The 57,065-nt window shown below is 66.7% G+C and carries 50 protein-coding genes (2 of these 50 running past the window's edge); 35 read left to right on the top strand and 15 right to left on the bottom strand.

All coding sequences use genetic code 11. The features are described 5' to 3' along the window. From AC1M0F_RS13765 to AC1M0F_RS13745, 5 genes are all read left to right on the top strand, one after another. A protein-coding gene (locus tag AC1M0F_RS13765) for an ABC transporter permease (protein ID WP_480238820.1) crosses the window boundary here: on the top strand, positions 1–844 show its 3' portion. It extends 194 nt beyond the left edge of the window; 844 of the gene's 1,038 nt are visible here — the last part of the coding sequence; its start codon lies beyond the left edge, outside the window; the stop codon is at positions 842–844. Further along, positions 841–1,704 (top strand): ABC transporter permease, encoded by an 864-nt coding sequence (locus AC1M0F_RS13760; RefSeq protein ID WP_480238819.1) that lies wholly within the window; start codon positions 841–843, stop codon positions 1,702–1,704. Before AC1M0F_RS13765 ends, AC1M0F_RS13760 begins: the two co-directional genes overlap by 4 nt. Further along, positions 1,701–3,392 carry a dipeptide ABC transporter ATP-binding protein gene (locus AC1M0F_RS13755; RefSeq protein WP_480238818.1) on the top strand — a complete coding sequence of 564 codons (1,692 nt, stop codon included), beginning with the start codon at positions 1,701–1,703 and terminating at the stop codon, positions 3,390–3,392. The genes AC1M0F_RS13760 and AC1M0F_RS13755 overlap by 4 nt, the downstream gene beginning before the upstream one ends. 26 nt (positions 3,393–3,418) lie before the next feature. Continuing rightward, complete coding sequence (locus tag AC1M0F_RS13750; RefSeq protein WP_480238817.1) at positions 3,419–4,795, top strand: LLM class flavin-dependent oxidoreductase; 1,377 nt, start codon at positions 3,419–3,421, stop codon at positions 4,793–4,795. Between the two features lie 279 nt (positions 4,796–5,074). Next, positions 5,075–6,259 (top strand): TM2 domain-containing protein, encoded by a 1,185-nt coding sequence (locus AC1M0F_RS13745; protein ID WP_480238816.1) that lies wholly within the window; start codon positions 5,075–5,077, stop codon positions 6,257–6,259. A gap of 73 nt (positions 6,260–6,332) precedes the next feature. Here AC1M0F_RS13745 and AC1M0F_RS13740 read toward each other — a convergent pair whose 3' ends face one another. The 4 genes from AC1M0F_RS13740 to AC1M0F_RS13725 all read right to left on the bottom strand — a co-directional run bounded on the left by AC1M0F_RS13740 (position 6,333) and on the right by AC1M0F_RS13725 (position 8,470). Further along, positions 6,333–6,776: a bleomycin resistance protein gene (locus AC1M0F_RS13740; protein ID WP_480238815.1), complete on the bottom strand. Its 444-nt coding sequence runs from the start codon at positions 6,774–6,776 to the stop codon at positions 6,333–6,335. A 97-nt stretch (positions 6,777–6,873) separates the two neighbouring features. Beyond that, entirely contained in the window at positions 6,874–7,146 is a 273-nt protein-coding gene (locus AC1M0F_RS13735; RefSeq protein WP_480238814.1) for a DUF6510 family protein, read from the bottom strand. After that, positions 7,146–7,880 (bottom strand): FAD-binding oxidoreductase, encoded by a 735-nt coding sequence (locus tag AC1M0F_RS13730; RefSeq protein ID WP_480238813.1) that lies wholly within the window; start codon positions 7,878–7,880, stop codon positions 7,146–7,148. Before AC1M0F_RS13730 ends, AC1M0F_RS13735 begins: the two co-directional genes overlap by 1 nt. Beyond that, positions 7,877–8,470 (bottom strand): molybdopterin-dependent oxidoreductase, encoded by a 594-nt coding sequence (locus AC1M0F_RS13725; RefSeq protein WP_480238812.1) that lies wholly within the window; start codon positions 8,468–8,470, stop codon positions 7,877–7,879. Before AC1M0F_RS13725 ends, AC1M0F_RS13730 begins: the two co-directional genes overlap by 4 nt. 236 nt (positions 8,471–8,706) lie before the next feature. Here AC1M0F_RS13725 and AC1M0F_RS13720 point away from each other — a divergent pair, with 236 nt between their 5' ends. Beyond that, positions 8,707–9,780, top strand: coding sequence for an alkene reductase (locus AC1M0F_RS13720; RefSeq protein ID WP_480238811.1), 1,074 nt, complete (start codon positions 8,707–8,709; stop codon positions 9,778–9,780). Between the two features lie 135 nt (positions 9,781–9,915). Next, entirely contained in the window at positions 9,916–11,460 is a 1,545-nt protein-coding gene (locus AC1M0F_RS13715) for a deoxyguanosinetriphosphate triphosphohydrolase family protein (RefSeq protein ID WP_480238810.1), read from the top strand. A 343-nt stretch (positions 11,461–11,803) separates the two neighbouring features. On the opposite strand, the gene AC1M0F_RS13710 is transcribed toward AC1M0F_RS13715, so the two are convergent. Next, positions 11,804–12,406: a TetR/AcrR family transcriptional regulator gene (locus AC1M0F_RS13710; protein ID WP_480238809.1), complete on the bottom strand. Its 603-nt coding sequence runs from the start codon at positions 12,404–12,406 to the stop codon at positions 11,804–11,806. A 113-nt stretch (positions 12,407–12,519) separates the two neighbouring features. On the opposite strand from AC1M0F_RS13710, the gene AC1M0F_RS13705 reads away from it, so the two are divergent. The 8 genes from AC1M0F_RS13705 (at position 12,520) to AC1M0F_RS13670 (ending at position 25,677) form a co-directional block, all read left to right on the top strand. Beyond that, entirely contained in the window at positions 12,520–14,040 is a 1,521-nt protein-coding gene (locus AC1M0F_RS13705; protein WP_480238808.1) for an ABC transporter substrate-binding protein, read from the top strand. Positions 14,041–14,110: 70 nt separating this feature from the next. Beyond that, complete coding sequence (locus AC1M0F_RS13700) at positions 14,111–15,052, top strand: ABC transporter permease (RefSeq protein ID WP_480238807.1); 942 nt, start codon at positions 14,111–14,113, stop codon at positions 15,050–15,052. Further along, positions 15,049–16,866: a dipeptide/oligopeptide/nickel ABC transporter permease/ATP-binding protein gene (locus AC1M0F_RS13695; RefSeq protein ID WP_480238806.1), complete on the top strand. Its 1,818-nt coding sequence runs from the start codon at positions 15,049–15,051 to the stop codon at positions 16,864–16,866. The genes AC1M0F_RS13700 and AC1M0F_RS13695 overlap by 4 nt, the downstream gene beginning before the upstream one ends. Beyond that, entirely contained in the window at positions 16,863–17,726 is an 864-nt protein-coding gene (locus AC1M0F_RS13690; protein ID WP_480238805.1) for an ATP-binding cassette domain-containing protein, read from the top strand. The genes AC1M0F_RS13695 and AC1M0F_RS13690 overlap by 4 nt, the downstream gene beginning before the upstream one ends. Then, positions 17,723–19,891 carry a beta-galactosidase gene (locus AC1M0F_RS13685; protein ID WP_480238804.1) on the top strand — a complete coding sequence of 723 codons (2,169 nt, stop codon included), beginning with the start codon at positions 17,723–17,725 and terminating at the stop codon, positions 19,889–19,891. The genes AC1M0F_RS13690 and AC1M0F_RS13685 overlap by 4 nt, the downstream gene beginning before the upstream one ends. Positions 19,892–19,950: 59 nt before the next feature. Continuing rightward, positions 19,951–22,428 carry a beta-glucosidase family protein gene (locus AC1M0F_RS13680; RefSeq protein WP_480238803.1) on the top strand — a complete coding sequence of 826 codons (2,478 nt, stop codon included), beginning with the start codon at positions 19,951–19,953 and terminating at the stop codon, positions 22,426–22,428. After that, positions 22,425–23,924: a glycoside hydrolase family 43 protein gene (locus tag AC1M0F_RS13675; protein WP_480238802.1), complete on the top strand. Its 1,500-nt coding sequence runs from the start codon at positions 22,425–22,427 to the stop codon at positions 23,922–23,924. The genes AC1M0F_RS13680 and AC1M0F_RS13675 overlap by 4 nt, the downstream gene beginning before the upstream one ends. 4 nt (positions 23,925–23,928) lie before the next feature. Next, on the top strand, positions 23,929–25,677 hold the full coding sequence (locus AC1M0F_RS13670) for a DUF5605 domain-containing protein (RefSeq protein ID WP_480238801.1): 1,749 nt from the start codon (positions 23,929–23,931) through the stop codon (positions 25,675–25,677). Positions 25,678–25,789: 112 nt separating this feature from the next. On the opposite strand, the gene AC1M0F_RS13665 is transcribed toward AC1M0F_RS13670, so the two are convergent. After that, positions 25,790–28,639 (bottom strand): family 78 glycoside hydrolase catalytic domain, encoded by a 2,850-nt coding sequence (locus AC1M0F_RS13665; protein ID WP_480238800.1) that lies wholly within the window; start codon positions 28,637–28,639, stop codon positions 25,790–25,792. A gap of 215 nt (positions 28,640–28,854) precedes the next feature. On the opposite strand from AC1M0F_RS13665, the gene AC1M0F_RS13660 reads away from it, so the two are divergent. Then, the gene (locus AC1M0F_RS13660) at positions 28,855–29,661 is read left to right on the top strand and encodes a DarT ssDNA thymidine ADP-ribosyltransferase family protein (protein WP_480238799.1); all 807 of its coding nucleotides are present in this window, start codon (positions 28,855–28,857) and stop codon (positions 29,659–29,661) included. 72 nt (positions 29,662–29,733) lie between these two features. On the opposite strand, the gene AC1M0F_RS13655 is transcribed toward AC1M0F_RS13660, so the two are convergent. Continuing rightward, positions 29,734–30,888 (bottom strand): DUF4185 domain-containing protein, encoded by a 1,155-nt coding sequence (locus AC1M0F_RS13655; protein ID WP_480238798.1) that lies wholly within the window; start codon positions 30,886–30,888, stop codon positions 29,734–29,736. Between the two features lie 187 nt (positions 30,889–31,075). Between AC1M0F_RS13655 and AC1M0F_RS13650 the strand changes: the two genes are divergently transcribed. The 8 genes from AC1M0F_RS13650 to AC1M0F_RS13615 all read left to right on the top strand — a co-directional run bounded on the left by AC1M0F_RS13650 (position 31,076) and on the right by AC1M0F_RS13615 (position 41,301). Continuing rightward, complete coding sequence (locus AC1M0F_RS13650) at positions 31,076–32,107, top strand: LacI family DNA-binding transcriptional regulator (RefSeq protein WP_480238797.1); 1,032 nt, start codon at positions 31,076–31,078, stop codon at positions 32,105–32,107. A gap of 105 nt (positions 32,108–32,212) precedes the next feature. Next, positions 32,213–33,151: an ROK family protein gene (locus AC1M0F_RS13645; protein ID WP_480238796.1), complete on the top strand. Its 939-nt coding sequence runs from the start codon at positions 32,213–32,215 to the stop codon at positions 33,149–33,151. Next, positions 33,148–34,977 carry a class I mannose-6-phosphate isomerase gene (locus tag AC1M0F_RS13640; RefSeq protein WP_480238795.1) on the top strand — a complete coding sequence of 610 codons (1,830 nt, stop codon included), beginning with the start codon at positions 33,148–33,150 and terminating at the stop codon, positions 34,975–34,977. Before AC1M0F_RS13645 ends, AC1M0F_RS13640 begins: the two co-directional genes overlap by 4 nt. Before the next feature lie 30 nt (positions 34,978–35,007). After that, positions 35,008–36,276 carry an ABC transporter substrate-binding protein gene (locus tag AC1M0F_RS13635; protein WP_480238794.1) on the top strand — a complete coding sequence of 423 codons (1,269 nt, stop codon included), beginning with the start codon at positions 35,008–35,010 and terminating at the stop codon, positions 36,274–36,276. Between the two features lie 6 nt (positions 36,277–36,282). After that, a complete protein-coding gene (locus AC1M0F_RS13630; protein ID WP_480238793.1) occupies positions 36,283–37,158 on the top strand; it encodes a carbohydrate ABC transporter permease in 876 nt (291 codons plus the stop codon). 10 nt (positions 37,159–37,168) lie between these two features. Beyond that, on the top strand, positions 37,169–37,981 hold the full coding sequence (locus tag AC1M0F_RS13625) for a carbohydrate ABC transporter permease (RefSeq protein ID WP_480238792.1): 813 nt from the start codon (positions 37,169–37,171) through the stop codon (positions 37,979–37,981). 12 nt (positions 37,982–37,993) lie between these two features. Beyond that, positions 37,994–40,144: a hypothetical protein gene (locus tag AC1M0F_RS13620; RefSeq protein ID WP_480238791.1), complete on the top strand. Its 2,151-nt coding sequence runs from the start codon at positions 37,994–37,996 to the stop codon at positions 40,142–40,144. Beyond that, entirely contained in the window at positions 40,141–41,301 is a 1,161-nt protein-coding gene (locus tag AC1M0F_RS13615) for an SGNH/GDSL hydrolase family protein (RefSeq protein WP_480238790.1), read from the top strand. Before AC1M0F_RS13620 ends, AC1M0F_RS13615 begins: the two co-directional genes overlap by 4 nt. A gap of 205 nt (positions 41,302–41,506) precedes the next feature. On the opposite strand, the gene AC1M0F_RS13610 is transcribed toward AC1M0F_RS13615, so the two are convergent. Further along, on the bottom strand, positions 41,507–42,694 hold the full coding sequence (locus tag AC1M0F_RS13610) for a MarP family serine protease (RefSeq protein ID WP_480238789.1): 1,188 nt from the start codon (positions 42,692–42,694) through the stop codon (positions 41,507–41,509). A 122-nt stretch (positions 42,695–42,816) separates the two neighbouring features. On the opposite strand from AC1M0F_RS13610, the gene AC1M0F_RS13605 reads away from it, so the two are divergent. Then, positions 42,817–43,050, top strand: coding sequence for a glycine zipper domain-containing protein (locus AC1M0F_RS13605; protein WP_480238788.1), 234 nt, complete (start codon positions 42,817–42,819; stop codon positions 43,048–43,050). A 178-nt stretch (positions 43,051–43,228) separates the two neighbouring features. Here AC1M0F_RS13605 and AC1M0F_RS13600 read toward each other — a convergent pair whose 3' ends face one another. The 6 genes from AC1M0F_RS13600 to AC1M0F_RS13575 all read right to left on the bottom strand — a co-directional run bounded on the left by AC1M0F_RS13600 (position 43,229) and on the right by AC1M0F_RS13575 (position 47,038). Then, positions 43,229–43,597, bottom strand: coding sequence for a hypothetical protein (locus tag AC1M0F_RS13600; protein ID WP_480238787.1), 369 nt, complete (start codon positions 43,595–43,597; stop codon positions 43,229–43,231). A gap of 68 nt (positions 43,598–43,665) precedes the next feature. Continuing rightward, on the bottom strand, positions 43,666–44,181 hold the full coding sequence (locus AC1M0F_RS13595) for a metallophosphoesterase family protein (protein ID WP_480238786.1): 516 nt from the start codon (positions 44,179–44,181) through the stop codon (positions 43,666–43,668). 111 nt (positions 44,182–44,292) lie between these two features. After that, on the bottom strand, positions 44,293–44,538 hold the full coding sequence (locus AC1M0F_RS13590) for a hypothetical protein (RefSeq protein ID WP_480238785.1): 246 nt from the start codon (positions 44,536–44,538) through the stop codon (positions 44,293–44,295). A 61-nt stretch (positions 44,539–44,599) separates the two neighbouring features. Beyond that, positions 44,600–45,256 (bottom strand): PRC-barrel domain-containing protein, encoded by a 657-nt coding sequence (locus AC1M0F_RS13585; protein ID WP_480238784.1) that lies wholly within the window; start codon positions 45,254–45,256, stop codon positions 44,600–44,602. 34 nt (positions 45,257–45,290) lie between these two features. Continuing rightward, positions 45,291–45,935, bottom strand: coding sequence for a hypothetical protein (locus tag AC1M0F_RS13580; RefSeq protein WP_480238783.1), 645 nt, complete (start codon positions 45,933–45,935; stop codon positions 45,291–45,293). A gap of 98 nt (positions 45,936–46,033) precedes the next feature. Then, complete coding sequence (locus AC1M0F_RS13575; RefSeq protein ID WP_480238956.1) at positions 46,034–47,038, bottom strand: LacI family DNA-binding transcriptional regulator; 1,005 nt, start codon at positions 47,036–47,038, stop codon at positions 46,034–46,036. Between the two features lie 236 nt (positions 47,039–47,274). On the opposite strand from AC1M0F_RS13575, the gene AC1M0F_RS13570 reads away from it, so the two are divergent. The 7 genes from AC1M0F_RS13570 to AC1M0F_RS13540 all read left to right on the top strand — a co-directional run bounded on the left by AC1M0F_RS13570 (position 47,275) and on the right by AC1M0F_RS13540 (position 54,679). After that, a complete protein-coding gene (locus tag AC1M0F_RS13570) occupies positions 47,275–48,495 on the top strand; it encodes a sugar ABC transporter substrate-binding protein (protein WP_480238782.1) in 1,221 nt (406 codons plus the stop codon). 52 nt (positions 48,496–48,547) lie between these two features. Further along, positions 48,548–49,519, top strand: a complete 972-nt coding sequence (locus AC1M0F_RS13565; RefSeq protein WP_480238781.1) for a carbohydrate ABC transporter permease — start codon at positions 48,548–48,550, stop codon at positions 49,517–49,519. Between the two features lie 121 nt (positions 49,520–49,640). Beyond that, the gene (locus AC1M0F_RS13560; protein WP_480238955.1) at positions 49,641–50,393 is read left to right on the top strand and encodes a carbohydrate ABC transporter permease; all 753 of its coding nucleotides are present in this window, start codon (positions 49,641–49,643) and stop codon (positions 50,391–50,393) included. A 61-nt stretch (positions 50,394–50,454) separates the two neighbouring features. Further along, on the top strand, positions 50,455–51,252 hold the full coding sequence (locus AC1M0F_RS13555; RefSeq protein WP_480238780.1) for a ThuA domain-containing protein: 798 nt from the start codon (positions 50,455–50,457) through the stop codon (positions 51,250–51,252). Next, on the top strand, positions 51,249–52,397 hold the full coding sequence (locus AC1M0F_RS13550) for a Gfo/Idh/MocA family protein (RefSeq protein ID WP_480238779.1): 1,149 nt from the start codon (positions 51,249–51,251) through the stop codon (positions 52,395–52,397). Before AC1M0F_RS13555 ends, AC1M0F_RS13550 begins: the two co-directional genes overlap by 4 nt. A gap of 152 nt (positions 52,398–52,549) precedes the next feature. Continuing rightward, entirely contained in the window at positions 52,550–53,275 is a 726-nt protein-coding gene (locus AC1M0F_RS13545; protein WP_480238778.1) for a hypothetical protein, read from the top strand. A gap of 126 nt (positions 53,276–53,401) precedes the next feature. After that, positions 53,402–54,679, top strand: a complete 1,278-nt coding sequence (locus AC1M0F_RS13540) for a M18 family aminopeptidase (RefSeq protein ID WP_480238777.1) — start codon at positions 53,402–53,404, stop codon at positions 54,677–54,679. Positions 54,680–54,780: 101 nt separating this feature from the next. Here AC1M0F_RS13540 and AC1M0F_RS13535 read toward each other — a convergent pair whose 3' ends face one another. After that, positions 54,781–55,149: a DUF4180 domain-containing protein gene (locus AC1M0F_RS13535; RefSeq protein WP_480238776.1), complete on the bottom strand. Its 369-nt coding sequence runs from the start codon at positions 55,147–55,149 to the stop codon at positions 54,781–54,783. A gap of 75 nt (positions 55,150–55,224) precedes the next feature. Between AC1M0F_RS13535 and AC1M0F_RS13530 the strand changes: the two genes are divergently transcribed. From AC1M0F_RS13530 to AC1M0F_RS13520, 3 genes are all read left to right on the top strand, one after another. Further along, positions 55,225–56,250, top strand: a complete 1,026-nt coding sequence (locus AC1M0F_RS13530; protein WP_480238775.1) for a glutathione S-transferase family protein — start codon at positions 55,225–55,227, stop codon at positions 56,248–56,250. Positions 56,251–56,388: 138 nt separating this feature from the next. Then, positions 56,389–57,057 carry an SRPBCC family protein gene (locus AC1M0F_RS13525; RefSeq protein ID WP_480238774.1) on the top strand — a complete coding sequence of 223 codons (669 nt, stop codon included), beginning with the start codon at positions 56,389–56,391 and terminating at the stop codon, positions 57,055–57,057. Beyond that, positions 57,057–57,065, top strand: partial view of an ArsR/SmtB family transcription factor gene (locus tag AC1M0F_RS13520; protein ID WP_480238773.1) — the beginning only. 315 nt of this gene lie beyond the right edge of the window; 9 of the gene's 324 nt are visible here — the first part of the coding sequence; the start codon lies at positions 57,057–57,059; the stop codon falls past the right edge of the window. The genes AC1M0F_RS13525 and AC1M0F_RS13520 overlap by 1 nt, the downstream gene beginning before the upstream one ends.

The raw sequence follows: 57,065 nt of genomic DNA, 5'->3' as shown, positions 1-57,065 counted from the left end.
GGGCGACCGGGCCACCGTCATCCTCAACACCCGCGCCGGCCAGGCGATCCAGCGCACGCCAGAAGAGCTCGCGCAGATCAACGAGCAGTACGGTCTGCTGAACCCCATCGTCGTGCAGTACTTCGACTACATGAAGGCGCTCGTCACCGGCAACCTCGGCATGTCGTACCAGCAGTACCGGCCGGTGTCGACGATCATCCTGGAGCAGATCGGCCCGACCCTCGTCCTGACCCTCACCGCCATCGCGCTGTCGTGGCTCATCATGGTCGTCTGGATCGTCCTCACCGCCGGACGCGGCCCGAAGACCAGCTCCTTCGGCGCGATCGTCGACACGACGACGGCAGGACTGCCGCACTATTGGCTCGCCATTCTCCTGCTGCTCGTCTTCTCGCTCAGCCTCGGCTGGTTCCCCGTGATCAGCGGGTCGAACCCGGCCGGACTCCTGCTCCCCGCACTCACCCTCGCCATCCCGCTCGCCGGGTTCATGAGCCAGGCCACACGCACCGAGTTCGAGAAGTCGCTGGAACAGCCGTTCGTCATCTCTGCACGGATGCGCGGAATGGGCGACCTCGGCGTGCGACTGCACCACGTGCTCCGGCACTCCGTCCTCCCCGCCGTGACCCTGTCGGGCTGGGCGCTCGGCGCCACCATCTCCGGCGCGGTCGTCGTCGAGACCGTGTTCTCCCGGGCAGGCATCGGGCGGGTGCTCGTCACCGCCGTCGCCACCCAGGACCTGCCCATCGTCACCGGAGTCGTCGTACTCATCGCCGCGCTCTACGTCGTCGCCAACCTCCTGGTCGACCTCGTCTACGTGCTGATCGATCCGAGGTTGAAGAACTCATGACCCTGCAGCAGAAAGTCCCCGTCACCCCGCCGGCCGCTCGCGGTCGCAAACGGGCTGTCGTCCCGCTCGGCCTCGGTGTCGCGCTCGCAGCGCTGCTCTTCTTCGTCGTCGCGATGCTCGCACCCCAGGTGCTCGCCACCCACGACCCCTACGCGCTCGACCTGGCGAATTCACTCCAGCCGCCGTCGCTCTCGCACTGGTTCGGCACGGACGAATCCGGCCGCGACCTCTACAGCCGCGTGATCTGGGGCACCCGCGAATCCCTCCTCATCGGAATCGGCGCGACGGCGGTCAGCCTCACCATCGCCCTGATCCTCGGCTCGATCGCCGCCCTCTCCGGCAAATACCTCGCCGGCACGGTGAACCGGGTCATCGAAGTGCTGTTCGCCTTCCCGACTCTCCTGCTCGCGCTGCTGCTCGTCGCAGTGATCGGACCGTCCGCGTTCTCGCAGGTCTTCGCGGTCGGCGTCGGAACGTCACCCGGCTACGCCCGGATGATCCGCGGCCAGATCCTCACCGCGAAGACGTCCGGCTACGTCGAGGCGGCGACAGCACTCGGTCACAGCCGTGGACGCATCCTCCGTCACCACATCATCCCGAACGCCATCCGCCCCCTCGTGGCGATCATCGCCCTCTCGGTCGGCCAGTCCATCGTCTGGGCGTCGAGCCTCGCGTTCCTCGGCCTCGGCGTCGCGCCGCCATCGCCGGAGTGGGGCGCTCTGCTCGACGCCGGCCGTCAGTACATCACCTCGGCCCCGTGGCTCACGGTCATCCCCGGCCTCGTCATCGTCGCCCTTGCGATCGCGGCGACCACACTCGGCAAGCACATTCAGGCCTCCCTCGAGAAGGGTGAGAAATGACCGACCTGCTCCCATCACAGCGAACGGATGCGGCCGGCATCCCCGCGACGGAACAGCCGCGCCTGTCTGTCCAAAACCTCAACGTCGGATTCACCCGCGGCGGTCAGTTCCACAAGGTCGTGAAGGATGTCTCCTTCGACCTGTATAGCGGGCAGTGCATCGCGATCGTCGGCGAATCCGGGTCGGGCAAGAGCGTCACCGCCCGCACGATCGTGGGCCTCACCGGCCGCAACTCCACGGTCGACTCCACCGCGCTCACTCTCGACGACGAAGACCTCACCACCGTCTCGTCGAAGCGCTGGCGTCAGATCCGCGGGCGCCGCATCGGCTTCATCCTGCAGGACGCCCTCGTCTCGCTCGACCCGCTCCGCCCGGTCGGCAAGGAGATCGAGGAGGCGCTCAAGCTGCACGGCTGGGGCGACCGGTCCAGCCGTAAACGCAAGGTGGTCGAACTGCTCGACTCCGTCGGCGTTCCCCTGCCCGCGCAGCGCGCACGGCAGCGTCCGGACGAACTCTCCGGTGGACTTCGCCAGCGTGCGCTGATCGCATCCGCTCTCGCCCTCGACCCTGAGATCATCATCGCCGACGAGCCCACGACGGCTCTCGACGTGACCGTGCAGGCTCAGGTTCTGTCGCTTCTCGCCGACACGAAACAGCGGGGCGTCTCGATCATCCTCATCAGTCACGACCTGTCGGTGGTCTCGCACCTCGCCGATCACATCCTCGTGATGAAGGGCGGCGTTGTCGTCGAAAGCGGGGCGGCTCAGCAAGTGCTCACCGACCCGCAGCACGAGTACACGAAGAGCCTCATCGGCGCCGTGCCAGGCGAGCACACCCGTGGCCGCCGGCTCGGCCCGGAGCTCGACATCGTCGCGACAGCACACCCTGCCGTTTTCGCCGAGGAGTTCGCCGACTACGCCGGCCCGGTGCTCGAGGCGAGGAATCTCGTCAAGCGGTTCCGGTCGCCGGACGGCAGCCTGTCGACGGCCGTTCACGATGTGTCGTTCGAGCTGGAGCGGGGAACGACCCTCGGGATCGTGGGCGAATCAGGCTCAGGCAAGAGCACGACCGCAAGAATCGCCCTGGCGCTGACCGAGGCGGACGAGGGATCCGTCACCCTCCTCGGCCGGGAGTGGACGTCGATCAAGGAGACCCAGCGGCGCAAGCTGCGCAAACGGATTTCGGTGGTCTATCAGGACCCGCTGAGCTCGTTCGACCCGCGCTGGAACACCGAGCGCATCCTCCTCGACGCCGTCACAGACGAAGAACCCCGCACCACGGCCGAGAAGAAGGCGCGCGTCCACGAACTGATCCGGCAGGTGGGGCTGACGGATGACATCCTTCCGCGCTTCCCGCTGCAGCTCTCCGGCGGGCAGCGCCAGAGGGTCGCGATCGCGCGTGCCCTGGCCCCTTCACCGTCGGTGATCGTTCTCGACGAGGCCGTCTCTGCGCTGGATGTCTCCATCCAGGCGCAGATCCTCGACCTGCTCGTCGAACTGCAGAAGCAGATCGGCCTCAGCTACCTGTTCATCTCACACGACCTGGGCGTGATCAGCCACATCAGCGACAAGGTCATCGTCATGAAGGACGGGGCCGTTGTGGAACGCGGAACCGCAGACGACGTCTTCAACCGCCCACAGCATCCGTACACGCAGCAGCTCGTCGCTTCGCTGCCGACCCTCGACTAGCCCCGCCTCAGATTCAGGAGAGTCCCGTGACCAAACCCCTTCATTTCAACGCGTTCGTGATGAACACCGGATCGCATATCCACCACGGCCAGTGGCGCCGGCCGGATGCGCGCCAGACCGAGTTCAACGACGTTCACACCTGGATCCACCTGGCCAAGCTGCTCGAGGCCGCGAAGTTCGACGCGATGTTCTTCGCCGACGTCACCGGACTGTACGGGGATTCGGATGCCGACTTCGACGTCTACGTGCATGAAGGACTGCAGATCCCCAGCAACGACCCGACCGTGCTGCTCAGCGCGCTCGCCGTCAACACCGAGCACATCGGGCTCGCGCTGACGTCGAACGTGGTGCAGAGCCACCCGTTCCAGTTCGCGCGGCAGGTGTCGACGCTCGACCACATCTCGAACGGGCGGATCGCCTGGAACGTGGTGACCGGGATGCAGAACAACGGGGCACGCAACTTCGGGCAGACCCAGCTCACCGACCACAACGAACGCTACGAGTGGGCGGAAGAGTACGTCGACGTGACCTACAAGCTCTGGGAAGGCTCGTGGGATGAAGGCGCTCTGCTGAAGGACAAGGAAGGGTCGTCGTTCTCGGACCCGTCGAAGATCCACAAGATCTACCACCAGGGCAAGCGGTACAGCGTCGAGGGGCCTCACCTTCCGTCCCCGTCGCCGCAGCGGACGCCGGTGCTCTACCAGGCCGGCTCGTCGGCATCCGGTCGCGGGTTCGCGGCCCGCAATGCGGAGGCCGTGTTCATCATCGCGCCGAGCCCTGCCGTTGCCGCCGAGCAGATCGCCGAGACGCGGGCGCTCGCCGTCTCGCACGGACGCAACGCCGACGACATCAAGTTCTTCCAGGGTCTCAGCTTCGTGATCGGAGACACCGAGGAAGAAGCGCGGGCGAAGGCGGTCGAGTACGAGAAGTACGTGAGCGTCGACGGCTACCTCGCGCACATGGCGGTCGTCGACAAGAACGGTCGCGTGTACGACCCGTCGACCCCGCTCAAGGATGTCGATACGAACGGAGCCCGCGGCTTCCTCGAGTGGACGTCGCGCTACATCACGGACCGGGAGCCGGTGGTCGGTGACCTCGGGATCCTGCAGGCGCGAAACACGCGACTGGTCGGGACGCCTGAGCAGATTGCTGACCAGATCGAGGTCTGGCAGGCGGCAGGCGTTGACGGTATCAACGTTATCAACTGGGTGATCCCGGGGTCGTTCGAGGAGTTCGCCGACAAGGTGCTGCCGGTGCTGCGCGAGCGGGGGCTCGCCCAGTCGGAGTACTCCGAGGGTCCGCTGCGACAGAAGCTGTTCGGGGAGCCGCGTCTCAACGAGCGTCACCCGGCCGCACGCTACCGCGGGGCGTTCGCGGCGCCAGCGCCGGCGTTGGTCGAGTAGCGGAGCCCGCACACGTACTCACTCGTTCCGGTCGAACTCACGTGTTGCACCAGGTGAGTACGACCGGAACGGGTGAGTAGACGACCCCTTTCTCGTCGGCGTGCGGCGCGGTATCGGATTTGCACCCAATCATGGTGACAAACCGCGGAATTCCGGGGGTGAGGCCGCCGCCGCGTGAGGCGCTGGCCCTAGAGTGCGAAGGACGCGCCGCACCGGCTCGTGGGGGTGGTGCGACTGACGTCGGCCGACTCCTTTCACAGCACCACATTCTGGAGTTTCATGACCGACCCCAACGGCGTTTCGCCGGCGCCCACCAGCACCCCTGAGCCTCACATCGAGGCTCCGGCTCCTTCGGCAGCTCAGCCGAGTTTTGAGCAGGCCCCCCAGCCGTACCAGCAGGCCGCTGGGTACCCTCAGCAGGCCCAGTCGGGGTACGCACCGGCACCCCCGACAGCCGGGCAGATGCCTCCTGCGTACGCGTCGGCGCCATTCCCCTCCGAGGCGCCAGCCGGGACCGGCAAGTCGTTCCTCGTGACCTGGCTTCTGTCCTGGTTGCTCGGCGTCTGGGGTGTCGACCGCTTCTACCTCGGAAAGATCGGCACCGGCCTTCTCAAGTTGTTCACCCTCGGTGGTTTGGGCATCTGGGTGCTCATCGACCTGATCATGGTCCTCGTCGGCGCAACTCGCGACAAGCTCGGCCGACCGCTGGTCGGCTACGACCAGTTCAAGAAGATCGCCTGGATCGTCACCGCGGTCGCCATCGTTCTCAGTGGAATCCTGGGTGGAGTCAGCGGCGCCATTGCCGGTGCCGCTGTCAGTGGCGCGGTGTCCGCCGGCATGTCGGAGGCCAGCTCTCTCGACGACGAGCCCGTTGCTGAAGAAGTTGCCGAAGCGGCGCCCGAGGGCGACATCACTGCCTGGGCAGACGAGACATTCGGAACCTTCGAAACGCTGACCCAGTCAGGGAGCGGCGACAGCGTCATCACGTTGCCCGCCGAAGCCTGGTTCGGAATCGTGTCGTCGACCCACGACGGGAGCGCCAACTTCGCCATTGTCGTCCTCGACGCAGACAACCAGTCGACGGGCGAACTGCTGGTCAACACGGTCGGTGCATACTCGGGGGCCGCGGCCTACGGAGCGATGTCCCTTGCGGAGCCTGTCTCCCTGCAGATCACGGCTGACGGCGCGTGGACCGTCTCTGTCTCCCCGCTGTCGACCGCGACGGCGTTGCCCGAGTCGGGCACCGGCGATGGCGTCTTCCTCTACGAGGGCGAAGCCGGGGCGATGACCCTGACTCACGACGGCACAGCCAACTTCGTCGTGATCGAAGACACCGGAGACGAATTCACGATGGGCCTTCTTGTCAACGAGATCGGCGAGTACAGCGGGATCGTGCCGATCACCGCAGGACCATCGGTGATCTCCGTCGCAGCCGACGGAAACTGGACGACGGCCGTCGACTAGATCTGTGTGCTTTCGAACGGCCCGTCGACGTTTCCGTCGGCGGGCCGTTCCATTTGCCGGCGCTGGTTGGCGCCTACTTCGCGCGCTCGCCGAGCGACGTGCTGAAGCGGAGCAGGTAGCCGTCCGGATCCTGCACGAGGAACTGCCTCACGCCGATCTCCGAGTCACCCCTGTCGTACCACTTGGTCTCCGGATCCATGAAGAGCGGAATGTCGGATGCTGCGAGGCGCCCCAGGAGCGGGTCGATTGCCGGGACCGTGATCTCGAAGTTCACTCCCCGGCCGAGCGGATGCTCCAGGGTGTCGGTGACCCAGTCCCGACCGACCGCAATCTGGTCGAGCATGACGTGCGCCGATCCCAGGTGCAGGTAGGCGAAACCCTCGTCGGCCCGGCCGTAGAGCACCTCGAATCCACAGAGGTCCACCCAGAACTCGAGACTCGTCGCGAGATCAGTGATGAGCAGTTCGGGCACGAGGCTCGGCGACGGCGGCGCGGGGTTGCCAAGGGGCTGTTTCATGTCTCTCAGTATGGATGTGTCGTGGTTTCCGGAGGAAAAACCGGGAGTCTGTCCACGTATGGACGATCGACCCCCTGGATGTCCTCCCGAAACGCGCTCACGACGCGGGCCGGGGCATCCTGAGCAGTCGGAGGCCACTGAAAATGAGCGTCTGCTCGGTCTCGGTGGCGACGATGACGAACAGGACGTCGTCGCAGTGGGAGCACCTCACCGTGGTGTCGGGCTTGTTGATGACGACCGTGCTCTGTGCGAGCACCGCCTCATCGCCACACGAATTACAGACGGCGATCGTCGTGGTCGGTTCGACAGCGAGGACGTCGCCGAGCAGCCCGGCGATGACGTTGCCGTCAAGATGATCGGAAGCCACCATCAGATTCCTCCAAAACGCTCGGCGTGGATGTCTTTGGCCGGGTGACCGAGTTCGATCAGCCAGGTGAGCACCGTCTCGACGAAACCGGTCGACCCGCAGACGAAGAGCCGGGGCCGTTCCGCAGGCGGGAGCGTCCGCTCGGCGAGCAGCTTGAGCGAGATGCGGCCCGGTGGGTCCGGCCAGTCGTCGGGGGTCCGACGTGAGAAGGCCAGCTGAACGACCGCCGACGGATTCTCCGACGGGATGCGTTGCAGCTCGTCCCTGAAGAAGAGATCGTCAGGTGACCTCAGGCCATAAAGCAGGTGCATGGGAGTGGCGCTCGCGGCGGCGGCGTGAGCGCGGAGCATCCCGATGAACGGAACGACACCCGAGCCCCCTGCGATCAACTGGACCGGTCGCGGATCGGGGCCGGGTTTCCACACGAACCATCCGCCGAGCGGACCCTGGATCTCGAGCTGGTCGCCGGCGCGGAGGTCATCGACAAGATAGGGAGAGACTTCGCCGTCGACCACTCGATCGACGGCGAGCTCGAGCCGGGTGCCTGCTCCGGCCGAGGCCAGGGAGTACGACCGGCTGGCCTGGTAGCCGTCCTCGGCAGTGAGCCTGATGTCTACGTGTTGCCCACCGTCGTTCCCCGGCCAGGTCGGAACGTCGAGTGTGATGAGCCGCGCGTTCGGCGTGAGCTGGTCCGCCGTGACCACCGTTCCGATGTGCCACGTCGCCGCGAACGTCATGAATAGCGTTCCTCGAGCCACGGGTCGCCGCGCAGATGGTACCCGCGCTCCTCCCAGAACCCTGCGTCGTCTGTCGGCATCATCGAGAGGCCGCGGATCCACTTGGCGGACTTCCAGAAGTAGAGATGCGGCACGAGCAACCGGGCCGGGCCGCCGTGCTCAGGGGTGAGCGGAGCGCCGTCGGCTTCGAAGGCGATCCATGCCTTTCCGTCGAGCATGTCGCGCAGGGGCACGTTCGTCGTGTATCCGCCATAGGAGTGGGCCATCGTGAAGTTCTGGCGGGTGTCCACCTCGGCGAAGATGGCATCCAGCGGCACCCCACGCCAGCTCATCCCCAGCTTCGACCAGTGGGTGACGCAGTGGATGTCGATGGTGAATTCCTCGACGCCCAGCGCGTGCAACTCGTCCCAGTCCCAGGTGTAGTCGGTGCCGTCTTCGGCGCGCACCGTGAAGCGGAACTCCTCGGTCGAGATGTGCGGCGTCGCCCCGGCGCTGAGCACCGGCCAGTCCTGCACCTGTGTCTGGCCGGGCGGGATGCGATCATCCTCGGAACGAGGGCGGCCACGGAAGCCTCTGGTGATCAATGCCATCGGAACTCCTCACTCGAGCACGTCCACACAGCCAAGCACTCGGCGCACGGTGATGTCCAGAGGTTCGGGGCGGATTCCGCGAGATGGCAGTTGAGCACCCAAAACCCGATCACGGGCCCGTTTTGGGTGCTCAATTGCGATCTCGCGAGCAGCGGGTGCGGAATAGCGCGACGCGAACGCGCGTTCCCCCGGGGGTCGCCGTCCGGCGGCATCCGCCACAGAAAGGCATCCGCCACATGGATTTGTTCTCGCCCGTCACCCTCGGAGATCTCCACCTGCCGAACCGCGTCGTCATGGCCCCGCTCACCCGCATGCGCTCAAGCGCTGAGGGCGTTCCGGGCGATCTCGTCGTCGAGCACTACGCACAGCGAGCAGGCCTGGGCCTGATCATCACCGAGGGCACGTACCCGAGCGCCGAATCCCGGTCGTACCCCGGCCAGCCCGGCATCGTCACCGCCGAGCAGACCGAAGGATGGCGCCGCGTCGCCGATGCCGTGCACGCCGACGGCGGGCGCATCGTCATGCAGATCATGAACGGTGGCCGCGTCTCGCACACCGCGATCACCGGCACCGAGCGCATCGTCGCCCCGTCGGCCATCGCCATCCACGGCGACGTGCACACGCCGGAAGGCAAGCTGCTGTTCCCGGTGCCGCACGCGCTGACCATCGACGAGCTCGCCACCATCCGCGACGAGTTCGTTGCCGCTGCCCGCAACGCCATCGACGCCGGACTCGACGGTGTCGAGGTCCACTCGGCCAACGGCTACCTGCTGCACCAGTTCCTGTCCCCCGCCTCCAACCAGCGCGACGACCAGTACGGCGGATCCCCCGAGAATCGAGCCCGCTTCGTCATCGAGGTGACCGAAGCGATCGCTGCCGAAATCGGAGCCGGACGCGTCGGCATCCGCCTGTCGCCGTCGCACAACATCCAGGACGTTCTCGAAACGGATGCCACGGACGTCACTGCCACCTACGGCACACTCGTCGACGCACTCGCGCCGCTCGGACTGTCGTACCTCAGCGTGCTGCACCACGAACCGACCGGCGAGCTCGTGCAGAACCTGCGCAGCCGTTTCGGCGGGGCGCTCATCACGAACAGCGGGTTCAGCTCCATCACCACGCGCGACGAGGCCATCGGCCTCATCGACGACTCCCACGCGGATGCCGTCGCGGTCGGCCGCCTGGCCCTCGCGAACCCCGACCTCGTCGAGCGCTGGCAGAACGAACACCCGCTGAACGAGCCGAACGCGGCGACGTTCTACGCCGCGGGCGCCGAGGGGTACACCGACTACCCGCGGCACTCCGCGTAAGGTCGCACCCCCGCGGTTTGCGCACCCACTCACCCGTTCCGGACCTGCTCACCTGGTGTACCTGGTGAGTTCGTCCGGAACGCGTGAGTAGTGGGGGCGCACCAGCGCGCGGGGCCTCGGTAGGCTGGCGACACCATGCTGAGCTACCCGAAGTCCCACACCGAGGGCGGACGCGACCGCAACCTCCCCGAACCGCACACCGACGATGAGGACGAGTTCCGCGTCGACGTCGAACGCATCCGGTTCTCGCCCTACTTCACGCGGCTCTCCGCGGTCACCCAGGTGATCCCGCAGGCCGGCTCCGGCACGATCGTGCACAACCGGCTCACGCATTCGCTGAAGGTGTCGGCCGTCGCCCGTTCGATCGCGGTCGGCTTCCGCGACGCCTCAGACAACGTGCGCAGCATCGTCGACGACCTCGGCGGATGCGACCCCGTCGTCGTGCAGGCGGCCGCCGCTGCCCACGACCTCGGCCACCCGCCGTTCGGTCACCTCGGTGAACAGGTGCTCGACCGCGTGGCCCGCGAACGCCTCGGCCTGCCCGACGGTTTCGAGGGCAACGCCCAGACCTTCCGCATCCTCACCGCGCTCGACAGCTGCGACGCCACCCCGCGCGGCCTCAACCTCACCAAGGCCGTCCGCGCCGCAGTGCTGAAGTACCCGTGGACGCGCAACGAGTGGCGCGCGATGCCGCCCCGGCCGGCCGAGCAGCTGCCCCGCGGAGTCGGGACCGACGTGACATCCGGAGCCCTGAAGTTCTCGGCATACTCGATCGATGCGCTCGAGATGGCTGACGTGCTCTCGGTGTTCCCGGCGATCGGCACGCACCAGCAGACGCTCGAATGCTCGGTGATGGACATCGCCGACGACATCGCGTACTCCGTTCACGACCTCGACGACTTCTATCGCGCGGGGGTGCTGCAGTACACGGCCGTGTCCTCAGAACTGAACGGCTGGCTGGCCGCGCAGACCAAGCTGGCAGAGCTCGACGACACCGAGCTGGCCTTCCGTCGCCCTGGCCACTCGCTCGAGGCGGCCTGGCGCAAGGTACAGGAGAAGGATGCCTGGATCGCCGACCCGGACGCCTTCCGCAACTCGGTCGAACGCGTCACCACGGATCTCGTCGAGGGCCTGCTCACCATCCCCTACGACGGCGGACTGGATGCCGACCGTGCCGTCGCCGCCTTCACGCGGAGGTGGATCGACCGGCTCAAGGGGAGCATCCGGGTCGAACGGGATCCCAACATCCGCAGCGGACATGTGCGGCTGAGCCGCCAGGCCTGGCACGACGTGATCGTGCTGAAGTTCGTGCACACCCGGTTCGTGCTCGACCGCTCCGACCTCGCCGTGTACCAGCGCGGACAGGCGCGCGTGATCGAGACGCTGGCCGACGGCTTCCACTCCTGGCTGAACGACCCGGCGGATGCCGCCCGCGCACCGCGCAGGCTGCTCGACTCGGTCGAGGCAGCGACCGAGGAGTACCGGCAGTTGCGCGACAACGCGCCCGAGTACCTCGTGGTCGCCGGCGTCGGAACGGGCGAAGCCGACCTGACCCGGCTCGGCAAGAGCCGTGCGGTCGTCGATTACATCGCGTCGTTCACGGATGCCCAGGCCATGTCGGTCGCGACGCTGATCAGTGGCACGTCCGACAACCTGTGGGAGTCGGGGCGGAGTCTGTAGGCCCTCTGTTCGTAACTTCGGAGATTCGCGTCGATGAGAAGATGAACGGGCCCGATTCGGCGGTTTGGAGAGAAATCTCCGAACTTCGGGACAGCCTCCGGGCGACCGTGAGCCCAGCGCGGCATCCTGCGGCCAGACAGTGCCGTGGGCACGGCACAAGGAGATCGACGCGAGACACGGATGCTGCGGCGAAATCGTCCTTGTGCCGCGCCTTTTGCCTTGCCACGGGTCGGCGCGCTCGCACGATGCTCAGGAGATCACACGGTTACCAGGACCGAACACGGCGAAATCTCCTGTAAACCGTGCAATCTCCTGTACAGGCGTGGTGAAGCGAGGGCCGGCGTCAGAGTTCGACCGTGATCAGCCGCCGCACGAACGTGCGCGTCTCTTCGGCCATGTCGACCGAACTCCTGTCGAGGAGCCACTGCACCTGGAGGCCGTCCATCAGCGCGGTCATGCTGCGAGAGGCGCTGCCCGGGTCGACACCTGGTGCCAGGTCTCCGGCGTCCCGGATCTGCTCGAACGCAGTGGTGATGAAACCCGTCACATACGCATATCGTCGCACGAAGTAGTCGTGCGCCGGGTGATCCGGCGCCGTTGCCTCTGCCGACAGGGTCGTGTGCAACTCGACGAGGCCGGGCACGCTCGAGTTGTGCTCGACCAGGTCGATCAGCCCGCGAATCGTCGTGAGCCCGTCCCCCTGGTTGCCGGTGTACTCACGCGACTGATCGTCACGCAGCTCGAGCACAGCCGCGAGCAGCTCATTCTTGTTCGCGAAGTGGTGCAGGAGGCCGGCCTGGCTCATCCCCACACGCTCGGCGATCTCGCGGATGGACCCGCTCCGGAATCCGCCTGCAGAAAATACCTCGATGCCCGCCTCGAGGATTTCTCGCCGTCGACCTGCGGTTTTGGCGTACTTGCCTCGAGGCTTTCCCGTCATGGTCATGGGGTGACTCTATAACAGTTCCACGAAAACCTAGTGGTTGTTCGCTTTTCGTGCTAATTTCACTCCAGACGTAGCCCAACGGGGGTCTACACCACAGCTGAAAGGGACCAATGATGTTCCGATGGAAAAGAGCCGCCGCAGTTGCCGCGGTGCTCGCACTCGCCCTGACGGGATGCTCCGCAGGCGGGTCGACGACAGACAGCACCAGCTCGGCGAAGCTCACGCTCGGTGTCCTCGTTCCGGCCACGACCTTCGAGGCCCAGGCGATCAACTTCGCCAACGAGTCGCCATACGGCCAGGCCGTGTACGACACCCTCCTCAAGGCCAACCCCGAAGGCGAGATCGTTGAGAACCTCGCCACCAAGTGGGAGTACAACGAAGACAACACCGTCCTGACCCTCACTCTCCGCGACGACGTCACCTTCACCGATGACACGACGTTCGACGCCGAGGCCGCCGCGCAGAACATCCTCCGGTTCCGCGACGGCACCTCGCCGAACAAATCGCTTCTCGCGGCCGTCGCCGATGCCAAGGCGATCGACGAGACCACCGTCGAGGTCACTCTCAGCCAGTCCGACCCGAACCTCCTCGTCGCACTGACTCAGAACGCCGGCATGGTGCAGAGCCCCGCCTCGTTCGAGAACGAGGACATCAAGACCAACCCGGTCGGCTCAGGTCCGTACATCCTCGACACCAAGGCGACCGTCGTCGGAACCTCCTACGAGTTCACCGAGAACAAGGATTACTGGAACCCCGACACCGTCCACTACGACGCCCTGTCGCTCAAGGTTTACGCAGACCCCACCTCGCTGCTCAACGCGATCAAGGGTGGTCAGGTGAACGGAGCGAACACTCCGAGCAACAACGACCTCAAGGAGATGGAAGCCGCCGGCTACACGGTCAACGCCTTCGAACTCAACTGGACAGGTCTGATCCTCTTCGACCGCGGCGGCACCATCGAGCCCGCACTCAAGGACGTCCGGGTGCGCCAGGCGATCAACTACGCGTTCGACACCAAGGCACTGCTCAAGGCTGTCGGCCAGGACCTCGGTACGCCGACGTCACAGATCTTCCCGACGAGCTCGGTCGGCTACGACGAGGAACTCGACAAGATGTACTCGTTCGACCCCGAGAAGGCCAAGGACCTCCTGGCCGAGGCCGGCTACGAAGACGGGCTCACCCTGACCATGCCGTCGAGCGCCCTGCTCGGCAGCACCGTCTTCACCCTGATCGGCCAGCAGCTGAAGGATGTCGGGATCACCGTCAAGTTCGTGGACGCCGGCAACAACTTCATCACCGACATCCTCGCTCCCAAGTACGGATCGACCTACATGATCCTGCAGCAGGACCCGGACTGGGCACTGATCAACTTCTCGATCGCGCCGAACGCGACCTTCAACCCGACGAAGTACCAGGACCCGAAGGTTGACGCTCTCATCGAGACGGTCCACAACGGATCGCAGGACGAGTCCGATGCCGCGGTGAAGGACCTCAACACCTACATCGTCGAGCAGGCATGGTTCGCCCCCTGGTACCGGATGCAGTCCAGCTACGTGACGGATGCCAAGACCGACGTCAAGACGCAGGTCGGCAATGCCTACCCGTACCTCTGGAACTTCACGCCGAAGTCCTAGGCACACCCGCCGAGTCGCGCGGCGACGCGCGACCCGGCTCCCCCTCAGTTCTACAGCTAGGAAAACAACGATGTTTGGTTTCATCCTGCGGCGGCTGGCATCCGGAGTCGTCCTCCTCTTCGCGATCTCCGTGATCGCCTATGTGCTGCTCTACCTCGGCGGCGGCAACATCGCCCGGCGCATCCTCGGCCAGTCGGCCACTCAGGAAACCGTCGCCCAGAAGACCGCCGAACTGGGGCTCGACCGGCCGATCATCGTTCAGTACTTCGACTGGCTCACCTCGGCCCTGACCGGAGACCTGGGCACGAGCTGGTTCACCGGGCAACCCGTCACCGAGGGGATCTCCTCCCGACTCACGGTGACGCTCTCGATCGTCATCGGCGCCACCATCATCACCGCAATCGTGTCCGTCATCCTCGGCGTCTGGGCAGCCGTCCACGGAGGCTGGGTCGACAGGGTCGTCCAGGGAATCTCCATCCTCGGTTTCGCGATCCCCGGCTTCCTCATCGCTCTGGGACTCGTGACCCTCTTCGCCCTCAACCTCAAATGGTTCAAACCGACGGGCTACGTGCCATTCACAGTTTCCCCAAGTGAGTGGCTCGCAAGCGTCACCCTGCCGATCATCGCCCTCTCCATCGGCTGTATCGCCGGTGTCACCCAGCAGGTGCGCGGTTCGGTCGTGGACGCACTCCACCGGGACTACGTGCGCACCTTGCGAAGCAGGGGCTTGTCGCACAACCGGGTCGTCTACAAACACGTTCTCCGCAACGCCGGCGGTCCTGCGCTCGCCATCCTCGCCGTGCAGTTCGTCGGGCTTCTCGGCGGTGCCGTCATCGTCGAGCAGATCTTCGCCATCCCCGGCCTCGGTCAGGTCGCGGTCATCGCCACCAGCCAGGGCGACATCCCCATGGTGATGGGCCTGGTCGTCGCCACAGCTGCGATCGTCGTCATCGTCAACCTGCTCATCGACCTGCTCCAGGGCTGGCTCAACCCGAAGGTGAGGCTCGCATGATCGACCTGACTCCCGCCACCATTCCCCCGAAGGCGGCTCGCACGTCTCTGATCGTGCGTCTGCTGAAGAACCCGGTGGGCCTCGCGTCAATCGTCTTCCTCGCCCTCCTCGTGCTCAGTGCGATCTTCGCGCCCCTCATCACGCCGATCGACCCGAACCAGGCATCGCTTCAGAACGTCCTCGGGCCGCCCAGTGAGGGGCACCCGCTCGGATTCGACAGCGCCGGCCGCGATGTCTTCTCCCGGCTGCTCTATGCCGGGCGCTTCAGTCTCGCCGGCGGCCTGCTCGCCCTCACGGTCGCCGCGGTCATCGGAGTGACCGGTGGACTGCTCGCCGGGTACTACCGTGGCTGGTTCGACAGCGTGTCATCCTGGTTCGCCGGACTGCTCATGGCGTTGCCGGCCTTCGTGGTCCTTCTGGCCGCCCGTGCCGTCGTCGGCCCATCGATGTGGTTGTCGATGGCCATCTTCGGTGTCATCCTCTCCCCGGCCTTCTTCCGTCTGGTCTACGCCTCGGTCACTGCCGTGCGCGATGAGCTCTACGTGGATGCCGCCCGCGTTTCCGGTCTCAGCGATGGCAGCATCATCGGCCGTCACATCCTGACCGTCGTCCGAGCCCCAGTAATCATCCAGGCCGCCATGATCCTGGGAATCGCCATCGCAATCCAGGCCGGACTCGACTTCCTCGGGCTCGGCGACATGACGATCCCCACCTGGGGAACGATGCTCAACGATGGCTTCGTCAACATCTACAAGGCGCCGCTCCTCATCCTCTGGCCCAGCCTCGTGCTCGCCCTGACGTGTATGGCCCTGACCCTTCTGGCCAGTACCATGCGGGATGTGCTCGAGCGCAGCGGCACCAAGCCGAAGAAGCTCAAGCTGAAGCCGGCCGCAGGCACGATCGACCCGGACAAGGTCCCCGCCGTCACCCACGACGAGGACGCTCGGACCGAGGCGAGGACCGGAGAAGTCCTCCTCGACATCAGCGACCTGTCGATCGGCTATGCCCAGCCGGACGGGTCGACCAAGACGGTCGTCCACGACGTGTCGCTCACCGTGCGCCGCGGCGAAGTGCACGGCCTGATCGGAGAATCCGGCTCGGGCAAGACACAGACCGCCTGGTCGATTCTGCGTCTCCTGCCCGAAGGCGGACACGTCACCAATGGCGCCATCGTCTTCGAAGGCAAGGAGCTCGCTCACGCCACGGAGAGGGAGATGACCCGGATCCGTGGGAGGAAGATCGCGTACATCCCGCAGGAGCCGATGTCGAACCTCGACGCGTCGTTCACGATCGGCAGCCAGCTGGTCGAGCCGATGCGGGTCTGCCTCGGCCTGTCGAAGAAGGAGGCCACGGCAAAGGCTCTCGAACTGCTCGCCCATGTCGGCATCCCGAACCCGAAGCGCACGTTCGCGGCGTACCCGCACGAAGTGTCAGGTGGAATGGCGCAGCGTGTGCTCATCGCCGGCGCGATCTCGTGCGAACCCGACCTGCTCATCGCCGACGAACCGACGACGGCGCTGGATGTCACGGTGCAGGCCGAGATCCTCGAATTGCTCCGGCGTTTGCAGGACGAACTGAACATGGGTGTCATCCTCGTCACCCACAACTTCGGTGTCGTCGCCGACCTGTGCGATCGGGTATCGGTGATGCGGCACGGCCGGATCATCGAGACCGGCCCCGTCCGGGCCATCTTCAACTCGGCCAAGCACCCGTACACCCAGTCATTGCTCGCGGCCATCCTCGAGGACGGCAAGGCGCGGGGAGAACTCACCGGCGCGCCGCCGCACACCACAACGCAGGGAGTCCAGCTGTGAACGAGCCACTGCTCGACGTCAAGGACGTCGTCGTCGAATACCCGGTCAAGGGATTCCGGAAGCCGCCCTTCCGCGCACTCAAGGGCGTCTCACTCGACATCCGCCCCGGTGAAACCGTCGGTCTCGTCGGTGAGTCCGGGTCAGGCAAAACCACACTCGGTCGCGCCGTGCTCGGTCTCGCTCCCGTCACCGGTGGGGAGATCCTCTACAAGGGGCGCGACATCGCGCACCTCGGCCGGAAGGAACGCCGCGCCCTCTCCAGCGACATCCAGGTCGTGTTCCAGGACCCGTACACGTCGCTCAACCCATCCCTGACGATCGAGCAGATCCTCGTGGAGCCGCTCACCATGCGCAAGGTCGACGGCAAGACCGCGACCAAACGCGTGCTGGATCTCCTCGACCAGGTGGGGCTGCCCAGCAACGCCGCCGACCGGCTGCCGCGTGACTTCTCCGGCGGGCAGCGTCAGCGCATCGCGATCGCGCGGGCGCTTGCCCTCGACCCCCGGCTGATCGTCTGCGACGAACCCGTCTCGGCGCTCGACCTCTCGACGCAGGAGCGCGTGCTCGATCTGTTCAAGGAGATCCAGGAACGCACCGGCGTCGCCTACCTCTTCGTCTCCCACGACCTGGCCGTCGTGCGCCACCTCAGCCACCGCGTCGCCGTGATGTTCCACGGTGAGATCGTGGAGTGGGGCAATGGCGACCAGGTGACATCCGCCCCCGAACATCCGTACACGCAGCGGTTGTTCCTCGCCGCGCCGATCCCCGACCCCGACCGTCAGGAGCAACGGCGTGCCGAGCGGCAGCGGCTGCTCGCCATCCAGAAGGAACAGGACCTCCAGGCTGGGGCACTCTCATGACGGATGCTGTGCCGGACGCCGCTTTCGACGGCATCCGATTCGGCGCCGCGTACTACCACGAGTACCAGCCGAGCCCCCGGCTCGACGAAGACCTCGACCTCATGGTCGAAGCCGGATTCACCGTCATTCGTGTCGGCGAATCCGTGTGGTCGACGTGGGAACCCGAGAACGGCGTCTTCGACCTCGACTGGTTGCAGCCCGTCCTCGACGGCGCCCATGAACGCGGCATCGGCGTGATCCTCGGTACTCCGACCTACGCGCTCCCGATGTGGCTCGCCCGTCTCTACCCGGAGATCGCCGGAGACTCGGCCACCGGCGTCCCGTTCACCTGGGGCAGCAGGCAGGAGATGGACTTCACCCACCCGGCGTTCCGTTTCCACGCCGAGCGGATCATCCGTCGGATCGTCGAACGGTACAAGGATCACCCGGCGATCATCGGCTACCAGGTCGACAACGAGCCAGGCATCCACCTGCTCTACAACCGGGGCGTCTTCCAGCAGTTCATCGACTACCTGCGGGGCATCTACGGCGACGTCGACACCCTCAACCGTGAGTGGGGCCTCGTCTATTGGTCGCACCGCCTGTCGACCTGGGCCGACCTCTGGGTGCCCGACCGCAACTTCCAGCCGCAGTACGCGCTGGCGTGGCGGCGGTTCCAGGCGAAGCTCGTCACTGAGTACATCGGGTGGCAGGCCGACATCGTGCGGGGGATCGCCGACCCGGAGCATTTCGTCACCACCTGTATCTCGTACGAGCAGGACGGCGTCGAAGACGTGGACCTGTCTGCGCAGCTCGACATCTCAGCCGGCAACGCGTACTACGAGATGGAAGCCTCCCTCGCTCATCCATCGACCGAAGAGCGATCGAACAACTGGATCGTCAAGGGAACCTGGGCGCTGTACCACCTCGCCGACCTGATGTACTCGTCAAAGCAGTCGTCGTTCCTCGTCACCGAGACCAACGCCTCATCGATCGGGCACTCGTCGCTGAACTTCTCGCCGTACGACGGCCAGTGGCGCCAGGCGGCCTGGGCGCTCGTCTCCCGCGGCGCTGACATGATCGAGTACTGGCACTGGCACTCCCTGCATTTCGGGACAGAAACCTACTGGGGCGGAATCCTGCCGCACAGCCAGAAGCCCGGCAGAACCTACCGGGAACTGGCCCGGCTGGGCTCCGAGTTCGCCAGGGCAGGGGCCGCGGTGCGCCGCGGCACGCCGGATGCCGACATCGCCGTTCTCTACGATTCCGACAGCAAGTTCGCTCTCGCGTCGCAGGCGCCGTTCGGCGCACCAGGCGCGTACATGGACCCGGATGCCTACCGCAAGATCCTCGCCTCCTTCGTGAGGGGCGCGTTCGACGCCGGGCTGCAGACCCGGCTCGTGCGGCCGCAGCAGGTGTTCCCGACCCGGGCGACGCCCGGCGTGGATGCCATCGACGGCGGGGACCCGATGGCGTTCGCCGCCCGATACCCGGTCCTCCTCATCCCCGCCTTCTTCACGGCGGCCGATGAGGAACTCGACTGGCTCGACGCATATGCGGATGCCGGAGGCCACCTCGTGCTCGGCCCACGGTCGGCATACGCCGACCGTGAGAGCCGCGCCCGTCTCGACGTGCAGCCCGCGCGCCTCGCCGACGCGGCAGGCACCTGGTACGACGAGTTCGCCAACCTTCCGAAGCCGGTGGGGGTGACCGCGGATGCCTCGACGGGCTTCCAGGTGGTGGGCGACGCGCACGCCACAGACTGGGTCGACGGGCTCACCCTCAGCGACACGGAGCCGGCGACGGCTCTTGCCCACTACCGGCATCCGCACCTGGGTCGCTGGCCGGCGATCACCACCCGTGCGAGCGGAGCCGGACGGGTCACCGTCGTCGGTACCGTGCCCGACCACGGACTCGCGCGGTCGATCGCTGCGTGGCTCGTTCCCGACCCGGTCGCCGGCTGGGCAGATCTGCCCGCATCGGTGACGGTGACGAGCTCGACCACCGCCGACGGCATCCGTACCTTCTTCGTCCACAACTGGTCGTGGGACCCTGCGTCAACAGCTGCACCGGTGGCGATCCGTGACCTCCTCAGCGACGAAACCGTGGACCCCGGTGGCCCGATCGCCCTCGGGCCGTGGGACGTGCGTGTCTTCGCTACCTCTGAATCGACGGATGCCGGCTGACCGGCCCCTTCCGCTTCCTCCCCGTTTCCCTGCACCACCGTTAGAAAGTGACTGTCGCCATGACTCAGGCCACCGCCCAGCCGGCAACCCCCACAGACCTCGAGGAGCGCCTCAGCGATCTGCTCGGGCAACTCCGCCTCGAAGAGAAGGTCCTGCTGCTCACCGGCCACGACTTCTGGGCCACCTGGCCGCTCGAGAAGATCGGACTCCGCCGCATCCTCGTCTCCGACGGGCCGTCCGGTGTGCGGGGCGAGGTCTGGGACGAACGCAGCCCCTCCCTCAACCTGCCGTCTGCCACCGCGCTCGGATCCTCCTGGGACCCGGCGATCGCACGCCGCTACGGCAACGTCGCTGCCGTCGAGGCGCGTCGTAAGGGTGTCGACGTCGTTCTCGGCCCGACCATCAACCTCCACCGCTCCCCGCTGGGCGGACGGCACTTCGAATGCTTCAGCGAGGACCCGACCCTCACGTCGACACTCGCCGCCGCGTACGTCTCCGGCGTGCAGGAGAACGGTGTCGGCGCGACACCGAAGCACTACATCGCCAACGACTTCGAGACCGACCGCTTCACCGTCGACGTGAAGGTCGACGACCGCACCCTCCGCGAGCTCTACCTGCTCGCGTTCGAGAAGGCTGTGACCGAGGCACACGCGTGGCTGATCATGAGCTCGTACAACTCGATCAACGGAGCGACCGCCACCGAGAACGAGCTGCTCGAAACGCCGCTGAACTCCGAGTGGGGTTTCGACGGTGTCGTCATCAGCGACTGGACCGCCGTGCGCAGCCTGGAGAGCGCGAAGCACTCCCAGGACCTCGTCATGCCAGGCCCTGCCGGCCCGTGGGGCGATGCCCTCGTCGCCGCGGTCCGTGCCGGTGACGTCGAGGAGGCAGCCATCGACCGCAAGGTCCTGCGCGTTCTCACGCTTGCCGCCCGCGTCGGCGCCCTCGAGGGCTTCGACCCTGCCGTACCGGCTCCGGTCCGGGTTGAAGACGGTGTCGCGTTCGTCCGTGAGGCCGAGGTGGCCGGGTCCGTGCTCGTCCGCAACACCGGCGAGTTGCCCTGGTCTGCGGATGCTCTCACCCGCGTGGCCGTGATCGGCGACAACGCCCGCCACGCCCGCACGCAGGGCGGAGGCAGTGCCACTGTGCTGCCCGAGAAGATCGTGACGCCTCTCGACGGCATCCGTTCTGCCCTTCCGAACGCCGAGGTCAGCTACTCGACCGGCACCGTCGTGCAGGAGGGCATCGCAGAGTTCCCCCTGGCGAGCATGACCAACCCGTCCACAGGGACGCCAGGCGCCCTCGTCCGCTTCCTCGACGGGGACGGTGTGGAACTGTTCCGCGAGGATCGTCTGGCCAGCGCCCTGATCTGGTTCGGCGGCGACGCTCCGATAGGCCGCTCGAGCGTGCTCGAGTTCTCGACCCGCTACCTGCCGGTGGCGACAGGCGAGATCCTCGTCGGCTTCGCTGCCGTCGGCACCGGACGCATCATCATCGACGGCGAAGTCCGTCGTGAAGCCACCGTCGAGTCCGTCGGTACCGACCTGGGAGCGGCCTTCCTCGCGCCGCCCTCGGCATCCGTTCCGGTTTCCGTGCGTGAGGGCGAGCCGATCGACATCACCATCGAGTTCGAGACATCGGGCCCGTCGGCCCTCGACGGAGTGCTCGGCATCACCATCGGCATCGAACCGGACCGCTCGAACCCTGACGCGCTTCTCGCCGAGGCCGTCGCCGCGGCCCGCGAGGCCGACGTCGCCGTCGTCGTGGTCGGAACCAACGCCAAGGTCGAGTCGGAGGGCTATGACCGGGACTCGCTCGCACTTCCTGGCCGCCAGGACGAACTCGTCGCGGCCGTAGCCGCCGTGAACCCGCGCACCGTCGTCGTGGTCAACTCCGGTTCGCCGGTGCTGCTGCCCTGGCGCGACGATGTTTCGGCCGTGCTCCTCACCTGGTTCGGAGGGCAGGAATACGGCGACGCGCTCGCCGACATCCTGCTCGGACTCGCCGAGCCCGGTGGACGCCTGCCCACCACCTGGCCGATCGCCGTGGAGGACGTGCCCGTTCTCGACGTCACGCCGAAGGACGGCATCGTTCGGTATGACGAGACCATCCACATCGGCTACCGCGCGTGGCTCAAGGCCGGCACCGAGCCTGCCTACCCGTTCGGGCACGGCCTCGGCTACACCAGCTGGGAACTGGCGGACCTGACGATCGACTCGGCCGCCGTGACCGCGGACAGCGATCTGACGGCATCCGTTCGCGTCACCAACACCGGCGACCGCGCCGGAAAGCAGGTCGTGCAGCTCTACGCCGCGCGCCCCGACAGCTCTATCGACCGGCCGGTGCGCTGGCTCGTCGGCTACGCAGCTGTTTCAGCGGAAGCGGGCGAGAGCGTGACCGCCACCGTCACCATTCCCGCGCGGTCGTTCGCCGACTGGCAGGACGGCTGGCACTACGAGCCGGGCACCTTCCAGCTGTACGCCGGCACCAGCGTCATGGACCTGCCGCTCGGAACGACTGTCGAGCTGACCGCATGACGTACCCCAACCCGCTGATCTCCGGCTTCTACCCGGACCCGAGCGTCGTGAAGGTGGGCGGGGACTACTACCTCGCCACCTCCACGTTCGAGTACCTGCCCGGCATCCCGATCTTCCACAGCACCGATCTCGTCACCTGGACGCAGATCGGCAACGTCGTCGACCGGCCCGGCCAGCTCCACTCCGAGAACGTGCCGACGCTTGGCGGGGCGTGGGCTCCCACGATCCGGCACCGCGATTCTCTGTACTACGTCGTCGTGACGGATGCCATGGCTCGCGGCATGCTGATCTTCACCGCGACGTCCCCCTCCGGTCCGTGGAGCGACGGGATCGTCGTCGACGGAATCCACGGCATCGACCCCGACCTGGCGTGGGGCGACGACGGGACCGCGTACATCACGTATTCGGGGCTCGACACGACGTCGGGTAACGATCCAGGCCCGCATGGCGGCATCCTGCAGATCACCGTCGACCTCGAGACGGGAACTCCGACGAGTGAGCCCCGGCAGTTGTGGTCCGGGACCGGACTGAAGTTCCCCGAGGCGCCGCACCTCTATCAGCACGGGAACTACTGGTATCTGCTGATCGCCGAGGGCGGCACCGAACGCGGGCACGGCATCAGTGTGGCCCGCGGCGATTCCCCGGCCGGGCCGTTCGCCGACGGCGGCGGGCCGGGCAACCCGATCCTCTCCGCTCGCAGCACCGGGCGCGAGATCCAGAACACCGGTCACGGCGATCTCGTCGAGACCCCGGACGGCGGCTGGGCGCTCATCATGCTCGGCATGCGCCCCGGCGGAATGACCCAGGCGTTCTCGGCCCTTGGACGTGAGACCTTCATCACCGAGGCCCGCTGGGAGAACGACTGGCTCGTCGCCGAACCCGTTCTGCTCAACCCGAGGCCGGGCGTGACGGCGTTCGAAACCGACTTCGATGAGCCTGCGCTCTCTCCCCTCTGGATCTCGATCCGCAGGTTCCCCGCTGACGTGTCGTCGCTCAGCGAGCGGCCGGGCTGGCTCACTCTCCACGGTGACGGGTCGACCCTCGACGACCAGCGCCCGGCACTCATCGGCTGGAGGCAGCAGCATCCGTGGGCGTCGGCATCCGTCGTGATCGACCCCGGCACCGGACGTGGCGGACTCAGCGTGCGGTACGACGAGGACCACCACTACGAGATCGAGGTCGCAGGCGGAGAGGCGACAGCCCGTGCGGCTGTCGCCGGGATCCGGCAGACCTGGAGTGTGCCCGTCGCCGAAGGAGCAACGACACTCGGCATCGACTTCGTGCCGTCAGATGGTGAGGGGATCCTCGCGAACCTGACGAGCGATATCGTCGTGCTCAGCGTCGGCGACGGTGATAACCGCGTCGAGCTTGCGCGGGTCGACGGCCGCTATCTCTCCCAGGAGACCGCAGCCTCGTTCACCGGCCGCGTGATCGGCTTGTATGCCGTGGATGGAATAGTGGCGTTCGACTCGTTCAGGTACACCGGAAAGGACTAGGTTCATGGGGTTCGACAAAACAGCGTCACTCGCAGAGGTGCTCAGTAACCCGGAGGGCAACCGCATCCTCACGGAACTCATCCCCGGGGTGATCAACGCCCCGATGGCCCAGCAACTCGCCTGGATGCCGGTCGGAAACGTCGTGATGATCTCTCCGGCCGTCCGCGACGACACCGCCGTGCTCGACCAGTTGTGGGAACGGCTCGCCGCGCTGAGCGACTCGGCCGCAGAGGCGCCGACGGAGGCTGGTTACGTCGAGATCGACCCGAACTATGAGGCGTCGACTGTGCCGGTGGCATCCGCGACGCTGACAGCGCCGTCGAGTGTCGGCCTGCGAGGGCGGGTCGAGATCACGCTCGCCGGGCCCAGCCACGGCAATCCGTTCACCGACGTCGAGCTGACCGCGACCGTGACCGGAGGGGGTTCGAGCCGGACGGTCGGCGGCTTCTACGACGGCGATGGCACCTGGCGGATCCGGTTCCTGGCGGATGCCGTCGGCGAGTGGACCTTCACGACGTCGTCGAACGCCCGATCGCTCGACAAGCACGTCGGCACAGTGACCTGCGCCGGTGATCCTGAATCGCGTGGGCACGTCGTCGTGGCGGACACCCACCACTTCCGGTACGCGGACGGCACGCGGTACCTGCCGATCGGCACCACCGCGTACGCGTGGACGCATCAGACCGACGAGCTCGAGAACGACACTCTGAACACTCTGGCCACCTCGCCGTTCAACAAGATGCGGATGTGCGTCTTTCCGAAGGCGTACCTGTTCAACGCGAACGACCCCTCCCTGTATCCGTTCGAGGGGTCGCTCGGGGACGGCTGGGACTTTACGCGGTTCAATCCCGCCTATTTCCAGAAACTGGAGCAGCGGATCGAGCAGCTCGCCGAACTGGGGATCGAAGCCGATCTCATCCTTTTCCACGCCTACGACCGCTGGGGATTCTCGAAGATAGGAGCGGCCGGGGACGACCGCTTCGTGACGTACCTCGTGCGCCGGCTCGCGGCGCATCCGTCGGTCTGGTGGTCCCTCGCCAACGAGTACGACCTGCTGCCGTGGAAGTCGATCGACGACTGGGAGCGCCTCGCGACCGTCGTGACGGCCAACGACCCGGTCGGGCACCTGCTTTCGATCCACAACTGCCTGGGCTTCTACGACTACTCGAAGCCGTGGATCACGCACTGCAGCGTGCAGCGGATCGACGTGTACAAGACCGCTGAGAACACGGATGCCTGGCGTGACGAATGGCACAAGCCGGTCGTCATCGACGAGTGCGCCTACGAGGGCGACATCGACCAGGGCTGGGGCAACATCACCGGCGAAGAGATGGTGCGTCGGTTCTGGGAAGGCGCGGTGCGCGGTGGATACGTCGGGCACGGCGAGACCTACCTCAACGAACGCGAGGAACTCTGGTGGTCGAAGGGTGGGGAGCTCGTCGGATCGAGCCCCGATCGCATCCGGTTCCTGGCCGAGATCACGGCGGAGGCGCCCGGTGGCGTGCTCGATCCCCTGCCGTCGGACTGGGACGTGCCGTGGGCCGGAGTCGCGGGTTCGTACTACCTCCTCTACCTCGGCTTCGGGCAGCCGCGGTACCGCAACATCGTGCTGCCGCCTGGTCGGGAGTACGTGGTCGACGTCATCGACACGTGGAACATGAAGGTGGAGCGGCTCGACGGCACCGTCGAGGGCTTCTTCGAGGTGCCGCTTCCCGGCCGCCAGTTCATGGCCGTGAGGATGACGGCGGTCTAGGTTTCGAACCTCGCGCAGGAGATCGCACGGTTGTCAGGATGCTTTTGCAGCATTTCTCCTGCTAACCGTGTGATCTCCTGCGAACCGTTCGTCGAGACGGTGGCGCGCGGGTCTACCGCGCGTTCAGCCGAGCGAACACCTCGTGCAGGTGACTGAACCCCTCCGGCGGGAACATGATGAGGGCATCGGCGAGCGTCGAGTCGCTCTTCCACTTGCCGCCCGATGTCCACCCCAGGCCGATGACGTAACCGAGCTCGGCGAATGCACCCTCGAGAGCGGCGCGCGCGTCGGCATCCGTCACGATGTCTCCGAGTGACGATTCGAGCGAGTACACCGGCCGGGCCGTATCGGTGTTGGCGTCCGGGGCATCTGTCGTCCACTCGTGAGAACCGGATCCGACGGTCTCCGTGTCGCGGCCGGGGAGGATGACACGGGCGCGGGTGTTCGGGGGAACAACGGCACGCAGGGTGAGGGCCGTTCCGTCGAGTGACCAATCGACCGAGACCGTGCCGTAGCCGGTGTCGAGGCTCGCGCTGGAGCTGGTGAGTCCGCCGCCGAGGATCGGGGCGATCTCGATCGTGCGGTAGCCGGGGTCCACGGGTGCGATGCCGCCGATCGACCGGTGCATCCAGTCGGCGACCGCGCCCAGGGCGTAGTGGTTGAACGAGGTCATCTCACCGGGGTTGATGCTGCCGTCGGGAAGTATGGAGTCCCACCGCTCCCAGATCGTGGTCGCCCCCATCGAGATCGGGTACAGCCACGACGGGCATCCCTCCTCGAGCAGCAACCGGTATGCCACGTCGCTCTGACCTCCCAGGCACAGCGCATCGGTGATGAGCGGCGTTCCCACGAACCCGGTGCCGATCCGGTACCCGTGGGCGCGGACGAGTTCGGCGAGCCGGGCTCCCGCCAGTGCCACCATCTCCGGATCGGTGATCACCCTGAATGCAAGCGCGATCGAATATGCCGTGTGGGCGTCAGATACCATGCGCCCGGCGGGAGTCACATACTCCCGAAGGAATGCAGCACGGATGCTCTCGGCCAGGTCGCCGTAACGGCGGGCGTCATCGGTGTGACCGAGTTCACCGGCGGCCGCTGCGAGCCGGGCGGTGGAGTGGAAGAAGTACGCCGTCGCGACGATGTCGGAGTCGGTCTTCGCCTGGGCCGGGTTCTCGGGCGGTGCGCTGGGGTCAAGCCAGTCGCCGAACTGGAACCCACCCGTCCAGAGCCGGTTGTCGCCCGCAAGCGCGGACACCGTCTCCACCCACGAGCGCATGCTCGCGTATTGCAGTTCGAGGGCTGAGGCGTCTCCGAAATGGGTGAACAGAGTGTCGGGAACGAGAGTGGCGGCATCCCCCCACGCGGCAGCGGCGAGTGGTGGCATCGGCAGCGGATTCGGCACCACGAACGGCACGATGCCGTCGGCGCGCTGCTGGTCGAGGTCGAGGTCGCGGAGCCAGGAGCCGAGGAATCCGGAGACGTCGTAGAGGTAGCTCGCCGTCGGGGTGAAGACCTGGATGTCGCCGGTCCAGCCGAGGCGTTCATCGCGCTGGGGGCAGTCCGTCGGCAGGCTGAGGAAGTTGCCCCGCATGCCCCACAGCACGTTCTGGTGCAGCTGGTTGAGTTGCGGGTTGCTCGTCTCCAGCGTGCCCGTTCGCACCATGTCGTTGTGCACGACCACTGCGGTGACCGCATCCAGGCTCAGCTCGCCCGGCCAGTTGTCGACCTCGGCGTACCGGAATCCGTGGAAGGTGAAGCGGGGACTCCAGGTTCGGATGCCGCCGCCATCACCGGTGAACGAATCGGTGGCTTTCGCGAACCGCAGCGGGCGGACTCCCAGTTCGCCGTTCTCCAGCACCTCTGCGTGGCGAAGGGTGACCGTGTGGCCGGCGGGGGCGTCGATCTGCAGCTCCAGCCAGCCGACGAGGTTCTGCCCGAAGTCGATGATCGCTTTGCCTGAGGGTGTGGTGAGAAGCTCGAGCGGCGCGATCCGTTCGATCCGTCGCACAGGGGGCGCGAACGACGGTGTCAGCCGCGCGACATCCGCGTCGATCACCGTTGCGGGTACCGCGTCGCCGAGGTCGACCGACGGGTCGCTGAACGCAGCGGTCTCGCGACGGGCGTCGTAGTGCTCGCCCTGGTAGATGCCGGCGCTGACGACCGGGCCCGTGGTGCTTGCGCTCCACGCGGCATCCGTCACCACGGTCTCGGTGGTGCCGTCCTGATAGCTGATGCGCAGCTGTGCCGAAAGTGCACGCGGGCCGGTGTAGCTGCGGGCGAAGTTGCCGTCGAAGCCGAAGCGTTCGCCGTACCAGCCGTCGGCGACGGTCGCGCCCAGCACGTTCTCGCCGGAGCGGATGCCGTCGGTCACGTCGAAACTCTGGAACGTCAGGCGGGCGTCGTAACTGGTCCAGCCGGGGGCGAGTACCTCGTCACCGACGGTCGCGCCGTTGAGGGTCGCCTCGTACACGCCGTGGGCAGTGATCGACAGGATGGCCGAGGCCACGTCAGGGCGCGGCGAGAAGCTGCGGCGGAACAGAGAAGCGCCCTGGTCGTCGTCGATCGGTGCTCCGGGCGCTTCTGCGGCGATGAAGGATGCCGACCAGTCCCCCGCCGACAGCGGACCGGTGCGCAGCGTCATCCAGTCGCTGGGATCCGATTCGGTGAGCGACGATTCCCCGTCGACGGGTCCCGAGCCGCTGACCCGCACCCGAATGTCGACCGAGTCGAATGCGGCGATCGGATCGAACGGCCACGGGACGTGCTGCGAATCCCCGGACTGTGCCTCGGCGCTGTCGGTTCCGTCTGCCGTGCGGCGCTCGATCAGGTAGCTCCTCTGCTCCCAGTTTCCCTGATCGGTGTCGACCCGCCAGGACAGGGCGGGCGTTGCGGTGGCGAGGAATTCGGGGCGACCGCGGCCTTCCGCCCAGAGGGCGCCGACGATGGGGGCAGGCTGAGGCATGAACTCTCCATTGAGATGAGTGAAACGTTACAAAAACCTTACAGTCATTCAGTTTTCGAATCCAGTGCCCATGCTGTCGGCGTCTCGATCTGCGGCGAGTATGGGAGCAAAATCGCCCGACGGTAAACGACTCGCAGCAAATGAACGTAACGTAGAGAGGTGGCACTTCCGGCAGTCGGGAGCTGGGGAGACGCCACGCACTGAGAGGTTCTGCCGTGAGCGACGAATGTAAACATGGATTCGAGCAGGGATTCTGCGACACCTGCTTCCCGAAGCCCGCCCCGGTCATCGAGGCGAAAGAGCCCGCGAAGCGCGTCGGTCGCGTCCGTGCCCCTGCCCGCACGCCAGGCACCGCAAAGGTCACCGCTCCTGCCGCCAAGCTGCCGCCGTTCAACGCCGGCGAACTCCGTCTCTACCACGTGACCCACATCAGCAACCTGCCGGGGATCCTCGAGACCGGCAGCCTGCTGGCGGATGCCGCCACCCCGGTCGTCGACATCTCCTCCCCCGCCAACCGCGAGGCGCGGAAGACCGTGTTCGTCGCCGGTCAGCAGGAATCGCCGGTCGCCTCGTTCGTTCCGTTCTTCCTCTCGCCGGATGCGAGCCTGTGGCGGAGCATCCGTTCGGGCAAGCCGGACTACCGGCTGTCGAAGGACGTCTCTGCTCTCGCCGTCAACGACTTCGTCGTGCTCGTCACCACGATCGGCGCCGCGAGCGTCGTCGAAGCATCCACCCTGTCGAACGTCGTCGTCGCAGACGGTGACGCGGCCGGTTCGCTCACCCCCTTCGCGGCGAACCCCGCCAGCGCCGAACGGATGCTGCGCAAGCTGCGCGCCGACGAGGAGTCGGAGGCGATCCTCGAGGCAGAGGTCCTCGTCGCCGGACAGGTTCCCGTCGAGAAGATCGCCCTCATCGGTGTCGCGAACATCACGGTGCGCGAACAGGTCAAGCGGATGCTGGCGCCCACCCCGTACGCGACGAAGGTCGCGGCGTACACGCCCTGGTTCGAAGCCGTCGAGTAGTCCGCGGGGCTGTAGAAAGCCCCCCGCCACTGCCGAAGCAGCAACGAGGGGCCTTCGCCAGGGGTGCTCAGATCAGCAGTTCGGCAGTTTCGCCGACACGTTGACGTACCGCGGACGGTAGTTGTCGACATCGGTGTAGACGTCGTTCGTGTCGAAGCTGTTGACGTTGTAGCTGATGTTCAGCGTGTGGCCGTTGCCGAGCTCCGGGTGTGCCTTCGCGTTGTAGGTGAACACGTTGCCGCTGGTCTCAGGCGTGGAGTACAGCACCGTCTTGCCCTCGAACGGACCCGTGAGTGACGTACTGCGGTACATCACGATCTTCGAGCTGAGGATCTCCGTGGCATCCCCGGTGACGAGCGTGTACCGACCCTGGAACTTCGTCACGCTGAATTCGTTGGCGACACCTTCGAGGATGCGCTTCGAACCGTTCGGGTCGCTGACCCAGCCGGACTCCCCCAGGTACTCCCATGCACCCGTCGTCAGCTGGCCGCTGCGAACGCGTGCCAGGTGCGCGAACTTCTGCGACTGCAGGTCCTCGACGCCGTAGACGTAGGTGTACCCGCCGTCCTCATAGATCGCGGATGCCCACTGCACCGGGCTGTCCGGCAGGATCGTGACGCCCTCGAGCGACATGTCGCTCAGCGAGAACGAGGCGACGGCCGTGCCGGCGAACGCGAAGTCGAAGTTGCCCGGCCCGGTCTTCTCGAACTCGAGCAGCATCACCCGCAGGTGCTCGCCCTCGACGGTCGCGTCGCCGAACCAGTACCAGTTCTGCGCCTCGTTCCCGCCCTCGACGTGGACGAGGGACTCAGGAGCATCCGACGTCCCACCGGTGTATGTGGTCAGCGTGCCGTGGTCGTCGACGATGATCGAGTTGTGGATGAACGGCGAGTCGAGCGGCCGCGAGTGGTCGGCGTTCACGGTGCCGAGGAACGTGTCGGAGTAGATCCAGGCGATCTTTCCGCCCGGCAGCTTCACGCTGTATGCCGAGTCGGCGCCGGTCCAGCGGCCGGCGGTGTCGCCGTACTCCCCGAATTTCTCGGTGAGCTCGGTGTCGACGCTGGCCGAGATCCGCGGCGTGCAGTGCTTGCCGGTCTCCGGTGCGATCGTGGATGCTCCTGCGGCGGTCGCGGGGACCGTCACCATCGTGATCAGCAGCCCGAGGCCGGCGGCGATGGTCGCTGCCCGAGCCCTCCGGCTGGGCGCGGCGGTCGTGGTTCGTCTCATGAAATGGTCACTCTCCATCGAGTTGGCCGGGCATGGAGCCGGCGGGATAGCCCTGCTCGCCCGTGTCTGTTAACGTTACCAATGGCGAGAGTAACATTCCGAGCCGAGTCTGCCTAGGATCACGACCGGATGCCCCGCGGTAGTACCGTGAGATCGCCGCGATATCGGGCAGAAAGGGAGGCGCATCGTGACCGGTTCTGCCAAGCCTGCGCGCCAGCCCACGATCAAGCAGGTCGCCCTCCAGGCCGGCGTCAGCCCGATGACCGTCTCCCGCACACTCGCCGGTGGCCTCAACGTGCGGCCCGACGTGCAGGAACGCGTACTCGACGCGGTGAAGTCGCTCGGCTACTTCCGGAACGAGAACGCCAGGAGCTTGCGCCCCGGCCAGGCCAGCGGCCTGATCGGCGTGGCCATCACCAACCTCGCCAACCCGTACTACAGCAATGTCGCCCTGGGCATCGAAGAGGTCGCAGCGCAGCACGGCAAGCGCATCGTCCTCGGCAACACGAACGAGGACGGCGGGCGTGAGAAACAGCTCATCGCCGACTTCATCGGGCGTCAGGTCGAAGGCCTCGTCCTCGTCCCATCCGGCGGGGCGTCCGAGCACCTGCAGCCGGAACGGCTGGGCGATACGCCGATCGTGCTAGCCTCTCGCCGGGTCTACGGACTCGATGTCGACACCGTCCTGCTCGACGACGTCGGCGGGGCGTACCGGGGAACCAGCTGGCTTCTCGATGCCGGCCACACGCGCATCGGCTACCTCGGAAACGTGCTGTCCGTCTTCACCGGACAACGCCGGTTCGCCGGTTTCGAGCGGGCGCTGGCCGAACGAGGGATCGTCCCGGACCCCGAACTGATCCAGCGTGGCCAACAGGATGTCGACACCGCGCGGGCGGCCATGGAGCGGCTGCTCGACCTGCCGGAGCCTCCCACGGCGGTCTTCGGTGCCAACAACCGGAACACCATCGGTGCCCTCAAGGAGATCGGCCGCCGGATGCGTGCCGGCGCCGACGCCGCTGACCTGCCGACCCTCGTCAGCTTCGACAACTTCGAGCTCTCCGAGCTCATGCCCGTGCCCGTCGCCGTGCTCGAACACGATGCCAGGCAGCTCGGCAGGGAGGCCGCTACCATGCTCTTCGCCCGGCTCAGTGGCACGGCCGATCCCGGCACGGCTCGCACCGTCGAGATGCCCGTCACGCTCGCCGTCGCCGGCGACTGACCCGGAAGAACCGCAGAACCACGGTCCGCGAAAGCCGGTTGCGCGATCCGTTTGTTGCATGGTAACGTTACCAACCGAACCGACACCCACAACGAGGAGGGAAGAATGACCGAGCTCTGTTTCGACTTCGGCGGCACCGCCGTCAAAACCGGTCTTCTCTCCGACGGCGAGGTCCTCGCGGCACGCGAATTCCGGGTCTCCGGCACCTCCGCAGACCTGACCGAGGCCGAACGCATCGGCCGCGAACTCGTCGCCGCCGCAGGCGCACCGATCTCTTCGATCGGCATCGCCCTCCCTGGGGTCGTCAACCAGCGCACCGGCCAGATGGTCGCCGCCCACGGCAAGTACGGCTACCTCGGCGACCGCGATATGCGCGACTGGGCCAGCACGGTCTTCGGCGTTCCCGCCGGCATCGAGAACGACGCCAGGGCGGCCCTGCTCGGCGAGACCACCTACGGGGTCGCTGCAGGAGCGACGGATGCCGTCGCCGTCACCCTCGGGACCGGGATCGGCACTGCCGCCCTCATCGACGGATCCCTTCTGCGCGGCGCCCACGACCACGCTGGCATCCTCGGCGGCCACGTCACTGTCGACATCGACGCTCCGGCGTGCCCGTGCGGCAACATCGGGTGCGCCGAATCGCTGGCCAGCACGTGGGCCGCAGGCGTCGCCGTGCTCGCCCACCCGGATGCCGCGTCTTCCAGCCTCGCCACAACGGAGACCATCGGTATCCGCGAGATCATCGAGGCCGCCCAGGCCGGCGACGCCGTGGCATCCGACGTTCTCGCCCGCTTCCTCCGGGTCTGGGGCGCAACGATCGTGTCGCTCTGCCACGCATACGACCCCGACGTCGTCATTATCTCCGGGGGAGTGATGCGCTCCAGCGACGTCGTTCTGCCCGCCCTCACCGCCTACGTGAACGAGCACCTGTGGTCCTCGGCCCACCGCCCAGACATCGTCACCCCGGCGAACCCCGAACTTTCCGTCCTGCGAGGCCTCTCGGTCATCGCCAGGAACGCCACCGACCAGGAGCACGCACGATGACCCCTCCGCACCACACCCACCAGTCCGGTTACGTCAAGCAGCCGACGATCCCGCTTGCCGCGGGGGAGTCCGTGCTCTCGGGCGCGGCCGCCTGGCAGGCCGTGCACGAGAGCGCGACGGCGTCAGCGGGAACGAGGGCGCCCGTCGTCGTCGTCGACACCTACCCCGGCGTCGACCTCCCTGAACTCGTCGAGCAGCTTCGCACCGGGCTTCCCGACTACCGGATCATCGACGTCGAGACCGCCGCTGCCCTCCCGATCGCCGAGATCGACCAGCGCATCGCCCACAACCTCACCGACGACCGGGTGTTCGGGGTCATCAGCCACGCCACCCTCGACGTGTTCTACGACGCCGAGCGTCTCGCGGCCGTCGGCGACGACATCCGCTCCACGCAGAACCCCACTGTTGTCGTCGGCTGGGGTGCCGCTCTCGCCGCACCGGATGCCGACGCCACCGTCCTCGTCGACATGGCGCGCTGGGAACTCCAGCAGCGGCAGCGTGCAGGCGCCACGAACTGGCGTTGTGACAACGCCGGCGAAGACAACCTGCGCAAGTACAAGCGAGGCTTCTTCGTCGAATGGCGCGTCGCCGACCGGCACAAGCGCGAACTGTTCGCCACTCTCGACTTCGTGCTCGACGGCAACGCCATCGGGGGAACAGCAGCGACGGATGCCGCAGGCATGATCACCGGCACGGCGTTCCGTTCCGCGCTCCGCCAGTCCACCTCGGGTCCGCTCCGTGTCGTTCCGTTCTTCGACCCGGGTGTCTGGGGCGGGCAGTGGATGAAGGACAAGATGGCGCTCGACGAGTCCGCGCGCAACTACGCGTGGTGCTTCGACTGCGTGCCCGAGGAGAACTCGCTCCTGCTCGAGGCGGACGGCAAGGTCGTCGAGATCCCGGCCATGGACCTCGTGCTCGCCGAGCCGCGTGCCCTCCTCGGTGACAAGACCTTCGCGCGCTTCGGCGCCGAGTTCCCGATCCGGTTCGACCTGCTCGACACCATGGGCGGCGGAAACCTCTCGCTTCAGGTGCACCCGCTGACGAACTACATCCAGGACAAGTTCGGCATGCACTACACGCAGGACGAGAGCTACTACCTGCTCGACGCCTCCGACGACGCCGTCGTCTACCTCGGCACGAAGACCGGCACGGACCCGCAGGAGATGCTCGACGACCTGTGGGCGGCGACAGACGGACAGCATCCGTTCGACGCCGAGAAGTACGTCAACATGATCCCGGCGAAGAAGCATGACCACTTCTCCATCCCGGCCGGAACGGTGCACTGCTCCGGATCCGACTCGATGGTGCTCGAGATCTCGGCGACGCCGTTCATCTTCACCTTCAAACTCTGGGACTGGGGTCGCCTCGGACTCGACGGCATCCCCCGCCCTGTGCACCTGGACCACGGTGGCAGGAACATCCAGTGGGATCGGGACACCGAATGGGTCCAGGCGAACCTGCTCGACCAGGTCGAAGTCCTCTCCCAGACCGACGAGGTCACCGAAGAACGGACCGGCCTGCACGCCCTCGAATTCATCGAGGTGCGCCGCCACTGGTTCGACACCGAAGCTGCCCACGACACGGAGGGGACGGTCAACGTCCTCAACCTCGTCGAGGGAGACCAGGTCGAGGTCGTGAGTCCGACCGGCGCGTTCGCGCCGTACCGGATCCACTACGCCGAGACCTTCATCGTGCCCGCGAACGTCGGGCCGTACCTGATCCGGCGAACGGCTGACTCGAAGAGTGAGTCGTTCGCCACCGTCAAGGCTTTCGTGCGCGGCACGAGGGACAACGACACCGCACTGCTCACCACCTCACCCGAGTAACACACAGCACAAGGACAAGGGAGTTCGAAAATGAGGACCACAAAGACCAGGATCGGCGTCGTCTCGGCGCTGTCCATCACCGCGCTGTTCCTGTCGGGATGCTCCGGCGGAGGCAACACGAACGACGGCGAAGTCACCGGCGAGCTCAACTTCTACACCGACAAGGCCGCATGGGAGCCCGACTTCGAGACGCTGAACACCGCGAGCGGTGACGACGTCGACATCACGCTCAACACCACCGGATATTCGGACGCGAACCAGTACGACGCCTTCATCAAGCAGTCGTTCCGTACCGCGAAGAGCCCCGGCCTGTTCAGCTGGCACACCGGCGACGCGATGAAGGAACTCGTCGACGAGGGCCTGTTGGCCGAGACGACGGACATCTGGGACAAGGCCATCGAAGAAGGCTGGGCGACCGAAGAGCTGAAGAAGTATTACACCTACGACGACAAGCAGTACTGCGTCCCGATGAACATCGCCTACTGGGTGATGTACTACAACAAGACGATCTTCGACGACAACGGCATCGAGGTCCCGGCCACGTGGGAAGACCTCGACGCGGCCGCAGCGACGCTGAAGTCCGCCGGAGTCACGCCGTACTACCAGACCAGCCAGCTGTTCACCTTCCAGTGGTTCCAGCAGCTCGTCGCCGGCACGGACCCTGAGCTGTACGAAGGCCTGAGCACCGGCGAGGTCAAGTACACCGACCCCGAGATCGTCGACATCATGAACGTCTGGCTCGAGCAGCAGGAGGCGGGCTGGTTCAGCGACGCCGGCAGCACGACCGACCCCGCCGTCGGCCTCAAGCAGGGCGACTTCGCCATGATCAACTTCGGCAGCTTCTTCGGCGGTTCACTCGACGCAGCAGGTATGACCGCAGGAACCGACTACGACTTCTTCGTCATCCCGGCCACGAACGCCGAACTCGACAAGACCCCGGTCGCCGTCGAGACCGGCCCGCTGTGCACGGCTGAGAACTCGAAGCAGAAGGACCTCGGCCTCGCCTACTCCGAATGGTGGATGTCACCAGACGCCCAGACCGCATGGGGCGACGCCCGCGGAGACGTGCCGTTCAACCCCAAGGCCGAAGTGAAGAACGAAAGCCTGTCCGAGCTCGGCCAGACCGTCGCAGGCAGCGACTACTCGCTGTTCGAGCGCTACTTCGAGGCAACCCCGACGCCGATCCTGACCGTCGCCCTCGAACAGTTCGGCGCGTTCAACGCCAACCCCGGTGACCCGCTGCCGTTCCTGGAGAAGATCCAGGCCGAAGCGGACAAGTACTGGGCAGAGCAGGAATAGTCGCCGGTGGCGAAGTCGAAAACGCCGTACCAGTGGTCAGCCCGGGGCTTCATGGCCCCGGGCGTGATCATGGTCGCGGTGCTCCTGTATCTTCCGCTGATCTGGACCACGTTCCTCAGCTTCACCGAATACAACGGGCTCGGTGACCCCGACCTGGTCGGCTTCGCCAACTACGTCGAGATGTTCGAGGACCCGGACTTTCTCGGGTCGCTCGGGAACACACTCCTCTGGGTGATCGGCACGCTCATCGTGCCGGTCGGCCTCGGTCTCGCCCTGGCCCTCCTCACCTGGAACCTTCCGGGTGGGGTGTGGTTGCGGCTGCCGTTCCTCATCCCGTACGCCATCTCCGGAATCGGCGTCGGCCTCATCTGGTCGTTCATCCTCCAGTCCAACGGCGCGCTCGACCAGGCGCTCGGCGTGTTCGGCATGGTCGAGACACCGCGCTGGCTCGTCGACTCGCCGCTCAACACGCTCGTCATGATCGTCGCGTCGTCGTGGCAGGGTGTCGGCGTGAACGCACTGCTGTTCACCATCGGTCTGCAGTCGATCCCCAAGGAGCCGCTCGAAGCGGCCCGCGTGGACGGCGCGACCGGTGTGCGGCTGTTCGGCGAGATCCTCTGGCCGATGCTGCGTCCGCTTACCGCTGTCGTCGTGGGGTTGTCGATCGTCGCCAGCCTCAAGACCTTCGACATCGTGCAGGGCATGACCAAGGGCGGGCCAGGCCGGTCGTCCGAGACGCTCGCCCTGACCATGTACAAGGAGACGTTCGTGAACAGCGAATACGGACTGGGTTCGGCCATCGCCGTCTTCCTCACCGTCGTCACCCTCGTGGCATCCATCCTGTACCTGCGTGAGCAGCTCTCGAAGAAACACGAAATGTAGGGATGCCGACATGATCCGATTCCTCAAAACCGCCGTCCTCGTCTTCTTCGGCGTGATCTGGCTGCTGCCCGTCTACCTGCTCATCATCAACGCGGCGAAGTCGCCGCTCACGTACACGTCGAAGGAGGCGTGGATCCCGACGGACTTCTCGCTCTTCGCCAACATGGCCGAGGCGCTGCAACTCTCAGGCCTCGCCGACAGTGTCGTGAGCACGGTCATCTACAGCCTCATCTCGCCGATCATCGCCGTGCTCGTCGGTGCAGCCGCCGGTTACGCGATCGTCGCCCTCCGGCTCAAGCACGGGTTCCTCTGGTTCGTGGTGATCTTCGGCGGAACAGTGTTCCCGCTGCAGATGGTTTTGCTGCCGCTGTTCGACGGATACTCCCGCATCGGGCTCTTCGACACCCAGCTCGGCATGATCATCGTCTACACGGCGATCAGCATTCCGTTCTCGGCGTTCGTCATGCGCAACTTCTTCACCGGCATCGCGCATTCGACGTTCGAGGCCGCCGTGCTCGACGGAGCCACCACCTGGCGCATCTTCACCCGGATCTATCTGCCGATGGCATCCAGCGCACTCGTGGCGATCTTCATCCTGCAGGCCACCTTCATCTGGAACGACCTGCTGCTCGGCCTCACCCTGAGCCAGTCGGACAGTGTCCGGCCGATCGTCACGACACTCAGCGGAATGCAGAGCACCTACGGCGGCGCCCAGCTGTCTACGGTGCTCGCCGCAGGCGTGCTCGTGTCGCTGCCGACAGTGATCCTGTTCCTGTTCACCCAGAAATTCTTCGCCCGCGGCCTCGCGCTCGGGCAGTACTAGCCTCGGAGCCCTATGACTTCCCCGCTCATCCCCACCGTCGACGATCTCGCCGCGGATGCCGTCACGCACCACTACGAGGACATGATGGCCCCGCCGGGGCTCACCAACTTCCTCGGCACGGTGCGGGTCGACCACGACCTCACCGCGATCACCGCGGTCACGTTCCCTCCGGTGTCGCAGGGTCAGGCGGCCACGGCCGTGCTGTTCGTCGACGGCCGCGTGTTCGAGTCGTACGGGATCCCTGTCACGCACGAATGGCAGCCGGACCGTGTGGTGCGCTCCGCGACGGTGAACGAGCTGTTCATCGAGACCGTCACGGTCTGCGTGCCAGGCGAGACCGCTGTCGCCATCGATGTGCGCGTGACGAACACCTCGGCATCGGCGCGCACAGTGCCGTTGACCCTCGCCCTCAACGCGCGGGTGACGCGCACCGGGTCTTCGTGGCTCGACGCGGAATCGCCCGCGGCGCAGAACACCGTCTCGACGGGCGAAGACCGGCTGCTGTTCACCGACGATGCGGAGTCGGCGTGGAGCATCCAGGGTGTGGACATCCACGCTGACGTGCGTCTGAGCGGTGTCGCGCCTGCAGCGGCCGAGGAGTTCGAGCCGGGCATCGGCGGGGCCGGTCGCGGTGGCGAGATCGCCGTCGTGCTCGAGATCCCGGCGGGCCAGACCCGCCGGTTCGGCTACGTCAACGCCGTCGCCAGGTCGAGGAACGCAGCCGTCGACACCTTCGAGCGTGTGCTGGCGGATGTTCCGGAGGCCGTGGCATCGTCGGAGACCTTCTGGAACCGCCAGCTCGAGGCGGCGTTCACTCCGGGGAACAGCGAGTTCTCCGGGCACCTTCCGCTGCTCGAGACGTCGAACGACGCCCTGCGCAAGCTGTACTGGTGGGGCGCGCTCGGCGTGATCTGGTTCCGGCGTGAGTTCGCCGGCAACGTCCTCGGCCGCAGCTACGACACGCTGATGCCGAACTACTGGGCCGCGACGACGTTCATCTGGGACTTCAGCCTGAGCTCGATCAGCCACGCGCTGCTCGACCCGGCCCCGATGAAGAAGCAGCTGAACCACTGGATCGCGAGTGACATCCATTCGCATTTCGGCACCTCGTCGCTCACCGGCGGTCCTGTCGGTCGCTGGTACTCGGTCAACGACTACGCGATGACCCGCCTCGTGAACGACTACGTGCGCTTCACCGGCGACGCCGCGTTCCTCGACGAGACGCCGGCGGAGGCCGTCGGCGGCAGTGTCGCCGAGCACCTCCGCTCGTGGTCGACCGCGTGGGAGGACCTGTGCCAGGCGTCCGACCTGGCCGACTACGGCGAGATCGACAACCTGCTCGAGTGCGTGAGCTCGTACACTCACGAGGTGGCGAGCCTCAATGCCGCGAACGTCTGGAACATGCGCACAGCGGCGGACATCGCGGCTTCGCGTGGCGACGACAGCGGCGCCGCCGTGCTGCGCGCCAAGGCCGACACACTTCTCGGTTCGGTGCTCGACCTGTACCTCCCCGGCACCGGGCACTTCGCGGCAGGGCAGCCGGACGGCACCCGACTGCCGGTTCGGCACTGCTACGACTTCAACGTCGTCGGCACGACGATCGCCGCAGATCTGCCCGTCGAGACGCGGCAGGAGATGGTCGCGTTCTTCACCCGTGAGCTGCAGACGCCGTCATGGATGCGCGCCCTCTCGCCGTGGGACCCGGACGCCAGCTACAGCGTGCGCCCTGACCACCAGTGGAACGGCGCTTACCCGGCATGGCCGGCGGATGCCGCCCGCTCGCTGGTCGCGCTCGGTGCGCCAGGCGTGGCGCTCGACTGGCTGGAAGGGCTCGCCAGGTCGACCAACCAGGGGCCCACCGGCCAGGCGCACTTCGTCGAGGAGGCCCAGCCGCTCATCAACGGTGGTGCCCGCAAGGCGCCGCCGCAGCTGCCGTACATCACCGACTGGTCGTGCTCGTCGTCCGGAGCGTGGGTGGCGCTCGTCATCGAGTCGCTGTTCGGTGTGAACCCGGCGATCGACGGTGCTGTCACCGCTCAGGGTTGCGTCGCTGCTCTCGATCCCGACGCCGTGCTCCGCAACCTCGCGCTGCCCGGTCGGCTCGTCGACGTGCGCGCTGACGGCACGGTCATCGACACTGCCGCGGTCGACACAGGCGCGTGATCACCGTTCCACTTGACGGTGGCGGCCCGGTGGAGATCCGGGGCGCCATCGCAGTGGAGCGCACCGCCGACGGATGCCTTCCGCAGCGGTTGGGACGTGTGGCGCGCAGCCAGGTGCCCGACGACTTCATGCGGCAGACCTCGGCCGAGAGTGCGGGGATCAGGCTCGCATTCCGCAGCGCGGCATCCGTTCTCGAACTCGAGGTCACGGGGACGAAGATGGTGCCGGACGACAGCTCGCCCGTGCCGTCGAGCACGTACGAGCTCGTCGCCGATGGCGTCGTCGTGCAGGCTCGGGAGGCGTTGGCCGGGAGCCGGTACGTGTTCTCGTTCGAGGAGCCTGTCGCCCGGGTGGTGCCTGGTCCGCGAACGGTGGTGCGGTTCGACGGGCTGGCCGGCGGCGAGAAGGAGTTCGAACTCTGGCTGCCGTACACCGACGCCGTCGAACTGCACGCGTTGCGCGCGGATGCCGGGATCCTGCCGCCTGCGCCGGCGGCGGGCCTGCGCTGGCTTCATCACGGAAGCTCGATCAGCCATGGCTACCGGGCCGACACGACGCTGGGGACCTGGCCGGTCGTCGCTGCCCGGGCGGGCGGTGTCGAGCTGACGAGTCTCGCGTTCTCGGGCAGTGCGATGCTCGACCAGCTGACCGCGCGCACCATGCGCGATGCGCCTGCCGACCTGATCAGCCTCAAGATCGGAATCAACATCGTCAATGGGGATGTGATGCGGCTGCGGGCGATCCGGACCGCCGTGCATGGCTTCCTCGACACGATCCGCGACGGGCATCCGTCTGTGCCTGTGCTCGTCATCTCACCGATCTTCTGCGAGCCGGTCGAGGAGTGTGCGGGGCCCACGGTGCAGGATCCGACCCGGTCGTACGAGTGGAGCATCGCGGGAGGAACCCGCGACGACGTTGCCGCGGGCAAGTTGTCGCTCCAGGTGATTCGGGCGGAGCTCGCGGCGATCGTCGCGGCCCGAGCGGTGGCCGACCCCGCGCTTCACTACCTCGACGGGTTGTCGCTGTACGGCCCGGCCGATGCCACGCTGATGCCCCTGCCGGACAATTTGCACCCCGGGCCTGACGTGCAGCGACTCATCGGCGAGCGGTTCGCCGCCGGTGCCCTGCGTGCGCTTGTGCGTCAGGCGGCATCCTGAGCGCGAGTCGCCACGACCTGCTCGCGCCGCGGACGAGTTGCCACAATGTGCCGCTCGTGGGCGCCTTGGACGACATTTGGTGGCAACTCACGGCCAGCGCACGCGTCGATCAGTCCCGAAGGGCGGTTCGGGGAGTCGAGAGAGACCCTTTGGGACCGATCGAACAGCCTCACCTCACGCACTCAGCGCCCGCGTGCGCCCAGGGTCACCGCGCGACGCAGGCGCCTGACTCCACGGCATCCGTCAGCTCAGGAGCCTGCGCGATGACCGGCAGCACCTCTTCCATGGCGAGGGCGTAGCCGACGTTCTCGGTGCCGTCCGACTTGGCGAAGATGACCCCCGCGACAGCGCCGTCGACCGTGAGCAGCGGCCCGCCCGAGTTGCCCTGCTGCACGTCGGCGGCGAGAGTCGTGATCTCTCGCGGGACCGGGTTCGCGCCGTAGATGTCGCCCACAAGCGTCGGGCCGCTCGACAGGACCTGAGCGGCCTGCGCCGAGAACGGACCGCCGAACGGGTAGCCCATGAATGCGGCATCCGTCCCGCTCGAGAGCGTGGGGGAGACACCGAGCGGCGCAGCGTCGAGCCCGTCGACCGCGATCACCGCGAGGTCGTCGACGGGGTCGAAGTAAACGATGCGCCCTGACTTCGGCAGCTCACCAGGCACTTCGACGACGAGCTCGGACACACCGGCAAGTACGTGCGCGTTCGTGAGGATGCGGTCGTCGGCCGCCACGAATCCGCTTCCGACGCTTCCGGTTCCGCACGAGGGCGCGTTGCCGGTGATCCGCACGACGGAGCCGGCCGCAGCCGTCAGCGCGGGGGAGTCCAGCGCGACGTCGGGGATCGACGGTGCGGTCGACGGCACCCCGACTGCGTCGATGAGGCGCGGCAGCCCGTCGGTGAGGATCGTCGACCGCAACTGCGCCAGGAAGGATGCCACGGGGCGCGGCGTGAGGTCATCGAGAGTCCGCAGAACGTTCGACGACGCCATCGCCTGGGTGAGCACGGGGGCGCCGAGCGACTGCGCGCTGAAGGCGAGCAGGGAGAGAACGACGAGGGTCACGGCGACGTTGGCAACGGCCCCGAGCACCCGGTCCACCACCCGCAGCGGGGTGCGGTGCAACGGTTTGCTGAAAACGTTGCCGAGCGCGACCCCTGCGGTGTACCCGATCGAGACGAGCAGCACGGCGGCGAGCAGAGCGAGCGGCACCCGCCAGGCCGACAGTGCGGCGAAGGTGGAGATCAGCGGAAGCACGAAGAACGCCGCGATCGCACCGACGATCATGCCGACGACGCCACCGACGACCCGGAACAGCCCGCGCGTGTACCCGTACACGACCGCGAGGACGAGTGCGACGATGAGCACGACGTCGAGAACCAGCGCTGCTGTCACTGCTACCGTGCGCCTCCTCGATCGACGGCAGGGCTCTGCCGGACAGCCAGTCTAGATCGGGATCTGGGGAAATCCCCCGAGCGGCGGATGCCCGCATCACGGCATCCGCTTAGCGTGAGCACATGGGGACGAACGAAGACGATCGCACACCGGGCGGGGACGCCGGCGCGGATGATGCTGCCGAGCCGGGCGATCAAGCGTACGAGAAGCAGAGTCAGTTCATCGGTGTCGGAATCGCCCTGGGAGTGAGTATCGGCAGCGCGCTCAGCGTCGCCCTCGACAACTGGGCCTTCCTCGGTGCGGGCATTGCGATCGGCGTCGCGTTCGGTGTGGCGATGGGGCAGCGGAAGTCCTAGCCGGGTTCGGACGCGAGCGAGAACTCGTCTGAGCAGGAGCCCGACGACCCGCGCCCCTGATCAGCGCGAACCGTTGACGTTCGCGCTGCGCGAAGCGCAACGGCGACTTGCCCCGAAAGGTCGTTCGCGGATGCTGATGGCAACCATTCGGGGCAATTCGACGTCGGGACGCGCGTCGTCAGCGTTCGGAACCGGTGGCATCCGTTTCGGGAGACGAACTGGACGCGATGGCGTCGCTGTCGAGAGCATCGGTGAGTTGGGAGACCGTTGTGTCCTGGTTGTCCGTTCCAGGCTCGACCTCGCCGTGGGTGTTGCTGAACATGTGCTGGTCGTTCTCGGAGTCGTCCGACGACGTCTCGACATCAGCCTCGTCGACATCGAGGAACGCGGCATCCTGTTCGACCGGTTCGCCGGCGACCGCGTCGTTGGTCGCGGTCTCCTGTGCGAGGGCGGCCTCGTCCTTCGGGTCGCCGACACCCCAGACGCCACCCTCGGACGTGAGGCCGTCGGTGGCGGGGCTTTCGTCGTTGACGTTCTTGTCGCTCATTGTTCTCCAATCGTCGGAGCTTCACGGTAGGCAGTACCGGAAACAAGCGGCAAGGGGCTTGCGCGCCCTCAGGGTTTCGGGGTGGGAGTGACGGCGACGAGGTCGACGTCGCGAAGCACTCCGGCGTCTGCGGTCGCCGTCATCATCGTGCAGACGGGCTGGCGGCGGCGATCGGTCGGTGAGCCGGGGTTCAGGAGGCGGAGCCCGCGCGGCGTCGTCGTGTCCCAGGGGATGTGGCTGTGCCCGAAGACCAGCACGTCGGCATCCGGGAACTGTGCCTCACTCCGCGCCTCCCGCCCGCTCGCGGAGCCCGTCTCGTGAATCATCGCGAACCGGATGCCGTCGATCGTCACGTCGGCGATCTCAGGCAGGCGTGTCCGCAGCCCGTCGCCGTCGTTGTTGCCGTAGACGGCGATCAGCCGGGCGGCCCGCGACTCGAGCTCGTCGAGGAGGGACTCGGTCACCCAGTCTCCGGCGTGGAAGACCACGTCGGCCTCGTCAACGGCCTGCCAGACCTGGTCGGGCAGCGCCCGCGCCCGTTTTGGGACGTGGGTGTCTGCGAGAAGCAGCAGTCTTGTCGGCATGCTCGCATCCTTTCGCGGGTGCTGGGTGACGGGTGCTGGGTGCTGGGTGCTGGGTGCAGCGGAAAGCCCGGCGCCCCTGGTGTGGGGTGCCGGGCCTCGTGCCCTGCCGGGTCAGTCGGTGGAAGCCGGGGCGACCTGATCGAAGTCGTCACCTCCGGTGTACAACTCGCCCGTCGTCGCGTGGCGCTCGTCCAGGTGTTGCTCCTCAACTGCTTCGGCTTCAAGCGCGGAGCGGATGTCTCCGTCGGTGTCCGGTTTCTGGACCGGTGCATCGGCGACCGCGTCGTTGCTCGCGGTCAGGTGGGCGGTGGCGTCGACCGTGTCGGGGTCGCCCCCGGTCATCGCAGAATCGCTCAATTTTCTTCCTTCCTTCGGTCAGGGCCGTCCGGTCTGCATCGTGTGCAAGTCGGGAGCCGGCTCATATGTTCCTGGGGGGATCTGTGCGGTCGATCGTCGGCTCGCCCGCTGGGGGCGTTCCTCCGGTCGCCGGGTCGTAGCGGCGAAGGCGGGCGTGCTTGCCCGAGTGTTCGCCTGTGTGTGCTCCGTCGTCTGCAGGGGGCGCGTCGCCGAGCGGTTGCTCGCTCAGTCGGAAGTCGCGGGGCTCGTGGGCGTCGTGACGCGTGGCGTCAGTCTCGCGCGTGCCGTCGGCATCCGTCGCCGTGCCCGCGGTAGGAACCGGAGTCACGGTCTCGCCGTTCGGGCCGAACTGGTACTCGCGTTCCGGGTACTCGTCCGGCCGTGCTGTTCCGCCGTCGGTGTCGACGTCCGACAGGCCGTAGTAGCGGTAGAGCGCCTCCTCGTTGTGCGGGGAGAGCGCCTCGTCTGCATCGATCCGCGGTGCCTCTTTGAGCGTCTCCCGGTCGATGTCGACGTTGACCTTCTCGCCGTCCCACGTGGCGTTCGCCAGCGGGACGAAGGTCTCCTTGTGGCCGAACAGCCCGGTCTTCACCGTCACCCAGTTCGGCGCACCGGTCGACGAATCGAGGAACACCTGCCCGACGGTGCCGAGTTTCTCGTTGTCCCTGCCGACCACCGGGGCGCCCTGAAGACCGCCGATATCGCGTGAATCAAGCATTCTTTCTCCTCATTCTGAAACGGATGCCGTGGGCTCAGCGGCCGAGACCGGCGCGGTCGACTCGACGGTGGAACCGCATGCCGGCGATGCCGCCGAGGATCGCTCCGCCGAGGCTGACGAGTGCGGCCAGGATGGCGGTGATGATCCCCTCGACGGAGAGGTCGTCGGTGCTTGTCGGGATGCGCGGGAACGTGTTGAGGTCGGCGAGGATGTTGTTGCCGATGATTAGGCCGAGGATCGCGGCGACGACGGCGATGACGACGGCCCAGATCCAGACGGCGAGCCCCTGCTTGGCGCCGCTGAAGCGGGCCATCCGGCCGGCGACGTATCCGCCGGCGTAGTAGGCGACGAAGAGGATCACGAGGACGATGATCGCGTAGACGAGGACTCCGCCGAACGGAGTGCTCACCGTCTGGTCGACCGCTTCCTCGACGCCTCCGGTCACCGCGGTCGCGATGCCGGCGGCGAGGGCGCTCAGCAGGACGACGAGGCCGGTGGCAGCGAGCCAGCCGAAGAAGGCCGAACCGAACTTGATGCCGCCGAACTGCTCCTTCTGCCGCTCGGTGACCTCTTCACGATAGGAGGCCTGTGGTTCTGCGGGGACCGCTCCATGGGCTTCTGGCCCTGAGGAGTATGCCTGGGTGCGTGCATCCGGGTCGCTGTGGTCTGAAGTGCTCAAGGTGTTGTCCTTTCACGGTGAGATACCAGTCAAGGCGGGCGGTGTCGCCCGGTGCAAGGGGGTTGCGCTCGGCTGCGGAGACGAGGGACCCTGCGGCGTCAGGCGCGCGGGGGAGCGGTCGAGTCGCCGGGCTCGAACGCGCACATCACCAGGGCCTGGCGGTCGTGGTCGTTCTTTCCCTCGAGCTGGTCGATGAGCAGTTCCACTCCTCGGCGCCCGAGTTCGATGCTCGGAGCACTCATCACAGTGAGCTCCGGGTCGCTCATCGCCGCCATCTCCTTCGACGACGCGATCAGCACGATCGACAGGTCGTCGGGCACCGAGACGCCGAGCCGGTTGAGGCCGTTGACGAGGCCAGGAGCCGCGTGCTCGTTCATCACGACGAGCGCCGTCATGTCTGGTGCCGCCTCCACAAGACCTGCGGCAGCATCCCGCCCGGCCCCTGGATTCTCGTCGCACGAGGTGAGGAACGCGGTCAGCCCGCGCTGCGCCATGATCGCTTCGAACGCCGCACGGGTGCGCACGACGGGACCGTACCCGCGGAGGGCGCCGCTGCCGACGCCGCCGTCGAGCAGCCCGATCGAGGTGTGCCCGAGGTCGACGAAGTGCTGGATGGCCGCGGCGACCGTGTTCTCGAAGTCGATGTCGACGAAGTCCAGTGCTGACGGATCGGCGGTGCGGCCGATGAGAGCGAACGGTGTGCCCGACTTCTGCAGCTGTTCGACCCGGGGGTCCTCGACCTGCACCTCCATCAGGAGCACACCGTCGACGAGCCCGGTCGAGGTGAGCTCGTCGAGTTCGGCGTCGTTGCCCGCCGGCCAGAGCACGAGGTTGTAGCCCTGTTCGCTGGCTGTGCTCGCCGCGCTCGTGAAGAAATCGACGACGGTTCCGCGGAACCGGTGCTGGAGAGCGGGGTAGAGCAGGGCGAGGATGTGCGTGCGTTTGCTGGCCAGCGCACGGCCGACCGCATTGCGACGGAAGCCCAGCTCGAGCATGGCCGCTTCGACCTTGGCTCGGGTGCCGGGGGAGACGGGCTTGGTGTTGTTCACGGTGAAGGAGACGGTCGCGAGCGACACGTTCGCCAATCTGGCGACGTCCTGCATGGTGGCCACGGCGCCCCTTTCGATCCATTCTGCGCTCGCCGCCGCGCGGTGAGGTGAGTGTGCGTCGAAGTCTCTCACAGAAGACACACACTTCCGCACCATTCCGGGCGACAACAGTAAAGCGCTTAACTTTTTTCTTGACAAGCCCGCGGATGGGGCACAGACTCGGTGGAACAGCCTCACGGTTAAGCGCTTTACCGGCACACAGACGTACCGACCTGGCAAGGGAGCCACACATGAAGAAACGCACACTGACCACCCTGCTGGCCATCGCGGCCATCACTCCGCTCGCGCTCACGGCGTGCGCCGGAGGTGGCGGAAGCACGTCGAGCGGAGATCCTGACACCCTCACGATCCTCGACTACTACAACAACGAGCCGGACAAGACTCTGGTCCAGGCGGCGCTCGACAAGTGCGCTGAAGAACTCGACGTGAAGATCAAACGCGAGACCGTCCCGGGCAAAGACCTCATCCAGAAGGTGCTGCAGCGCTCCTCGTCGAAGACGCTGCCCGACGTGCTCATGCTCGACAACCCCGACCTGCAGGAGATCGCCGCGACCGGCGGACTCGCCCCGCTCAGCGACTACGACGTCGACACCTCCGGTTTCGCCGACGGCATCCTCGAAGCGGCCACATACGAGGACGAGGTCTACGGACTCGCCCCGACCGTGAACACGCTCGGCCTGTTCTACAACGAAACCCTCCTCGCCGAAGCGGGCATCGAGCCGCCCACGACCTGGGACGAGCTGAAGACCGCGGCGGCCGCACTCACCACCGGCGACCAGTACGGCCTCGCCTTCTCCGGCATCGCCACCTACGAGGGCAGCTGGCAGTTCCTGCCGTTCATGTGGACCAACGGCGGCGATGAGACCGACCTCACCACCCCGGAGGTCGCAGAAGCACTGCAGCTCTGGGTCGACCTCGTCGAAAGCGGCTCCGCGTCGAAGAGCGTCATCAACTGGTCGCAGGCAGACGTCAAGGACCAGTTCGTCGCAGGCAAGGCAGCCATGATGATCAACGGACCGTGGCAGATCCCCGGCCTGGCCGAGACGCCCGACGTGAAGTGGGGCACCGTCCAGGTCCCCGTCAACGACGAGAGCCAGACCCCGATCGCCCCGCTGGGTGGCGAAGTCTGGACCGTCCCGGTGACCGGTGACGACGAGAAGCAGGCGAAAGCGGCATCCTTCGTCGAGTGCATCTCGAGCGACGACAACCAGCTCGAACTCGCCACCGAACGGTTCACGGTCCCGACGAAGACGGAACTGGCCGGCGAGTACGTGGCCGCAGTCCCCACGATGGAAGCCTTCACCGAGCAGGTCGCCAACGCCCGCTCGCGCACAGGAAAGCTCGGCGAGGAATGGCCTGAGGCCGCGACCGTGATCTACACGGCGATCCAGCTCGCGCTGACCGGTCAGGCGTCTGCAGAGGATGCCTTCAAGCAGGCCTCAGCAGGATAATCCACCTCTCCAGAGCAGGGTGTTCCGACGTGAACGCCGAAAGGTTCCACACATGACAACGACACGTCTCACCAGCGAGCCGGCTCCGGCCGCCTCCGAGGGCGCGCCTCGTCGGGGCACCCTGCCACGCCGCTCACTGAAACGGCAGTTCTCGAAAGAGAACATCACGAAGATCCTCTTCGTGGTTCCCGCCGGGCTCTACATCCTGCTGTTCTTCGGCTACCCGGTCGTCAAGAACGTCGTGATGAGCCTGCAGGACTACACGACGAAGACCTTCTTCACCGGGGAAGCGCCCTGGGTCGGACTGCAGAACTACGTGACAGTGGTCACGAGCAACCTGTTCGGCCCTGCGCTCCTCAACACGGCGCTGTTCACGATCGGGTCGATTCTCGGCCAGTTCGTGATCGGCCTGGCGCTCGCGGCCTTCTTCAAGCGCCGGTTCCCTCTGAACAACTTCCTCCGCGCCATGCTGCTGCTGCCCTGGCTACTCCCGCTCATCGTGGCGAGCGCCACCTGGCGATCCATCCTCGACCAGGACAGCGGCATCCTGAATCGCTTCCTCGGCACCTTCGGGATCGAAGCCATCCCGTGGCTGACCAGCCCGGCCGTCGCCCTGACCGCCGTCATCATCGTCAACATCTGGGTCGGCATCCCGTTCAACGTGACCATCCTCTACGGCGGTCTGCAGGACATCCCCGACGAGCTCTACGAGGCCGGAGCGCTCGACGGTGCGACCGGCTGGAAGGCCTTCTGGCACATCACCTGGCCGAACCTGCGCCCGGTCGTGAGCGTCGTGCTTCTGCTCGGCGTGGTCTACACGCTCAAGGTGCTCGACATCATCCTCGGCCTGACGAACGGCGGGCCGGCGAATGCGACGCAGACCCTCGCCATCCGTTCGTACCAGGAATCATTCGTGAACTTCGAGTTCGGAGTCGGTGCTGCGTTCAGCAACATCCTCATCCTCATCTCGCTGCTGTTCGCCATCATCTACCTCCGCGCCAACCGGCGCCAGGTCGACGAGTAAGGGGCCCGACATGACCATCGCACCCGTCGTTCTTCCCGTCCACACCAGAACCCAACGTCGGCGGAAAGAGAACAGCCGCTCAGCCGGATACACCGCCCTCGGCATCGTGTTCCTCGCGATCATGCTGTTCCCGGTCTACTGGATGATCAACGCATCCCTCCAACCATCGGGCAACACGCTCACCGCGGACATCTTCCCCTTCAACCCCAGCTTCGCCGGGTACGAGAAGGCCATCGCCGACCAGGGCCAGAACCTGGTCACGAGCCTCGTCATCTCGCTCGGCACCGTGGTGCTCAGCCTGGCGATCGCCGCTCCGGCCGCCTATGCGCTCGCCCAGTTCAGGTTCCGCTGGATCAACATCGCCCTGCTCGCGATCATCATCTCGCAGATGATCCCCGGCATCGTCATCGCCAACGCCCTGTACGCCGCATACAACGACATCGGCCTGCTCAACTCGATCCCCGGCCTGATTCTCGCGGATGCCTCGCACGCGATCCCGTTCGCGATCCTGATCCTGCGGGCGTTCATGATCGGCATCCCGCCATCGATCGTCGAGGCCGCCAGGGTCGACGGCGCCGGCCTCGTGCGGGCGTTCGTGTCGATCGTCGTGCCGATCAGCCGCAACTCGCTCATCACCGCAGGGCTGTTCGCGTTCCTCTTCTCGTGGAGCGACTTCCTCTTCGCGCTCACCCTCACCACCACCGAGGAAGTGCGCCCGGTGACGCTCGGCATCTACCAGTACCTCGGGACCCAGGTCGCGAACTGGAGCGCGGTGATGGCCACGGCCGTGCTGTCGTCGATCCCGGCCATCGTGCTGCTCGTCCTGGCCCAGAAATACATCGCCGCCGGCGCCACCGGTGGTGCAGTGAAGTAGGCCCGCTTGTTTTCGCCGCCCTGCGGCATCCGTCTGTCAGATCTCCATCGTTAGGAACACCATGTCGAACACCACTGCACACTCCAACGGCAGCCGCCCGCTGCGCGTCGTCGTCTGGGGCGAGAACCGCCACGAACAGCAGGAACCCGAAGTCGCGGAGATCTACCCCGACGGGATGCACAACACCATCCGCGAGGGGATCGAGGAGAACCTCGGTTCGCGCGCATCGGTGACCACGGTCACCCTCGACGACCCGGAACACGGACTCACCGAGGACGTGCTCGTCAACACGGACGTCCTCGTCTGGTGGGGGCACGCAGCGCACTCCGAGGTCTCGGACGAGGTCGTCGAGCGGGTGCACCGCCACGTACTCGCCGGAATGGGCCTGCTCGTGCTGCACTCCGGGCACTGGTCGAAGATCTTCGGCAAGCTCATGGGCACCTCGTGCACCCTGCGCTGGCGCTCGGATCAGGACCGTGAACTCGTCTGGACCGTCGACCCGACGCACCCGATCGCGCAGGGCGTGCCGCATCCGTTCATCATTCCTCAGCAGGAGATGTACGGGGAGTTCTTCGACGTACCCGCCCCAGACGAGCTCGTCTTCCTGTCGACGTTCTCCGGTGGAGAGGTGTTCCGCAGCGGAATGACCTACAAGCGTGGCTTCGGCAAGATCTTCTTCTTCAGCCCCGGCGACCAGGACTACCCGGTCTACCACCAGAAAGAAGTCCGTCGCGTCATCGCGAACGGCGTCGAGTGGGCACTCACCGTGCGCCCCGAGCGCACCGACCCTGTTCTGCTCCGTTACGAGACCGAGGACTTCTACAACGGCATCGACTACCGGACGGCGACAGCGAAGTGAGTTTTTCCTTTCCTGTTCTCGACGGCACCGAGCCGATCCGTGTCGTCCAGGTCGGGGCAGGCGGCATGGGTCGCAACTGGATCCGGCTGCTCGCCTCCTCTCCCTCGGTTGAGCTCGTCGGGCTGGTCGACCTCAACGTCGACGCCGCGCACGGTGCACTCGCCGAGTTCGGGCTCACAGGTGTGGTCGTCGGGACGAGCGTCGCCCAGGTGGCCGCGGCATCCGGTGCCCAGGCCGTCATCAACGTGACGATCCCGGCCGCACACCACCCGGTCAACGTCGAGGCGTTGTTCGCCGGGCTGCCGGTGCTGTGCGAGAAGCCCGTTGCGCCGACAGTGGCGCAGGGGCTGTCGCTCGCTGCCGCCGCCGAGGTGAGCGGACAGCTGCTGATGATCAGCCAGTCCCGCCGTTACTACCGCACGCTCGCCGCGTTCAAGGCGGAGGTCGCGTCGCTCGGCGATGTCGGCGTCGTCACGACCGAGTTCTTCAAAGCACCGCACTTCGGTGGGTTCCGCGAGGAGATGGACCACGTCCTCCTTGTCGACATGGCCATCCACCAGTTCGACGCCGTTCGTTACCTCCTCGACCGCGACCCGGTGTCCGTGTACTGCGAGGAGTTCAACCCGAGCTGGAGCTGGTACTCCGGGGATGCCGCGGCCACTGCCGTGTTCGAATTCGACGGAGGTGCCCGCTTCGTCTACACCGGCAGCTGGTGCGCCGACGGGCTCGAGACGTCGTGGAACGGGTCCTGGCGGGTCAACGCCGCCGGCGGTTCGTCCCGGTGGGATGGCGAGGGCGATCCCGTGACCGAGCGGGTGGCGTCTGCTGCTCCTTCCGGGACGGATGCTGTCCCGCCCGCCGGCCCGGAGGCATCCGCTGAGGAGATCGGCGGCGCGCTCGCCGAATTCGTCTCCGCGCTGCGGACAGGCACCGTACCGTCGGGCGAGGTGCACTCGAACGTCTACAGCCTGGCCATGGTGGAGGCGGCCGTGCAATCGTCGTCCACCGGGGCGAAGGTGCAGATCGCAGACGTGCTCGATGCGGCGTACGCCGAGGCGCTCGCCGCCGAGCGTCGCCCGGATGTCCGCGCTGCGCTCGAGGCGTGGGGCGCCCCGCTGGGGGCTGACCCGCTGCTGGTCGAGTAGCCCGCGTATCGAGTCCATCGAACGCGCAACAGGAGATTGCACGATTGACAGGATGCTTTCCGGAGTTTTCTCCTGATATCCGTGCGATCTCCTGTTTTGCGAACACCCGACAGACGACGCCCGCACGCCCCGCGGCCATCTAAGTTAGGGATGTGAGGAAACGACCCAGCGTCCTGCTGCCACTGGCGGTGGGTATCGTCGCGCTGCTGGGCTTCGGCTGGCTCTGGATCGTGCTCGAACCGGGCATGGCATCGCCGACCTCGACGATCATCTGGCTGATCTCCGAACTCGTCTTCGCCCTGGCCCTCGCCGTCCCGGCCGTCTGCCTCTTCTTCGTCATCCGGGCGATGCACATCCGCAGGGCCCAGGCACGCGAAGCGGTGGGCCCAGACGGCATCGGTGTCGCCAAGGCCCGCGACCTCCTCTGGTCGCTGTCGCACGGCTTGCTTCCGCAGACGGCCTCGCCAGGGGACATCCCCACGGATGCCACCGAGCTCGTGTTCGTCTCCGACCCGCTGCAGGTCGCTCTCCACTCGATTCCGGCGCCGAGCATGCGACGGCTTGTGCATGCGGCACGAACCCGGGGTGCCGCAGCGCCCAGCCCCCGCAGCGGCTGGGCCGCGGCGACGTGGGCCGATGTCGCCGCCACCGATCGGCGCATCCTCATCCGTCTGCCTGACGGGCTGCTCGACATCCCGTACTCCGACATCACCGAGGTGCACCTCGCTCGCGGACAGGTCGTGCTCCGCGTCCGCGACCGCGCCCCGGTGTTGTTCGCCGGTGATGCTGCCGAGTCCGTCGCCGTCCTGGCCGTGTGGGGGAGTGTCGGTGAGTCAGCGCTGCGTCGTCACCCCGCGCTCGCCGAGTTGCGCACCTGAGTCTCCCGACAGGAGAAATGCGCCGCGGCGCACACTCGACAGGAGGGATCGCTCTCTCCTGAGGTCGGCCTCCTGTCGAGCGTTCGCCGAGCCCGCCGGACGGCACGTGCGTGGTTGGATGGAACCATGGATTCCACGCCTGACCCGGTCGCCTACATCGACGACTTCGCCCGCTTCATCTCGGCCAGCCCGTCCTCGTACCACGCCGCAGCTGAGGTCGCCAGGCGCCTCGACGCCGCCGGATACAGCCCGCTCACCGAGTCGAAGGACTGGCCAGCCGGCCCTGGCAAGCGCTATGTGGTGCGCGACGGCGCGATCATCGCGTGGAACCAGCCCGCGGCATCCGGACCGACGACACCGTTCCGCATCCTCGGTGCCCACACCGACTCGCCCGGTTTCAAGCTCAAGCCGAAGCCGACGATCGGGTCGCACGGCTGGCTGCAGGCCGGCGTCGAGATCTACGGCGGCCCTCTGCTGAACTCGTGGCTCGACCGCGAGCTCGAACTCGCCGGCCGCCTCGTCACGCGCGACGGCCGCGAGTACCTCGTTCGCACGGGGCCGTTCATGCGGATCCCGCAGCTCGCCATCCACCTGGACCGCGACGCGAACAACGGCCTCACCCTTGACCGGCAGCGCCACACCGCCCCGGTCTTCGGCGTCGGCGATGCGAGCCAGGCCGACCTCGTCGGCCATCTCGCGTCTCTGGCCGGTATCGACGCCTGGGACGTCGCCGGGTACGACATCCTCACCGCCGATACTCAACCGCCCGCGCGATTCGGCCTCGACAACGACCTGTTCGCCGCCGGTCGCATGGACAACCTCACCTCCGTCTACGCCGGCCTCGTCGCGTTGCTCGACGCCCCCGACTCCCGTCACATCAGCGTGCTGGCCGCGTTCGATCATGAGGAGCTCGGGTCGGAGTCACGGTCGGGCGCGTCCGGTCCGTTCCTCGACGATGTCCTCACGCGGATCGGTGCCGGCCTCGGAGCATCCGTCACCGAGAGACTGCGGGCCTACTCCGAATCGTGGTGCCTCTCCGCGGACGCGGGCCATTCGGTGCACCCGAACTACGCCGAGAAGCACGACCCGGCGAACCAGCCGGTCGCGGGGTCAGGGCCGCTCGTGAAGATCAACGGCAATCAGCGCTACGCGACGGATGCCGTCGGCGCGGCCCTCTGGGAACGCGCGTGCGCTTCGGCCGACGTCCCGTACCAGGAGTTCGTGTCGAACAACACGGTGCCCTGCGGGTCGACGATCGGACCGCTGACGGCGACCCGCATCGGCATCCGCGTCGTGGACGTGGGCGTACCCCTGCTGTCGATGCACTCCGCGCGTGAACTCGCGCACGTGGACGACCTCGTCGGACTCTCGGCGGCGGTCGGGGCGTTCTTCGCCGGGGTGTGAGCACCGTTCAACATCGGGACGGCGGGTGAAACCGGCGTTTTCCTCCTGTTCGGCGTGCGCGGAGGCCGTTCGCTCCTGTTGAGCGAACGGGGCGGGCAGCGTCAGCCGGCGCGAGCGAGCAGCTTCGCCTCGAGCTCTGCCCGATCGGCCAGGAACCAGACGTGCCCGGCACGGTTCGACTCCCACACGAAGTCGCGGAGCGCACCGCTCGCCTCGACGTATGCGGAGATGTCACCGAGCACGACGAGCCTGAGTCGGTAGTTCACGATCTTCTGGGTGATCTCACCGGCGAGACCTGAGCTGAGGCGGAAGAACGCCGGATCCAGGCGAGAAACCGGCACAGCGATGACGGTCGCTTCGCTGCCCCAGGCGTCGCCGATGAGGTCGTTGGCCTGATCGGGGCGGGCGATGAGCGGCCCGTCCTCATCGAGGTACTGGACTCGGGTATCCGCGATGTCGAGAATCTCCATGGGCACAGGGTATCGAGTGGGAGTCCCCGGGTCGAGGCAGCGCTGACGCCCAGCCGCTGTGCCTAGGCTGGCGTCATGACCACCGAGCAGAGCACAGCAGGCAGCTACGTCGAACCGGGCGAGGAGTACACCCGTGACACGAACTACATCGAGGACCGCATCACCCGCGACGGTCGTGACGGCTGGCCCGTCGAAACCGGCCGGTACCGGCTCGTCGCCGCAAGGGCCTGCCCCTGGGCGAACCGAACGGTGATCGTCCGCCGCCTGCTCGGACTCGAAGGGGTGATCTCGCTCGGCATGCCCGGCCCGACGCACGACGCCCGCAGCTGGACCTTCGACCTCGACCCTGACGGACTCGATCCCGTCCTCGGGATCCACTGGCTGCAGGATGCCTACTTCCGACGCTTCGCTGACTACCCGCGCGGCATCACCGTCCCTGCCGTCGTCGAGGTGGCATCCGGGAAGGTCGTCACCAACAACTACCCGCAGATCACCCTCGATTTCGAGACCGAATGGACCGAGTTCCACCGCGACGGCGCCCCCGATCTGTACCCGGAGCACCTGCGCGCAGAGATCGACGAGGTGAACGACGTCGTGTTCCGCGACGTGAACAACGGTGTCTACCGTGCCGGGTTCGCCGGGTCGCAGGAGGCATACGAGAAGGCGTACACGCGCCTGTTCGACCGGCTCGACTGGCTCGAGGAGCGGCTCACCACCCAGCGCTACCTCGTCGGCGACACCATCACCGAGGCAGACATCCGCCTCTTCACGACCCTCGCCAGGTTCGACGCCGTCTACCACGGGCATTTCAAGTGCAACCGCAACAAGCTCGCCGAGATGCCCGTGCTCTGGGCGTACGCGCGCGACCTGTTCCAGACGCCCGGTTTCGGAGACACCATCGACTTCGAGCAGATCAAGCAGCACTACTACGTCGTCCACTCCGACATCAACCCGACCGGTATCGTCCCTTCGGGGCCGGATGCCTCCGGCTGGCTCACCGCGCACGGTCGCGAGGCGCTCGGTGGGCGCGCCTTCGGCGACGGAACCCCGCCGGGCCCGCCCGTCGACGGCGAGCGGGTTCCTGCAGGGCACGGCGCCTAGCGCCGGCCCCGCGCACGCACTCACGAGTTCCGGACGCACTCACCTGGCGCACCGGGTGAGTACGTCCGGAACAGGTGAGTAGACGAGCGGAACAAGCAGAGGGTTGCTCATATAAGTGCGCGCTGATACATTGTGTGCATGGACACTCCACTCGGCACTCTTCATCAGACCACTGATCGCCAGATCCCCGCGGTGGACCGAACCGTCGGATCCCGGGTCGTCGGCGGCGAGGACGCTCGCATCGTCACCCTGACCCAGACCTACCCCAGCCCTCGCGCCGAGGTCTGGAACGCCATCACGACGGGCGACCGCATCGCCCGCTGGCTCATGCCGATCTCGGGTGACCTGAAGGTCGGCGGCCGATACCAGCTCGAGGGCAACGCCGGAGGTGAGGTGCTCAGCTGCGCCGAACCCGACGCCCTCGAGGTCACCTGGGAGTACGGCGGCGACGTCAGCTGGGTCACCGCAACCCTCACGGGCGACGACGAATCGACGACACTCCTGATCGAGCACGTCGCCCACGTCGGTGACGAGGACTGGAAGGAATACGGCCCAGGCGCTGTCGGCATCGGCTGGGACTCGATGCTCCTCGGCCTCGCCCTCCACCTCGAGTCGGGTGTGAGCCTCGACCCCATGGAGGCGGCAGCCTGGAGCGCGTCGGCAGACGGCATCCGGTTCATGACCAGGAGCGGCCTGGCCTGGCGCGACGCGAACATCGAGGCCGGAGAGAGCGAAGCGGATGCCTCGGCGGCCGCAGAACGGTGCATCGTCGCGTACACGGGGGCGGGCGCCGGCCCCGACGCGTAGTGCACGCC

This window comes from Mycetocola sp. Y719 (assembly GCF_056713205.1).
Note: the sequence above shows the minus strand (reverse complement) of the source record. Positions and strands in the feature narration are given on the sequence as shown.

What these genes read in the sequence shown, in the direction of transcription:
- AC1M0F_RS13745 (WP_480238816.1), top strand. Translation starts at nt 5,075, where the DNA reads ATGACCGACCCCAACGGCGTTTCGCCGGCGCCCACCAGCACCCCTGAG.
- AC1M0F_RS13605 (WP_480238788.1), top strand. Translation starts at nt 42,817, where the DNA reads ATGGGGACGAACGAAGACGATCGCACACCGGGCGGGGACGCCGGCGCG.
- AC1M0F_RS13645 (WP_480238796.1), top strand. Translation starts at nt 32,213, where the DNA reads ATGACCGAGCTCTGTTTCGACTTCGGCGGCACCGCCGTCAAAACCGGT.
- AC1M0F_RS13720 (WP_480238811.1), top strand. Translation starts at nt 8,707, where the DNA reads ATGGATTTGTTCTCGCCCGTCACCCTCGGAGATCTCCACCTGCCGAAC.
- AC1M0F_RS13735 (WP_480238814.1), bottom strand. Translation starts at nt 7,146, where the DNA reads ATGGTGGCTTCCGATCATCTTGACGGCAACGTCATCGCCGGGCTGCTC.
- AC1M0F_RS13670 (WP_480238801.1), top strand. Translation starts at nt 23,929, where the DNA reads ATGGGGTTCGACAAAACAGCGTCACTCGCAGAGGTGCTCAGTAACCCG.
- AC1M0F_RS13675 (WP_480238802.1), top strand. Translation starts at nt 22,425, where the DNA reads ATGACGTACCCCAACCCGCTGATCTCCGGCTTCTACCCGGACCCGAGC.
- AC1M0F_RS13685 (WP_480238804.1), top strand. Translation starts at nt 17,723, where the DNA reads ATGACGGATGCTGTGCCGGACGCCGCTTTCGACGGCATCCGATTCGGC.
- AC1M0F_RS13530 (WP_480238775.1), top strand. Translation starts at nt 55,225, where the DNA reads ATGACCACCGAGCAGAGCACAGCAGGCAGCTACGTCGAACCGGGCGAG.
- AC1M0F_RS13565 (WP_480238781.1), top strand. Translation starts at nt 48,548, where the DNA reads ATGACAACGACACGTCTCACCAGCGAGCCGGCTCCGGCCGCCTCCGAG.
- AC1M0F_RS13535 (WP_480238776.1), bottom strand. Translation starts at nt 55,149, where the DNA reads ATGGAGATTCTCGACATCGCGGATACCCGAGTCCAGTACCTCGATGAG.
- AC1M0F_RS13760 (WP_480238819.1), top strand. Translation starts at nt 841, where the DNA reads ATGACCCTGCAGCAGAAAGTCCCCGTCACCCCGCCGGCCGCTCGCGGT.
- AC1M0F_RS13620 (WP_480238791.1), top strand. Translation starts at nt 37,994, where the DNA reads ATGACTTCCCCGCTCATCCCCACCGTCGACGATCTCGCCGCGGATGCC.
- AC1M0F_RS13680 (WP_480238803.1), top strand. Translation starts at nt 19,951, where the DNA reads ATGACTCAGGCCACCGCCCAGCCGGCAACCCCCACAGACCTCGAGGAG.
- AC1M0F_RS13595 (WP_480238786.1), bottom strand. Translation starts at nt 44,181, where the DNA reads ATGCCGACAAGACTGCTGCTTCTCGCAGACACCCACGTCCCAAAACGG.
- AC1M0F_RS13705 (WP_480238808.1), top strand. Translation starts at nt 12,520, where the DNA reads ATGTTCCGATGGAAAAGAGCCGCCGCAGTTGCCGCGGTGCTCGCACTC.
- AC1M0F_RS13730 (WP_480238813.1), bottom strand. Translation starts at nt 7,880, where the DNA reads ATGACGTTCGCGGCGACGTGGCACATCGGAACGGTGGTCACGGCGGAC.
- AC1M0F_RS13665 (WP_480238800.1), bottom strand. Translation starts at nt 28,639, where the DNA reads ATGCCTCAGCCTGCCCCCATCGTCGGCGCCCTCTGGGCGGAAGGCCGC.
- AC1M0F_RS13715 (WP_480238810.1), top strand. Translation starts at nt 9,916, where the DNA reads ATGCTGAGCTACCCGAAGTCCCACACCGAGGGCGGACGCGACCGCAAC.
- AC1M0F_RS13710 (WP_480238809.1), bottom strand. Translation starts at nt 12,406, where the DNA reads ATGACCATGACGGGAAAGCCTCGAGGCAAGTACGCCAAAACCGCAGGT.
- AC1M0F_RS13555 (WP_480238780.1), top strand. Translation starts at nt 50,455, where the DNA reads ATGTCGAACACCACTGCACACTCCAACGGCAGCCGCCCGCTGCGCGTC.
- AC1M0F_RS13755 (WP_480238818.1), top strand. Translation starts at nt 1,701, where the DNA reads ATGACCGACCTGCTCCCATCACAGCGAACGGATGCGGCCGGCATCCCC.
- AC1M0F_RS13560 (WP_480238955.1), top strand. Translation starts at nt 49,641, where the DNA reads ATGCTGTTCCCGGTCTACTGGATGATCAACGCATCCCTCCAACCATCG.
- AC1M0F_RS13740 (WP_480238815.1), bottom strand. Translation starts at nt 6,776, where the DNA reads ATGAAACAGCCCCTTGGCAACCCCGCGCCGCCGTCGCCGAGCCTCGTG.
- AC1M0F_RS13600 (WP_480238787.1), bottom strand. Translation starts at nt 43,597, where the DNA reads ATGAGCGACAAGAACGTCAACGACGAAAGCCCCGCCACCGACGGCCTC.
- AC1M0F_RS13625 (WP_480238792.1), top strand. Translation starts at nt 37,169, where the DNA reads ATGATCCGATTCCTCAAAACCGCCGTCCTCGTCTTCTTCGGCGTGATC.
- AC1M0F_RS13640 (WP_480238795.1), top strand. Translation starts at nt 33,148, where the DNA reads ATGACCCCTCCGCACCACACCCACCAGTCCGGTTACGTCAAGCAGCCG.
- AC1M0F_RS13570 (WP_480238782.1), top strand. Translation starts at nt 47,275, where the DNA reads ATGAAGAAACGCACACTGACCACCCTGCTGGCCATCGCGGCCATCACT.
- AC1M0F_RS13700 (WP_480238807.1), top strand. Translation starts at nt 14,111, where the DNA reads ATGTTTGGTTTCATCCTGCGGCGGCTGGCATCCGGAGTCGTCCTCCTC.
- AC1M0F_RS13575 (WP_480238956.1), bottom strand. Translation starts at nt 47,038, where the DNA reads ATGCAGGACGTCGCCAGATTGGCGAACGTGTCGCTCGCGACCGTCTCC.
- AC1M0F_RS13540 (WP_480238777.1), top strand. Translation starts at nt 53,402, where the DNA reads ATGGATTCCACGCCTGACCCGGTCGCCTACATCGACGACTTCGCCCGC.
- AC1M0F_RS13695 (WP_480238806.1), top strand. Translation starts at nt 15,049, where the DNA reads ATGATCGACCTGACTCCCGCCACCATTCCCCCGAAGGCGGCTCGCACG.
- AC1M0F_RS13525 (WP_480238774.1), top strand. Translation starts at nt 56,389, where the DNA reads ATGGACACTCCACTCGGCACTCTTCATCAGACCACTGATCGCCAGATC.
- AC1M0F_RS13635 (WP_480238794.1), top strand. Translation starts at nt 35,008, where the DNA reads ATGAGGACCACAAAGACCAGGATCGGCGTCGTCTCGGCGCTGTCCATC.
- AC1M0F_RS13655 (WP_480238798.1), bottom strand. Translation starts at nt 30,888, where the DNA reads ATGAGACGAACCACGACCGCCGCGCCCAGCCGGAGGGCTCGGGCAGCG.
- AC1M0F_RS13585 (WP_480238784.1), bottom strand. Translation starts at nt 45,256, where the DNA reads ATGCTTGATTCACGCGATATCGGCGGTCTTCAGGGCGCCCCGGTGGTC.
- AC1M0F_RS13725 (WP_480238812.1), bottom strand. Translation starts at nt 8,470, where the DNA reads ATGGCATTGATCACCAGAGGCTTCCGTGGCCGCCCTCGTTCCGAGGAT.